This window comes from Clostridium lamae, assembly GCF_033043255.1.
In the GTDB taxonomy this organism is placed as follows: Bacteria; Bacillota; Clostridia; order Clostridiales; family Clostridiaceae; genus Clostridium; species Clostridium lamae.
The window spans coordinates 1-57671 of the sequence record NZ_JASCQJ010000021.1 but is presented as its reverse complement, the minus strand read 5'-3'; the positions used below and the strand labels follow the sequence as shown (position 1 = coordinate 57671).

Sequence of the window (57671 nt, the reverse complement as noted above, 5' to 3'; positions counted from 1 at the left end):
ATTTTATAGGATTTGAGATGTCAGATAATGAAATAAATGAAATAGTTGAAAAGGAAGCATCTAAATTACATCCATCACAAAAGTATTTAAGAGCATTGTATACTGGTGGAACATTAGCGGATGAAGCTATGAAACTACTTGGTAAGGAAGGTTTTTCAATATATTCTAATATACCTTTAACACCAGAGTTTAAATTAAAAGATATTCATAAGAGTGAAGAGCATACTTGTATAGATTTAGGTGATGATGATTTTACTGTTGGAAGACCACATCCAATGATTGATCCAATAGGAAGGGTTGAAAGATTACCTAATGAAGCTTTAGATGAAGAAGTAGCAGTTATTCTTATGGATTTTGTAATAGGATATGGATCTAACATGGACCCTGCTGGTGAAATGCTACCATATATTATTGAAGCAAAAAAGAAATTTGAAATTGAAAATAAATATTTATCTATAATAGCTTATATTTGTGGAACTGATAAAGACCCACAAAGTTACAGAGAACAAAAAGAAAAGCTGGAAGCTGCAGGCGTTATTCTAATGCCATCAAATGCACAAGCAGTACGACTTACTGCAAAGCTTCTTAAAGCTATAAAGGATTAGGAGGTGCAGTATGTCTTTAATAAATAAATTATTTGAAAATGATTTAAAAGTTGTAAATCTTGGGTTAGAAGCTTTTCACAAGGATTTAAAAGAACAAAATGTAGAATCAATTCATGTAAATTGGAGACCACCGAGTGAATCAAGTAAAAAGCTAGATCAATTAGAAGATGAAGTTATAAAAATAAAGATAGAAGCAGCTAATAAAGAAGCTATAGAAAGATTATTATCAGCTCAGCCTGTGATATTAGGAGTTGGAAAAGCTGGAGAGGATATTCCAGGTATGACAAAGAAAACTATACTTCATGCAGGTCCACCAATAACATGGGAAAGAATGAGTGAGCCATTAAGAGGTGCAATAATAGGAGGACTTTTATATGAAGGTTTAGCTTTTAATGAAGAAGAGGCAAGAAATTTAGCAGCATCAGGAGAAATAATTTTTGATCCATGCCATCATCATAATACAGTTGGTCCAATGGCTGGAGTTGTTACTTATTCAATGCCAGTATGGAAACTGCAAAATAAAGCTTTTGGAAATTATGCTTATTGCACATTTAATGAAGGATTAGGAAAAGTATTAAGATTTGGTGCCTTTAGTGATGAAGTTATATATAGACTTAAGTGGATTGAAAATACATTAGCTCCAGTTATTAAAGAAACAATGGAAATTAGGGGGGCTATAGATTTAAAAGCTATAATTGGACAAATAGTTCAAATGGGTGACGAAGGGCATAACAGAAATAAAGCTGGTACATCGCTAATATTTAGAGAGTTAGCACCATATGTAGTTAAGACAAGTTTCTCCAATGAACTAAAATCAGAGGTACTATCATTTATAGATAAAAATGATCATTTCTTTTTAAATATTTCAATGCCTGCATGTAAATGTAGTTTAGATCCATTAGAAGATATTGAGTATAGCACAGTAGTATATACAATGTCTAGAAATGGCACTGATTTTGGAATAAGATTAAGTGGAACATCAAAGGAGTGGTTTACTGCACCATGCGAATTAGTTCAAGGACTTTACTTCCCAGGCTTTGATGAAAAGGATGCCAATCCGGATATAGGAGATAGTTCTATCACAGAAACTGCAGGAATAGGTGGTTTTTCAATGGCAACAGCACCAGCAATAGTTCAATTTGTTGGAGGAACACCTAAAGATGCTATAAATTATACAAATAGTATGTATGAGATAACTCTTGCAGAAAATAATGCTTATAAGTTACCGAATTTAAACTTTAGAGGTGCACCTACTGGTATAGATATAAGAAAGGTAATTGAAACAGCAATATTACCAGTAATAAATACTGGGATAGCATGTAATAGAGCAGGAGTTGGACAAGTGGGAGCTGGTATAGTTCACCCACCTACAAAATGTTTTGAAGATGCATTAAATGCATATATAAATAAATATTTATAAATTGAATGGAGGATTTTAAATGAACATTATTGATGCTTTTAGCAATGTAAAAATGTATGATTTAACTCAAAAACTTAGTCATTTAACACCACCTTGGCCAACTTATGAGCCATTAGAAATTAAATTTTTCAAAAGATTATCTTCAAATGGAGCAAATGGACAAGTGTTGACTCATTCAAATCACGTTGGAACTCACTTAGATGGTTCTCTTCATTTCTGTACTCATGGAAGAGATATAGCAAGTATTCCACTAGAAGAATTAGTTGGACCAGGAGTTGTAGTAGACCTCTCTGATATAGCAGAAGATTATGGGATTTATACATCAAAAGACATTATGGATAGAGCTGATGTTAGAAAAGGAGATATTCTCATAATAAATACAGGTTATCATAAATATGGCTGGGATGAACCAGATGCTGATGAAGAGAGATTTATGGTAAGACACCCAGGTCCTACAAAGGAATTTGCTGATTGGTGTAAGGAAATGGAGTTCAAATGGATAGGTGTTGACTGTGGTTCTGCTGATCATCCAATGAATACAAAGATTCGTGAATGGTGTCCAAAAGAAGCTAGAAAAGCTGATAAATTCTTAAAATCTAAATATGGAAAAGGATTAGATGATTTCTTCCCAGAAGATGATTATCAATTAATGCACTACGATTTATTCCCAGTTAATATAATTCATGCTGAAAATCTTGGTGGAGATATAGATAAGGTTCTTGGAAGAAGATTAATAATTGGATGTTTCCCTTGGAGATTTGAAGGCGGAGAATCTTGTATATCTCGTATAGTTGCATTTGATACTAAATAAAAATAAAAAATAATTTTGAAAGGATGTTAAGTTATGATAATAGATAAAATGGAACAAACATTAAGACCTGCTGAAAGTAATATGCCAGAATATCCAGCAAAATATATAACATTAGCTACTGGAGAAAAAATGGTTATACGACAAATAAAGAGAGAAGAAGTACCTCTAGTATTAGAAGCTATAAAGCCGTTAATGGATGTAGAAAAAGACTTTTATGATATAGTTGCTTCAAGATTTTATTCAGAATTATTAGGATACTATAGATACAGAGTAAAGGATGAGTATTGTTTATTAGGAACAATAGATGGTGTAATAGTTGGTATAGTTAATGGTCGTATGATAGATGAGAAATCAGGAATGTCTTATCATACAATGACTTTAAAACAAGGTTTAAGAATCGGAGCACAATTATTTGCTGCTAAAATGGAATATCATTTTGATTATTTAAATCAAGAAGAAGTTTGGATAGTTGCAGAAAGTCCAAATGGATTTAAGAGATGGATGATAGAGTATGAATTAGAGTCAAGACCAGAGGTATGGCATGAATTAGGTGGAGTTCCAACTTATGTTCTAACTAAAGCACTATGGGAAAAACATAAAAAATCTAAATGTACAGGAAGACGTCCAGTTAAAGAAGAATTACTTGCAACTTCATTAAATCCTATCCTTCCAGAAACTTATGCACAAAAAACGGGGTATAGAAGATGCGAGAAGTAGGGATAGTAGGTATTGGACATACTAAGTTTGGTAAATGGTCTGGAGGGACATTTATAGATATGCTTAGTAGCGCAGCAGTAGAAGCTTTAGATGATGCTGGAGTTAAAACAGGAGAAAATCATGGAATAGATCAAGTTTTTGTTGCATCAATGGGTGCAGGGATGGTTAATAGAGTAAGTGGTGTTGCATCTGCTTTAGTTGATACTTTAAATCTAAGACCTGCAATGGCTGATACAGTAGAAAATGGTCCAGCATCAGGTGGATCTGCAATAAAACTTGGTTATATGGCAATTGCTAGTGGTATGTGTGATGCAGTTTTAGTTGTTGGTGGAGAAATGATGAGAGTAATAAGTGGATGGGAAGGTACAGATTTCGTTGCAACTATGCTACACCCAGAAGCAGAATACAATTATGGACTAACTCTTCCTTCATTTGCAGGAATGTTTACTAAATTATGTATGGAGAAATATGGTATAACTGAAAAGGATTTATCAATGGTATCTGTTAAAAATCATGAACATGCAGTTCATAATACAGTAGCACATATTCACGTAGTTCCAAGTTTGTATGCTATTGCTGATGATGAAGATGCAGATGTAATAAATCCTTATGTTGCAGAACCATTAAGACTATATCATGTATGCCCAGTATCAGATGGTGCAGCAGCTGTACTTTTATGTGCTATGGATGTAGCTGATAGATTTAATAAAAAACCTGTTAAGATAGCAGGTATTGGTCAAGCTACAGATACACACGTAGTAGCTGAAAGAAAAGTTCCTACTGATTTATTAGCAGTAAGACTTTCTGCAAAAAAAGCTTATGAAATGGCAGGTGTTAAACCTGAAGATGTAGATGTGGCTGAATTACATGATGCATTTCAAATTCTCGAAGTAGTTGAATCTGAAGAAGTAGGATTTTTTGAAAGAGGACAAGGACACATTGCAGCACGTAATGGAGAAACAAAAGTTGGAGGGAAAATTCCAATAAATACTTCTGGTGGATTAAAGGCTAAAGGGCATCCATTAGGAGCAACAGGAGTTTCTCAAGTTGTTGAATTAGTGAAACAATTAAGAGGCGAAGCAACAGGAAGACAAGTTGAAGGAGCTAAAGTAGGACTTGCAGTTAACTTTGGTGGCTTTGGAAATAATGTAGTTTCAACAATATTAACAAAGGTGGAGGATTAGAAGATGAGTGAAAAGATGTATGCTTATAAATGTACAACTTGTGGTGAACTTCATCATCCAAAGCATTATGTATGTAGAAAATGTGGTTATAGAGAATTTGAAGAAGTTGAACTAGGAGGAGAAGTAACATTATTAACTTATACAAGAGTGTATAATCTTCCAGAAGGTTATATGAAACCTTATCTAGCTTTTGGAATAGTTAAATTTGATAATGGATTAACTGCTACTGGACAAATTGATTCTGAAGAACTTGAAATAGGGATGAGATTAAGTACAACAGTAGGAGTTATTAAAGAAACTGTTGGTAAGGATTGTTATGGTTTCATTTTTAAACCTATAGAATAATATTAAGACGAAGCTTCTATTGTACTACAATATAAAAATAAAAGTTAGTATGATAGAAGCTTTTAAAATTAAATGTAATGGAGGGATTAAATTGCAAGAACTTCAGTACTTGAGACCAGAAAGTATAAAAGAAGCTTTAGAACTCTTAGATGGATATGGCAAGAACTTAAAAATATTAGCTGGTGGTACAGATCTTATTATTGCACTAAAAGATAGATTAATAAATTGTAATTATTTAATGGATATTAAGAATATACAAGAATTACAAGAAATAAGATATACAGAAGATAAAGGATTAGAAATAGGGGCTGCAGTTTCTTTAAATGAAATAATAAATTCAGATATTATTAATGAAAAGTATAGAATATTAATTCAGGCTGCTAAAACATTAGCTAATAGTTTACTTAGGAATAGAGCTACACTTTTAGGCAATATATGCAATGCTTCACCTGGTGGAGATATGCTTGGACCTTCTATTGTTCTTGAAGGGAAATTAGAGATTTTATCTAAAACTGGTGTAAGAATAGTGTCTGTGAAAGACTTCTTTGTAGGAGTTAAAAGAACAGTATTAAAGGAAAATGAATTAGTTAGTAAAATTATTTTTCCAGGTATCGAAGGTATTGGAATGTATAGAAGAAGGTCAAGAATAAAAGGACATGATTTAGCTCAAATAGGTGTTTCTATGTTCTTAAAAAATGATAACGGTTTAAACGTTTCCATAACAGCTGCAGGACCAAAACCAGTTGTAATTGAGGACTTTGCCCAATTGAAAAAAAATAATCTTAAAGATAATATCCAAGTTATAGTTAATAAAATTATTACTTCAATAAAACCAATAAGTGATCAAAGAGCAAGTAAAGAATTTAGAATTGATATGGCAAAATATTTATCAAATCAGATCTTAGAAGAGTTAAGTTCGGAGGGATAAAATGAAAGAGAAAATTCATCTAAATGTAAATGGAGAAGATGTTTTTGTAGAAGTTGAGTCAAATAAAACTTTACTTTGGTTATTAAGAGAAGAATTAGAATTGACGGGAACTAAGGAAGGGTGTGGTGCAGGAGAATGTGGAGCTTGCACAGTTATTTTCAATGATAAAGCTGTCAATTCATGTTTAGTAATGGCCTTAGAAGCTAATGGAGGATATATTCAAACAATTGAAGGGGAAGCTAAGAATGGTAATCTTTCAAAACTTCAAGAAGCATTTATTAAGCATAATGGTCTTCAATGTGGTTTTTGCACCCCAGGAATGATAATGTCTGCAAGAGCTTTACTAAATAAAAATCCTAAGCCAAATAGAGAAGAGATAAAAGAAGCTATGCAAGGAAATCTTTGTAGATGTACAGGTTATGAATCTATTATAAAATCTGTTGAAGAGGCAATAGAAGAATAGATAATTGATGATATAATTTAAATTTCTGATTAGGGGGAATAGATTTGAATTATGATTATGTGGGCAAAGGAGTAACAAGACTAGATGGAATTGAAAAAGTTACTGGAGAGGCTAAATATGTTCATGATATTAAACTTCAAGGAATGCTATATGCTAAGATTAAAACAAGCCCATATGCACATGCGTTAATAAAGAGTATAGATATATCAAAAGCTAAAGCATTACCTGGTGTAAAAGCAGTATTAACAGGAAAAGATGCTTATCAAAAGCTTGGAATATACATGATAGATAGACCTATATTAGCATGTCATAAGGTAAGATATTACGGAGAGGCAGTGGCAGCAGTAGCAGCTATTGATATTGAAACTGCAGAAAAGGCTATAGAGCTTATTGATGTATTTTATGAAGAATTACCCGTAGTACAAGATGTTGAAGAAGCTTTAAAAGAAGAATCACCTTTGGTTCATGAGGATATATCAAGTAATAAATGGATGGAAAATGTATTTAGTCCTGTAATAGGAACAAATATAGCTAACCTTTTCAAAATAAGAAAAGGAGATCCTGAAAAAGGATTTGAGGAAGCAGATATAATTGTAGAAAATACATTTACTCAGCCACAAGTGCTTCATGTTCCTATGGAAACTCATAATGTAATCGGGAAATGGTCGGTAGGAAATAAAATTAAAGTATGGAGTAGTGCACAAGCACCATTTGCTATAAGAGATTTAATGAGTGTTGCTTTAGAAATTCCAAAGCAAGATATAGAAGTTATAGTTCCATATGTAGGTGGAGGCTTTGGTGGAAAAGCAGGCATTCATTTAGAACCATTAGTGGTTTTACTTTCAAAAGCAGCAAATGGTAAGCCAGTTAAATTTTGTCCTACAAGAGAAGAAGAAACTTCTACACTACCATGTAGACAAGGCTTGGTAGCAAAGATTAAAACTGGTGTGAAGAAAGATGGTAAAATAGTAGCAGAGAAAATTCAATATTTATGGGATGCAGGAGCTTATGCAGATTATGGAGTAAATATTGGAAGAGCTTCTGGATATTCTGCAGCAGGCCCATATGAAATAGATAATATATATGTAGATTCATATACAATGTATACTAATCATATTTTTGGAACAGCATATAGGGGTTTTGGTCATGCAGAGTTCTTTTGGGCAGTAGAAAGACAAAGAGAACTAATTGCTAAAGCTTTAAATATGGATTCTTTCGAATTTAGAATGAAGAATTTATTAAAGCCTGGGTCTAAAACTATTACTAATGAAATAATAACTAAAAATACAGGAAATGTTCAAGATTGTTTAAGAGTTGTAAAAGATAATATAGGATGGGGTACAGTAAAGACGGAAGAAGAAAAAGCTAATGAAATAAAGACAGGAAAATATAAAGGAAAAGGAATAGCAGTTCTTCATAAAGCTCCTGCAATGCCTTCATGGTCTGCAACATCTGCCTTAATTCAGATGAATGAAGATGGTTCAATTAAATTTAATGTTGGTGGTATTGATTATGGACAAGGAACTTATACAGTTTTAGCTCAAATTATAGCTGAGAGACTTAATATTCCTTTAGAAAAAATCCATGTAGTTAATGAAACAAATACAGATACAGCACCTTATGATTGGCAAACTGTTGCAAGTCGTATGACAGTTCTTGCAGGTAACGCAATTATAGAAGCATGTGATGATTTAGTAGAACAGATTTATGAATTAGGATCAATAGTTCTTCATGCTGCTAAACATGAATTAGCAATAGGTGATCAATGTGTATATGTAAAACAACATCCAGAAAATAAACTTCCTTATAATAAGATAGCTATAGGATATATTTATTCAAATGGTAATTCAATTGGAGGTCCATTAATAGGAAGAGGTAAGAGTATAGCTCAAGGACTAACTTTCTTAAATCAAGAAACAGGAGAGGGAAGACCAGCTTTGGATTGGACTTTTGGAGCACATGGAATAGAGTTAGAAGTAGATAAAAATACAGGGGATATAGAAATATTAAAAATAGTATCTGCATTTGATGTAGGACATGTTATGAATAAAATGCTTTTAGAAGGACAGGTAGTAGGAGGAGTAATACAAGGGCTAGGAACTGCTTTGTGTGAAGGTATGATTTATGATAATAAAGGGAGATTACTCACAAGAAATTTTGTAGATTATAAGATTCCTACAATGCAAGACTTACCAGGAAAGATAGAACTTCATTTTGTAGAAACTCCACAGCTTGATGGTCCATATGGTGCGAGAGGTTGTGCAGAGCATCCTATGATTTCAATTACATCTGTAATAGGAAATGCAATAGCAGATGCTACAGGAGTAGAAATATATGAACTTCCATTTACTGCAGACAAAGTATATAGGGCATTAAATAAAAGGTAACCTTAATTTTTAAAATATATGAAGGAGAGTGAATTAATGAGACGTACTATTGGTGTAGACGAAAAATTACCTTTACTCCAAACATTGCCACTAAGCTTCCAACATTTAACTGCAATGTTCGGTGCCACTATTCTTGTCCCAATTCTTTTTGGAGTAGATCCATCCATAGCATTACTTATGAATGGTATTGGAACAATGTTATACTCCTATATTACAAAAGGAAAAATTCCAATGTATCTTGGATCAAGTTTTGCATTTATTTCTCCAGTATTACTAGTAATTGAGCAGTATGGCGATTATTCATATGCTCAAAGTGGATTTCTTTTCCTAGGAGTACTATATCTCATATTATCTCTTATAATTAAATCTGTTGGTACTAGATGGTTAGATATAGCACTTCCTCCACCAGTTGTAGGTGCAGTCATAGCAACTATAGGTATTGAACTTGGACCTGTTGCTGCAGAACAAGCTGGTTTGCTTGGTGGCGCAAGTGCAGATGTAATTATAGTAGCAATGTTTACTTTAGCTGTAGCAGTTATTGGATCTTTATTATTTAGAGGTTTTATACAAGTAGTTCCTATTCTTATTGCAGTAATTGCTGGATATATTTTTGCATGCTTTATGGGCATGGTTGATTTTTCAGTTATAGCAGCTGCTCCATGGTTTAAGCTTCCTACATTTACTGCACCAAAATTCGATATTAATGCAATGCTGATTATTGCTCCTGCTTGCTTAGTTGTAATAGCTGAGCATATTGGAGACCTAATGGTTACTGGAAATGTTATAGGTAAGAATGTTATAAAAGATCCAGGGTTACACAGATCTTTCTTAGCAGAAGGCCTTAGTAATCTTATGTCTGGATGTGTTGGTTCACCTCCAAATACAAGTTACGGTGAAAACATTGGTGTTATGGCAATAACAAAAGTATTCTCAGTATGGGTTATTAGAGGAGCCGCTATACTTGCAATTATATTTTCTCTTATTGGAAAGATATCAATTGTTATTCAAACTATCCCTTCAGCAGTTATGGGTGGAATGACTTTATACTTGTATGGTGTAATTATTATATCTGGTATAAGAATGTTAGTTGAGCAACAAGTTGACTATGCTAAGAACTATAATTTAGCTTTAGGTGCAATTACATTTTTAGTTGGAACATGTGGTGTTACAGTTACACTTGGAGCAGTAAGTGTTAGTGGAATGGTACTTGCAGCTGTAGTTGGTATGATTTTATCACTTATAATTTATGCTTTTAGTAAACTTGGATTACTAAATGAAGAGTATAAAATTAAGTATAGAGATGAGATAGATCAAAGTCATAAGGAAGAAGATTTAAGTAAATAAATATTTATATTAAATTTGTAAAAGAAATAACTAGATTACAATATAGTTATTTCTTTTTTATATAGATGTTATTTGTCTATTATAAGAGTATAGAACTCCTACACTGATTTTAAGTATAAATTTAATGCAAAGTGATAAATTTATATTAAAACAAAATTAAATTATTAAATAAATAACTCTTAATCTGATATATAAACTTAAGAATTTTTAGCAACTATTAGAGTGACTTGATTTTCATTTAAGTGTTCTATATATTCAGTAGAAGGCAGAGAATCCATAATTATATAATCTAAATCTGAAGTATGACAAAATGTTAATAAAGCAGTTTTTCCTAATTTAGATTTATCTAATAACATAAAATTACACTGACTCTTTTCAATAATAGCTTTTTTTATTCTAAATTCATCATGCGTAGAATTAGTAAATCCTTGTTTTATAGAAAATCCTGTACAAGCCATAAAAGCTTTATTTATATTATAGTCTTTTATATACTGTAATGTACTACTACCAACTAAAGAAGCGGTTACCCTATTTAGTACCCCTGGGAGAGAAACAACATTTATATTAGGGTAAAAAAGTGATTTGTATAAAATACTTACACTATTAGTTATAATGGTTAAGTTTTTAACATCTTCTAAATAATCAATTATATTTGCAGTAGTAGTTCCTGTATCAATAAAAATTATATCTCCGTCTTTTATGTACTTTGAGGCTTCTTTTGCAACTTTGATTTTAAGCTCTTCATTTATAATTTGACGCTCTTGAAAACTACTTAAAATAAGATGATCAGAGTGAATATTATCTATAGTAACTCCGCCATAAACTTTTTTAACTGTCCCTCTTTTAGTTAAAAAATCAATATCTCTTCTAATTGTGTTTTTTGAAATATTAAATTCAGTACAAAGCTCATCTATTGTAACAAATTTATTTTTTATTATAAAATCCTCTATTTGATCTATTCTTTTGACTCTCATAACTTATCACCCCAATTATATTTTACAATAAATTACAGAAAAATCAATATATAACATAAAAATTTATCAAAAGTTTATCAACACTTCACCATAAATAAATAAAAATAATATTAAAACTTATAACAATTCATTGACATTAATGGTAACTATTGGTAATATTTAAGTGAGAGATATTGGTAGATAGATATAGATAGATATATATAATGTGAAAAAGATAATATAAGAATTTCATTGCAATATTCCAGAAAACCATTTTATAAAGGAGGTGAATTTATATTTAATGTAGGTATAGCTAGAATAGACAGTAAATAATCATTCTATTTAACTAAAGAAAAGCCCTTTAGTTATGAAGGATAGTAGAATTATTAGCTTGTATATTTAATTATTTTTTGAGGGGGAAATATTCATGAAGTGTAAACGATTAAGAAAGTATTTAGCTACAGCTGTATTATCATTAATGGTATTATCTTTAGCAGGATGTGGAGGTTCAAAAGCAGCTCAGGGTGAAGGCCAGAAAGAAACAAATGGAAGCGATGAGATAGAAGTTTCTGTTGTTTTAAAAGCAATAAATAGTGATTATTGGAAAATAGTAAAGGCTGGTGCAGATGCTGCTGCAAAAGAGTTAGGAGTAAAAGTTAACGTATTAGGACCTAATGCAGAAACAGATATTGCGGGACAAACTTCATTAATGGAAGACCAAATAGTGAAAAAAGTAGATGCTCTTGTTGTTGCTCCATCTCAACCAAGTGCTGCAATAGCGATTTTTGATAAGGCAGATAAAGCAGAAATTCCTGTATTATTAATAGATACTAATGCGGAATGGGATAAGAAAAAATCATTTATTGGAACAGGAAACTTTGCAGGTGGTGAATTAGCTGGTAAGTATATTGCAGAAACTTTAAAGGCAGGAGATGAGGTAGCTATAATTAGAGGCGCCTTAGGTGATAATACTCACGATGAACGTGTAAATGGTGCAAAAAAAGCTCTAGAAGAAAAGGGTATAAAAGTTCTAACTCCACAACCAGCAGATAGTGATAGAAATAAAGGTATGAGCGTAATGGAAAATATTTTACAAACTAATCCTAATGTTAAAGCAGTATATGCTTCTAATGATGAAATGATATTAGGTGCAGTAAGAGCATTACAACAAGCTGGTAAAACAGATGTAGTAACTGTTGGATTTGATGGTTCTCCAGATGCACTAACAGCTATACAAAAGGGTGAACTTTCAGCTTCTGTTGCACAAAGTGCTTACAATATTGGTAAATATGGTGTTGAAGCAGCGGTTAAATTTGTAAAAGGCGAAAAAATTGAATCTGTAATTGATACAGGAACAGAAATAATTGATAAAAATAATGCAAAAGCAAAAGAAGATGAAATCAACAAAATATTAGGTAAATAGAAATTAATTAAGATTACCTTATTTAATTTATGAATAAGGTAATCTACCTTCAAAAATACTTTAGAAAAGATATTGTAGACAATAAGGAAGTATGTAACAAAAAAGACTAACCATACTTTTATCAATAAAATGGAGGTCAAAAATGAAAAAGCTATTAGAATTAAGAAATATATCAAAGTATTTTCCAGGAGTTAAGGCTTTAGAGGCTATAGATTTAGATATTTATCCAGGAGAAATTCACGGGATTATAGGTGAAAATGGTGCGGGGAAATCAACTTTAATTAAAATTTTAACTGGTGCTCATAGTAATGATGAGGGGAAAATTTTTATTGAAGGAGAAGAAGTTAAAATACATGGACCAAGAGATGCAATGAATTATGGTATTACAGCAATATATCAAGAGCTTAATACTATTCCACACTTAACCGTGGCAGAAAATGTTTATTTAGGTAGAGAACTCAAAACTTCTGAAAAAAGAGGTTTTTTAAAAATAAAAGAAATGAGAGAAAAATCTAAAGCTCTTTTAAATGATCTAGGACAAGATATTGATACATCATTAATAGTATCAAAATTAGGAATTGGGAAGCAACAAATGGTTGAGATTGCTAAGGCATTAAGCATTAATACTAAAATATTGATTATGGACGAGCCAACTGCAAGCTTAACAGATAGAGAAGTAAATGAACTATTGAGAACAGTAAAAGAACTTAAGGCTAAGGGAATTTCAGTAATTTATATTTCTCATAGACTTGAAGAAGTTATGGAGATATGTGACAGAATAACTGTAATGAGAGATGGTAAAAAGATTGAAACAAGAAGTAGAGATGAAGTTGATTCAATAGATACGTTAATTAAATTAATGGTTGGAAGAAGCTTAGAGCAACAATATCCTAAAATAAAAGTTCCAATAGGAGAAGAAGCCTTAAGAGTTGAAAATTTAACTAAAGAAGGAGTTTTTAAAAATATAAGTTTTAATGTTCATAAAGGAGAAATAGTTGCAGTTGCAGGTTTAGTAGGAGCAGGAAGAACAGAAGTTATGAGGACTATTTTTGGAGTAGATAGTTACGACTCTGGAGATATCTACATTAGCGGTAATAAAGTGAATATAAAATGTCCTAGAGATGCTATGAATTTAGGAATTGCTTTTTTAACAGAGGATAGAAAAGGACAAGGATTAATACTAGATCAAGATATTAATTACAATGTTAATATTTCATCTCTAGATAAAATGAAAAAGAGAGCTTTATTAAATATTACAAATATGAAAGATAGAGCTATTAATAATATAAAGCAATTAAATATAAAACCACAAAAACAAGATTTTATTGTTGGGCAACTAAGTGGAGGTAACCAACAAAAGGTCGTAATAGGAAAGTGGTTAAATACTGATGCTAGTATATTTATTATTGATGAACCAACTAGAGGAATTGATGTAGGTTCCAAAGTTGAAGTTTATAACGTGTTAAATGAATTAATTAAGAAAGGTGCTGCTATAATTATGGTATCCTCTGAGTTACCCGAAGTACTAGGAATTAGTGATAGGATATTTGTAATGCATGAAGGGGAAATGAAATCACAAATAAATATAGAAGAGGCAAATCAAGAAAATATTATGTATGCTGCAACAGGAGGGAAATAAAATGGGAGAAAAAAGTATGAATGGCTTAATCAATAAGGTATCAAATAAAGAAACAGTATATAAGTTCGGATCTTTGTTAGGTCTAGTAATAATATGTGTAATATTATCAGTAACATCACCAGAGTTTTTGACAAGTAGAAATTTAATGAATGTACTTAGGCAGTGTACTATTAATGCATTAATTGCAGTTGGTATGTTGTTACCAATACTTACTGCAGGTATAGATTTATCTGTTGGATCAATATTAGCACTTTCAACTTGCTTTACAGGAATTGCTTTAAATTCATGGGGAGTAAATCCTCTTGTTGGAATATTATTAGGATTACTAATGGGGGGCTTCTTAGGATTACTTAATGGATTAATGCTTACTAAAATGCATTTGCCACATCCATTTATCTCTACACTTGGCATGAAAAATATTGCTAGAGGGATAGCTCTAATAATTACAGCAGCTTCTCCAATTTCAGGATTTTCAAATTCAGTACAATTTCTTGGTTCAGCAAACCTATTTGGTATGCCCGTAAGTTTTATATTGGTTATTTTCGTATTTATAATTTTCTCAATTTTTCTTAATAGAACAGCACAAGGTAAATATATATATGCAGTTGGAAGTAATAAAGAAGCAGCTAGACTATCTGGTATAAATGTAGATAAAACACTGGTTCTAGTATATACAATTTGTGGTTTCATGGCTGCATTAGCTGGTATTGTACTTATTGGCAGAGTAAATTCAGCAGCACCTCTATCAGGATTAGATTATGATTTAGATGCTATTGCAGCATGTATAATAGGTGGAGCTTCCTTTATGGGTGGAAAAGGTAATGTTTCAGGGGTAATGATAGGAGTATTAATAATGGCGGTGCTAAGGAATGGTTTAAATCTTCTAGGGGTATCTCCTGATGTACAAAATGTTGCAGTAGGTTCAGTAATAATAATAGCTGTATTTGTTGATGTTTTGAGGGCAAGAGCATCTAAAAAAGTTAAATTGGCATCTTAAATATACTAATTATAAAAGGAGTTGATTATTATTGTTAAATAATCCTAAATATAATGATGATAAAATAAAAATCATTTCAGAAATTAATGGTGAAAATAAAAATATGATGATGGATATATATTCTAAAATTATGTCAAAAGATGAATCTTTTAGAGTAGCCTCAGATGATAAAGAAATCGCCATATTACTTATACAAGGAAGTGTAAATTTAGAGTGGCAAGGCAATTCTTATATTGCTACAAGAGAAAGCTTTTTTGATGATTTGCCAATTTGTTTACATGTTCCTAAAAATATAGTAGTTACTGTTAATGCCTTAGATGGAAGTGAAATACTAATTCAAAAAACAATAAATAATAACATTTTTGAATGTAAATTATATAAGAAAAGTGAGGTAGAAGTAACTAATTCGAGTTATGAGCTTTGGGATGGCACTGCAAAAAGAGATATTATAACAATTTTTGATTATGATAATGCTCCATACTCTAATATGGTTATGGGAGAAGTACGAAATTATCCTGGTAAATGGTCAAGCTATATTCCACATAGTCATCCACATCCAGAAGTTTATTACTATAGATTTGATAAGCCTCAAGGTTTTGGAGCATGCTTTATAGGAGATAATGCTTATAAAATAACTGATGGAAGCTATGCAGCAATTTCAGGAGGACTAACTCATCCACAAGTTTGTGCACCAGGATATAGAATGTCATATGTTTGGATGATTAGGCATTTTGATGGAAACCCATGGAATAAAACTAGAATAGATGATAAAAAGCATATATGGTTGTTAAATAATTAATAGATATGGGAGGCAGAAAAATGAAGACTATTAGAATGACTATGGGACAAGCAATAGTAAGGTTTTTAGATAATCAATATGTATCTTTTGATGGAATAGAAACGAAGTTTGTTGATGGTATTTTTACTGTGTTTGGACATGGAATAGTATGTGGGCTTGGTCAAGCTTTAGATGAGAATAGGGGAAATTTAAAAGTTTATCAAGGTAAAAGCGAACAGGGAATGGCACATGTAGCTACATCTTTTGCAAAACAAAATAATAGAAGAAAAATAATAGCATGTGCATCATCTATTGGACCAGGTGCTGCTAATATGGTTACAGCTGCTGCAACTGCCACTGTAAATAATATTCCATTATTATTATTACCAGGAGATTCATTTGCTTCTAGACAACCAGATCCTGTATTGCAACAAATTGAACAATGGAATAATCCAAGCGTAACAACAAATGATGCATTTAAAGCAGTATGTAAGTACTGGGATAGAATTTCAAGACCAGAGCAAGTTATGTCATCTCTTGTTAGTGCAATGAGAGTATTAACTGACACAAGTGAGATGGGAGCATGTTGCTTGGCTATACCTCAAGATGTTCAAGGTGAAAGCTATGATTATCCTGAAGAATTTTTTAGTAAGAGAGTTTATGAAATAAGAAGATTTTCTCCATGTAAAGAAGAAATACAATTATCTGTTGAAGCAATAAAAGAAAGTAAATATCCTATGATAATTTGCGGTGGAGGAGTTAGATATTCTGAAGCAGGAGAAGTTTTAGAAAAATTTTCAAAGGAATTAAATATTCCAATTGGCGAAACACAAGCGGGCAAAAGTGCATGTAGAGCTGATTTTGAAAATAACCTTGGTGGAGTTGGAGTAACTGGTAATTTAGCAGCTAATACAATAGCTGAAAATGCTGATTTAGTTATCGGTGTAGGAACTAGATTCAGCGATTTTACAACAGCTTCAAAGTCATTATTTAAAAATAAAAATGTAAGGTTTATTAATATAAATACATCAAGATTTCATGCTTTTAAGCTTGATAGTTTAAGTGTTGTTGGAGATGCTAAGGTATCATTACAAGCCATATTAGAAGAGTTAAATGGAGAATATTTAAGTGGTTATGGTAATGAAATTAATGAAGTTAAAAAGCAATGGAAAGAAGAAATGAAAAAATTAACTAGCTACCATTATAATGATAATTTTGAGCCATTAATTAAGGCAAGAAATGAAGTAAGTATAAATGAATTTATTGAGCTATTTGGAAGTACATTAACTCAAACAGAAGTGATAGGTAAAATACGTGAAATTATTGATGAAGATGCCATAATAGTTGGAGCATCTGGAAGTTTACCTGGATGTTTGCAAAGAATGTGGGAGACAAATTCTAGATATAGCTACAATATGGAATATGGATATTCATGTATGGGTTATGAAATAGCAGGTGCTCTAGGGTCAAAGATGGCAGACAATGATAAAGAAGTGTACGCCATGGTTGGAGATGGAAGTTTTTTAATGCTTCATAGTGAGATGGTAACTGCTTTACAAGAAAATAAGAAGATAAATATATTACTATTTGATAATTGTGGATTTGGATGTATAAACAATCTTCAAATGTCAAATGGAATAGGTAATTTAGCTACTGAATTTAGATATAGAAGTGATGAGACTAATCATAATGGTCCGTTAATAACAATAGATTATGCAAAGATAGCAAGTGGATATGGATATAAGTCTTATAGTGTAAGGACTATAGAAGAGCTAGAAGAAGCTTTAAAGAATAGTAAAAAGCAAAATATAGGTACTTTATTAGATATTAAGGTTTTACCTAAGACAATGACTGATGGCTATAAGTCATGGTGGCATGTAGGAATAGCTGAGACCTCAACTAATGAAAAGGTAAATGAAGCTTATAAAAATAAAGAAAAAAATAGACTTAATGCAAGAAGATATTAGGAGGGGAATTTATGTTAGATTCAAAAAAAGTAAAGTTAGGTATTGCACCTATAGCTTGGACGAATGATGATTTGCCAGACTTAGGCAAAGAAAATACATTTGAACAATGCGTTAGTGAAATGGCTTTAGCAGGGTTTACAGGTTCAGAAGTTGGAAATAAATATCCTAAAAATGTTGAAGAATTAAAAAAGGCCTTAGAATTAAGAGGCATTAAGATATGTAATGCATGGTTCTCAACATTTTTAACAACTAAACCATACGAAGAAACAGAAAGAGAATTTATAAAGCATATAACTTTTCTTAAAGAAATGGGTGCTACTATTGTTGGGGTATCAGAACAAGGACATAGTGTTCAAGGAACTGATTTATCAGTTTTTGATAATAAATATATTTTAAGTGATAAAGAATGGAATATACTATGTGAAGGCTTAAATAAATTAGGAAAGGTTGCTAGTGATATTGGCATAACCTTAACCTTCCATCATCATATGGGAACCTCAGTACAATTTTTATCAGAAATAGATAAATTAATGGAAGGTACTGATGAGAGATATGTAAATTTATTATTTGATTCTGGACATTTGGCATACTGTGGTGAAGATCCATTAGAAGTTGCTAGAAAATATAAGGATAGAATAAAGCATGTGCACTTAAAAGATATTAGAAGAGAAGTTGTTAATAGCGTAAAAGAAAATAGAGAGAGCTTCTTAACTGGAGTAAGAAAAGGAACATTTACAGTACCAGGGGATGGATGTATAGATTTTGAACCAATATTTAAAGTTTTTGAAGAATCTAACTATGAAGGCTGGATGGTAGTTGAAGCAGAACAAGATCCATCTATAGCAAATCCTCTAGAATATGCAATAAAAGCAAGAAAGTATATAAGGGAGAAGGCTGGAATTTAAGTAATATAAGTTATAAGGAGGGATTTTGGAATGGCAGAGAAATTAAAATATTTTATAAATGGAGAATATGTTGAATCAAAAACAACAAAATATACAGAGCTATATAATCCAAGTACAGGAGAAATCACTGGATATGCACCATGCTGTACTAAAGAGGAAGTAGAAGAGGCTATAAAGATTGCTAAAAATGCTTATCCAGCATGGTCTAATACTCCTGTTATAAAGCGTTCACAAATACTTTATAAGGTTCGTCAATTAATTGAAGAAAACTTAGAAGAACTTACAGAGCTAGTTGCAACTGAACATGGAAAGGTTTGGGAAGAAGCAGAGGGTGATGTACTAAAAGCAAAAGAGGGAACAGAGCTTGCTTGTCAAGTTCCAACTCAAATGATGGGTGATTCCTTAATGAATGTAAGTTCAGGAATAGACACTGTACTTTATAGAGAACCTATAGGTGTATTTGCTGGAATAGTACCATTTAATTTTCCCGCTATGATTCCTATGGGATGGATGGCACCAATGTGTATTGCTTCTGGAAATACAATGGTTTTAAAGGTTGCTAGTATGACACCTAGAACTGCATTAAGAATGGCTCAATTATACAAAGAAGCAGGACTTCCAGATGGAGTATTAAATATTGTAACATGTTCAAGAAATGAAGCAGAAATATTCTTAACTCATGAAGATGTTAAAGGTATAACTTTTGTTGGTTCAACTGCTGTAGGTAAGCATATATATCAAACAGCGGCATCTCATGGAAAGAGAGTTCAAGCATTATGCGAGGCTAAAAATCACGCTTTAGTTTTAAAGGATGCAGCTTTAGAAAGAACTGCAGCTGGAATAGTAAATGCAGGCTTTGGATGTGCAGGAGAAAGATGTATGGCATTGCCAGTAGTGGTTGTAGAGGAAGAAGTTGCAGATGAATTAGTAGCACATTTAGTAAGGTTATCTAAAAATTTAAAAGTTGGACCAGCTTATTATAAAGATAGTAATTTAGGACCTTTAGTAACAGATAAACATAGAGAATCTGTAGTTAAATGGATTGAAAAGGGAATAGAAGAAGGAGCAAACTTGGTACTAGATGGTAGAAATGTTATTGTTGAAGGCTTTGAAAATGGATTTTATCTAGGCCCTTCAATATTTGATAATGTGACTCCAGAAATGACAGTTGGAGATATTGAAATTTTTGGACCAGTATTATGTATAAAGAGAGTTAAGAATTTTGAGGAAGGATTAGAGTTAATGAATAGAAATCCATTTGCAAATGGATCAGTAATTTATACTCAAAATGGATATTATGCAAGAGAATTTACTAGACGAACAGATGGTGGAATGGTAGGAGTAAATGTAGGAATACCAGTACCAGTAGGATTTTTCCCATTTGCGGGTCATAAAAATTCATTTTTTGGAGATCTACACTGCTTAGGAAAAGACTCCATAAGGTTCTTTACAGAAAGTAAGTGTGTTACTACAAAATGGTTTGATGAAGAAGAAAAGAAAAGTACAGTTGTATCAACTTGGGATGGAACAATTTAATAAATGTATTAGGGGGAAAGTCATTATGGGACAAGAATTTAAAAGCAAATTACATGAAACTACAATAAATTTTCCACAAACAGAGATATGGAATGATTCATGTGCTATTTCTGAACTTAAATATAGTATTGAAAATGGAAGCGTTGGAGCAACTACTAATCCAGTTATAGTAAATCAAGTATTAAAGCAAGAATTTTCGGAGTGGAAACCGTTAATTAAAAAATTAAGTATAGATAATAAAACAGCAACTGAAGATGAAATAGCATGGTTATTAATGGATTATATAGGAACAGAAAGTTCAAAACTATTGATGCCAATATTTGAAAAAAATAGTGGTAGAAACGGAAGGCTTTCAATGCAAACTAATCCAAAGTATTATTTAAATGCTGAAAAAATGATAAGTCAAGCAAAACATTTTAATACTTTGGCACCTAATATACAAGTTAAAATTCCAGCTAGTGGAGCAGGAATAAAGGCTATAGAAGAAGCTATTTACAATGGTGTTAGTATAAATGCAACAGTATCATTTACAGTATCACAAGCTATTGCAGTAGCAGAAGCTGTTGAAAGAGGGTTAAATAGAAGAGAAAATGAAGGCTTATCAAATGATAATATATCTGCAATTTGTACTATTATGCTTGGAAGAGTTGATGATTATTTAAAAAATTATTGTTCAGAAAATAATATAGTGGTAGATCCAGAAATATTAGAATGGGCTGGAGTTGCAGTAGTAAAAAATGCATACAAAGTCTTTAACGAAAGAAATTATAGAACAGGATTATTAACTGCAGCATATAGAAATCACTATCATTGGTCACAATTTATTGGTGGGAATATTTCTATGACAATACCTTATAAATGGCAAGTGAAATTGAATAATTCTTCTGTAGAAGTAATTGAGCGAATTAATGAGCCTGTTAATGAAGAGATATTAAATAAATTAATGAGCTTAGATGAATTTAGAAAAGCGTATGATATTAATGCACTTACTATTGAAGAATTCCAAAACTATGGTGCATTTAAAGCTACCATAAATCAATTTCTAAATGGCTATGATGAATTGATAAAGCAAATTCGTTCAGTTATTATATAATTAAAGGGGAGAGGTATATGTTAAATATAGGTATAATTGGTGCTGGTAGAATAGGAAAGGTCCATACAAAAAGCATAAGTAATTTTGTTAATGGTGCAAAGGTTAAATCAATAGCAGATGTTAATATGAATGATGAAATAGTACAATGGGCAAAAGAATTTGGCATTAAAGAGTGTTATACTGACTATAAAAAAATACTTGAGGATTCTGAAATTGATGCCGTATTAATTTGTTCTTCTACAGATACACATTCAACAATATCTATAGAAGCAATAAAAGCAGGGAAAAATGTATTTTGTGAAAAGCCAATTGATCATAGTATAGAAAAAATAAAAGGTGTAATAAAGGCTTTAGAAGAAAATCCTGTTAAATTCCAAGTTGGTTTTAATAGAAGATTTGATCATAACTTTGAAGCAGTTAGAAATGAAGTTTTAAAGGGTACTATAGGAGATCCACATATAATTAAAGTAACTTCAAGAGATCCTGAAGCTCCTCCAATAAGTTATGTTAAAGTATCAGGAGGAATGTTCCTTGATATGACAATACATGATTTTGATATGGTTAGATATTTATCAGGAAGTGATGTAGAAGAAGTTTATGTTCAATCTGCAGTTTTAGTAGATAAAGCTATAGGAGAAGCTGGTGATGTTGATACAGCAATAATAACATTAAAGCTTTCTAATGGTGCATTAGCTGTAATAGACAATTCAAGAAGAGCAGCATATGGATATGATCAAAGAGCAGAAGTTTTTGGAACATTAGGAATGGTTGCAACATCAAATGACACAAATTCAACAGCTGTAATAAGTACAGCAAATGGAGTTGCTGGTGAAAAACCATTATACTTCTTCTTAGAAAGATATATGCAATCTTTTTCTAAAGAAATGCAATGTTTTGTTGACGCTATAGTAAATAATACAGAAACACCAGTAAATGTATATGATGGATTAAAACCAGTTATTATTGGATTAGCAGCAAAAAAATCTGTTGAATTAGGTAGACCAGTTAAAATTAATGAAATAGAATTTTAAATAAATTGGGTAAAGAGTATTCTGCAATAAATTGTAGGATTTCTTTACCCAAATGTTTTTTTATTTAATAGGCATATAACTTCCCTTTCATGAGGTAATAAATGGTCTATTTAGAAATATAAATTACTGATAAAATAAAAATATGGTGAGGTGGGATTAATGATTAATGAAAGAGAATTAAAGATTATAAATTTTTTAAAAGATAAAAATCACCACATTACAGGTAATGAAATTAGAAGCATTATAGGAGTATCATCAAAAACTTTAAGAGAAGATATTAAAAATATCAATAGAAGATTAAAAAGGATTAGTTCAGAAATATCATGTGTAAAAGGGAAAGGATACATTTTAGAATTAAGAGATAAAGATAAGTTTAACGATGAGTTAATTAGGCTATATGAAGAAAGTATAGATAGTGATATTCTTATACCTACTACTTCTAAAGGAAGAGTAGTTTATATTATAAAGAAATTATTATTATTGGAATTAAAACATAATAAAGGAATTACACATAATAGTCTATGTGATGATTTATATGTAGGATTAACTACTTTAAAGGCAGACTTAGTTGAAGTAAAGAGAAAATTAAAAAGATTTGATATAGAGCTTTCTAGGGATGGAGTTAAAGGAATTGCTTTAAGAGGAAGCGAAGAAAATATAAGAAGTTGCATGAGCTACTATGTTTTTAGGCGATTTGAAAACGATATAATAAATTTAATGCATATTGATAATGTATTTATAAAAGAAGATATAGAAAAAATTGAAAATATATTGTCAAGTGTAATGACGAAAAATGAAATTAGTATAACTGATATTAGTTTTTATAATTTATTAATTCATATATTAATAGCTATAAAGAGAGTTAAAAATAAAAATATAATCTCAACAACTCAATATGCAAAGGAATTAAAAGAAACAATTGAATACGGGGTTTCTAAACAATTGGCTAATACAATTTTAGAAGAGTATAAAATAAGCCTTCCTGAAGAAGAAGTATTTTATATGACACAGCAGTTATATACAAGAAAAGTTATAAATGATGAAGAGTCAAAAAGAAAAGTAGATTTAAATAGCGATTATACTTTAATGGTTTGTGAAATGTTAAAATATGTAGACTATATTGTAGGATTAGATTTTTGTGAGGATCAAATACTAATTTGGAGTTTATCTATTCACTTAAAATCAGCTATAACTAGAATAAGATATGATATGCATATTACTAATGATATGCTCAATGAAATAAAGAAAAACTATTCCTTTGCATATAAAATAGCTTCAATTGCCACTCAATATATAGAGAAGAAAGTCAATAAATTTGTAAATGAAGATGAAATTGGTTTTATTTGTTTACATTTTGCTGCAGCATTACAAAGAATAAAGAATGGAAGAAAAATTGATATACTTAAGGCTATAATTGTATGTGCTTCAGGAATAGGAACTTCAATGATAATGTCAGAAAAAATAAAAAGCGAATTTCCTAATAGTATAGAAATAATTGAGGTAATACCTTTGCACTCATTATCAAAAATTGATAAAAATAGCTATGACATGATTATATCAACAATAAAAATTGATATAAAAGAATACCAAGTTGAAGATAAAAAAATTATGTATGTATCACCAATAATAAAAACCAAGGAAGTAACAGCCTTAAGAGAGGTTATTTACAAAACTAAAGAAGATTACTTATTAAAGTTTCTAGAGTTTACTGATGAAAATTTATTTTTTGCAGATGAAAACTTAAAAACTAAAGAGGAGATTCTTGAGTTTATGCTTGATAAAATGGTTTCTAAAGAGTATCTGACTGAAATTGAGAAAGAAAGTTTTTATAAAAGAGAAAATATGTCATCTACGGAAATTGGAAACCAGATAGCAATTCCACACTCCATTGATATTGATCCATGTATTAGCAAGGTATGCATATTGATTAATAGAAAATCTATATTATGGGAAGAGGAAAAGGTTAGGTTAGTAATTTTAATGAGTATACAAAAGGGAATTTATTTAGAATTTGGAGAAATATTAGAAAATCTTTATATGGTGTTAAGCGATGAAGAAAAAATATCAAAGATTTTAAATGTAAAAACATATAACGAATTTATTAAGTTATTAAGGTAAGGTGTTAAGAAATGGATATAAAAGAGATGATAACACAAAACACAGTAGAATTTGATATAGGCTTAAATTCTCAAATTGAGGTGTTAAAAAAAATAACAGATATATTAATGAAAGATAGTAGAAGTATAGATAGGACTGAAACGCTTAACTCATATATTGCTAGGGAAAATGAATGTACAACAGGGATAGGATTTGGGATAGCTATACCTCATTGCAAAAGTGAAAGCATCATTAAGCCAACGATAGTATATTTAAAATTAAAAAAATCAGTTGATTGGAATTCTCTAGATGGAGAGCCAGTAAATGTGGTAATAGGATTGGCAATACCAAAGAATGATGAAGGAACGCTACATCTTGAAATATTATCAAGTTTAGCATCAAATTTAATGGATGATGACTTTAAGAATTTTCTTTTTTCTGTGGACTGTAAGGATAATTTAATTGAATTTTTATATAATAATTTAATTTAATGGAGGGATATAAAATGAAAATAGTTGGAATAACATCTTGCCCTACAGGGGTAGCACATACAAATATGGCTGCAAAGGCTTTAGTTAAAGCAGGAGAAAAGTTGGGACATGCAATTAAAGTGGAGAAACAAGGGGCATTAGGCATCCAAAATAAATTAACTAAAGAAGAAATTGAAGAAGCTGATGTAGTCATCTTTGCAGTAGAACAAAAGGTAAGAGAAGAAGAAAGATTTATAGGAAAAGTAATACACAGGGTTCCAGTAGTTGCCCCAATTAAAAATGGGGTAAAAGTTATTACAGATGCATTAGCATTACTTTAATTTATTAATTAGATATATGAGAAAGGGTGAGAGAAATGAGAGAATTTTTTCAAAGTATTAAGAGACATATATTAACAGGGGTATCTTATATGATTCCATTTACTATCGCTGGAGCTGTTATTATGGGAATTGCTAGAGTTGGTGGGATGTTTTATGGAGTTACAGATATATGGGATGGTGCACATAAAACAGCTCAAGGCCTTATACCATTTTTCCATACTTTAGATGGATTAGGCGGACTAGCATTAAATTTAATGTTACCAGTATTTGCAGGATTTATAGCATACTCAATAGCTGATAGGCCAGCTTTAGTGGCAGGATTTGTTGGAGGATTACTTGCTAACAATATAGGAACAGGATTTCTTGGAGCATTAGCAGCAGGTATTATAGCTGGATATGTAGTACAATTTATGGCAAAGAATATAAAATTACCAGAGAGTGCAAGTAGTATAGTACCAGTATTTATATTACCGGTATTTGGAACCTTATTTACAGTATTAATAATGCAGTATATTGTTGGAGGACCTTTTGCAGCTTTAAATCAAGGTTTGATAAATTGGATGAGTACAATGAGTACTGGAAGTAGTGCATTAGTTCTATCTCTTATAGTTGGTGGTATGGTAGGATTCGATCTTGGTGGACCAATAAATAAAGCAGCAGTTGTTACGGCAATGGCGTTAATTGCAGAAGGATTATTTATAGCAAATACTGCAGCTCAAGTTGCTATTATTATACCTACTTTGGGTTATGGTATAGCTACATTAATTAAAAAAAGTAAGTTCTCTAAAGAGCTAAGAGAAGCAGGAAAAGCTTCATTTATAATGGGATTAGTAGGTATTTCAGAAGGTGCTATTCCATTTACACTAATTAATCCTTTGAGAATGATTCTAATAAATATAACTGGATGTGCAATTGGTTCAGCAATAGCTGTATCACTTGGTGCAGTAAACTCAATTCCTATATCTGGGATATATGGATGGCTGCTAGTTGAAAACTGGCCAGTATATGTTTTAGGAATTTTAGTAGGAAGCTTAATAGTAGCTGCAGGAGCCATATTCTTAGGAAAAGGTTTTGACACTGATGAGGTTGATACAGTAATGTAATTATAATATTAGAGGAGATGTTGAAATGTAAAAATGAAAACGTCTCCTTTTTTATAGATTAATTTTTTATATTTTTATAAATCATGTAAGTAAGTTATTTGGAGGAGAGATTATTGGCTAAAATAAATATTGTTAATCATACACATTGGGATAGAGAATGGTACTTTTCAACAATGGATTCTTTAGTGTTAAGTGATCAAGTATTTGAAGATATATTGGATGAATTAGAAGAAAATTTAGAGGCTAGATTCTGTCTAGATGGTCAAGTAGCTATATTAGAGGATTATTTATCAATAAGACAAGAAAGATTGCCGCAAATAATTAAATTGGTGGAAGAAGAAAGACTGTTTATTGGACCATGGTACACACAAACAGATACACAATTGGTTTGTGGTGAATCTATATTAAGAAATTTAAGCATAGGAATTCATTATGCAAATAAATTTGGTAAGCATATGGAGGTTGGTTATTTACCAGATACCTTTGGTTTTAATGCACAAATGCCAACTATACTTAGAAATTGCAATATAGATAACATAATTTTTTGGAGAGGAATGAATTTAGAAAAGCATATAAAGTCTCCATATTTTATATGGAAGGGCTTAGGGAAAGAAGAGGTTTATGCAGCAAATTTAATTGATGGGTATGGAAGTATTCCTAGACTATTAACAAATAAAGAATTTTTACAGAACAAGCTTTTTAAGTTAGCTGAGAAAATAAAGTCAATAACTAGCCTAGATGAAATTTTAATTCCTATAGGGAATGATCAAGTAGAAATTACTTTTGATATAAAAAATAAGATAGAAGAGATAAATAAAATTAGTGGGGATGAATATATTCAAAGTACTTATTCAAATTTTATAGACTATATGAGAAGAAATAGCGAGAAGTTAAATAAATATGAAGGTGAATTTAGAGAACCTAAAATGGCTAGAGTTCATAAGACTATTGGATCAATTAGATATGATATAAAAAAAGCAAACTTTGATATGGAGCAAAAACTCTTAAAAAGAGTTGAGCCACTATATGCTATATCTAAAAGCTTAGGAATAAAAATAAGTAAAAATTTAATTATAATGGCTTGGAAGAAATTAATGGAGGGACAGGCTCATGATAGTATAGCTGGATGTATAACAGATGATGTAGCAAATGATGTGTTATATCGTATGAAACAAGCAAATGAAATTGCAGATGGAGTAGAAAATATTGTAAAAAGAAGAATTGCTGAAGGGTTAAAATTAAGTGAAGATGAAATTTTAGTATTTAATACATTACCATACAAATATAATGGTTATAAAGTTGTTGAATTTTTAAGTAGTACTACTGATAAGGTCATATCAGAGGCTGAAGAGTACACTATATTAGATATTTATAAATATGAAGAAAGAGAAAATATATTAATCGAAGGTACAGAAGGGAATTACTTTATAAATGAGGATGCATATTATAAAATTACTGCTTTAATTAAAATTGAATTACCTGCTATGGGATATAAAGTATTAAGTTTAATGGATAGTAAAGCAGTTATATTTAAAGATGATGATGCTCTGCAAATTAAAAATAAAAACTACAAAATATTTGTGAAAGATAAGAAATTATGTATAGAGACTAGATTTGGTAAAATAATAGAAGATTTCATTACTTTTGAGAACTGTGGAAATGATGGAGACACATATGACTTTTCTCCACTTAGAGGAGACTCAAATATAAATTTTAGAATAGTTGAAGGATATAGAAAGGTTGCAAAGAATATTGAAATCTTAGAGTTAAGTGGAAGTATTTTACTTCCAAAAGATTTTCAATCAAGATTAGGTAGAAGTGAATTAGAGAAATTAAATATAAAGCTAACAATATCGTTATTAAAAGAAAGTGAATTAATTGATTGTAGAATAATCGTTGATAATAATATATTTAGCCATAGATTAAGAATATGTATAAAATCAAATATTTTATCTAATGAATCTATTGCATCTATACCTTTTGGCTATATAAAAAGGCCAATATTAAATAATAAAATTATAGAGACTAATACAAGCTACCATGAAGTACCAGTAGATATTGAGGTCTTCGAGGGAACCGTAACAATTACTGATGATAAAAATACATTAAGTATATATTCAAAAGGGATAAAGGAATACCAAGTTATAGGACAGAGAATATATTTAACATTGTTATCTACTACAGGTCAATTAGGAAAAGATAATTTAGTATATAGACCTGGAAGAGCATCTGGAGATACTACAAAACAAGGTCATATAATGATAGCTACGCATAATGCCGAACAATTAGGTGAAAATGAATTTGAGTTTTCAATATCATTTTTAGATGAAAGCTTTAATGAAAATAAAGTTGAAAAAAGATATGAAAAACTTAATTCACAGAATATATTTTATCAATTACAAAGTTTAAATAAATTTATAAATAGGTTAGATAATAAGATACAAAATTCTAGAGAGAAGTTAGATTTACAGAGAGAGTACATCTTACTGGAACTTGATGAAAAGATATGTATAAGTGCCATATCACCATCACTAAAAGATAATGCTATATTATTAAGAATGAAAAATTGTAGTAATGAAGAGTTAATATTAAAAGAATATGATTTTAGTAAATTTAAAAGATGGGAAGTTGTAAATGCTATTGAAGAAGTACAAGACACATCCAAGCTAGTAATTTATCCATATAATATTTTAACAATAAAACTATACTTTTAAATAAATAGCAGTATATAAGATATTATTAGAAGCAGGAAAAAAACTTAGTAATCTTGGATTTATGGTAGGACTACACAATACAGAATATGATTTTAATAATACAATAGAGGGACGTTATTTAATGAACTATATAACAGATCCTGAATTAAGATTATATGATAGAGGGTTAATAGATATTTTAGATTACGAAATGCCAAATGAATATTTATATTTTTTCTATTATAATTATAGGATTATAAAATCAATTGCTGAGACAGGAAAATAAGGGGAGATTTAATTAGAGACATTAATATTAGAATGACAGAAGATTTAAATTAAGTAATTTCTAAATCATTAGAATAATATTAAGAGGCTATATCAAATTTATTTTGGTATAGTCTTTTATATAATACATTACTAAAATATAATGAAACCTTTAATATTATCCAATAAGGGAATAAGTACGCATACTGTTGTTAAGATAGTGGAAAATGAGTGGGTTTAAAATTAAAATTGATATAAAGCTCTATAATTTACAAAAAAAACAAATCAATATAAAATGAAATATATAGTAAGAAATATATTGTAAAGGTGGATATAAAATGGATGTCGATAATATTTTTGAAGATAGATCACTTTCAGATGTTGAAAAGGCAATTCTTTCGTATGTATTAAAAAATATAGATGAAGCAATAAAAATAGGGGTTAGAGGAATTGCAACAAAAAATTTTACTTCTTCATCAGCAGTTATGAGATTAGCAAAAAAACTAGGTTATAAAGGTTTCAGTGAAATGGTATATGATTTTAAAATCAGGATTGTTAATAATAATTCCAATAGAATAAAAATGAATAGGTCTTTTAACACTGAAGATATTTTTAGTTACAGTCAAGAAGAATTACAAGAGCTAATTGAGATATTAAAAAATAAAAAAATATTTATTAGTGGAGAGGGATATTCCAGTATTATAGCAAAATATTTTTATACTAAATTAACAACAATAGGAACTATGTGTTTAATGCATCATTGGATAGAAGTAGAAACAATTATTAGAAATTATAAAGAAGAAATGAATGCAATTATTATTATTTCTAAATCAGGTGAATCCAGGTATGGGTTAAAAAACGCAATTAAATGTAAAAATAGTGGAATTAAGGTTATAGCTTTTACTGGAAATGATTCAAGTTCTTTAGCGAACATATCAGATATTATGATTCATGTGAACGATAATAATCCATTAGATAAAGAAAATTTTAAATCAAACAGTTTTTTTGCTTATTGCCTAATTGCTTTTGAAGAAATAATAGCTGAATATCATAAAAAATATACAGAAAACAATTAATAAAATGAAATATGTTTCATATTTTGAAACATGTGCCCAAATTAGATGAATACGTTTAAATTCTTAAATTTATATTGTAAAATAATGGTAGATTATAATTGGATTAATATATAATAAGTTTTCAGTTACAAGATAAAAATATTTTATTTAGATTGATTAAGGCTAGTGGAGAATTATTTTTTTATGGAGGAAAAGAAAATATGCAGAGGATTCTAGGAATAGATATAGGTGGTACAAAGATAAAGTATGGAATTTATGATGTTTTAGGTAGAGAAATAAGTAGTAATATAATAGATACAGAATCTCAAAATAAAGAAAAGATGCTGAAACTACTTAATGATATAATTATAAATTCTGGTGAGATATTAGGTGTAGGAATAAGTTTACCAGGAAGTATAGATGAAATAACAGGAATTCTAACTAATGCAGGAAATATTCCTTCCTTACAGGGCTTGCGAATAAAAGAAGAAATAGAAAAAAGAACTAAAAAAAATGTAGAAATTGAAAATGATGCTAATTGTGTGGCCTTGGCTGAAAAATGGATTGGCAACGGAATAGATTCTAAAAATTTTATTTGTATTACAATAGGAACTGCTATAGGTGGGGCTATTGTTATTAATGGTGAATTATACAAAGGAGGAAATAATATATCAGGTGAGTTTGGATTTATGATAATAGATGATCCATTTAATGCTTTTAATACAAAAGATTATGGCAATTTAGCATCTACTAGAGAATTGATTGTAATGGTATCAAAAGAATTAAATATTCCTAATGATAAAATAAATGGACAAGATATATTTAATATGATAAATGAAAATAATGAAAAAATAATAAATATTTACAAAAAATGGTTAAGATACTTGGCTGTTGGTATAAGAAACTTATTTTTCATTCTTGGACCAGAGAAGATATTAATAGGTGGAGGAATTAGTATTCAAAACAAGTTACTAGATGATTTGAATGAAGAGATAAAATTAATTGTACCATATGAATATATTGATTTAATTAAAATACAAGTTTGTAAGTTTAATAATAATGCGGGAAAAATAGGGGCGGTATATAATTTTCTATTAAAAAGGAAATTACTTAATAGATAAAAGGAATATTTAAATTAAGGAGGATTTTAAAAATTGGCATATTTAGAATTTAATGAGGTTTTTAAAATATATGAGGATTCAGAAAAAGGTGGGATAACTGCAGTAAATAATTGTAATATATCAGTTGAAAAGGGAGAATTAGTTGTTTTGGTTGGGCCATCAGGCTGTGGGAAATCTACTACTTTAAGAATGCTTGCAGGTTTAGAGGAAATATCAAGTGGAACAATCAAGATAGACGGTAAGGTTATAAATGATCTAGCACCTCAAGATAGAGATATTGCAATGGTTTTTCAAGATTATGCATTATATTCACATATGAAGGTTAAAAATAACCTGTCATTTGGATTAGAAAATAGAAAAGTAGACAAAAAAATAATTAAAGAAAGAGTGGAAAATGCAGCTGAAATTTTAGAGTTAAGTAATTTATTAGAAAGATTACCTAAAGCATTATCAGGAGGCCAAAGACAACGTGTAGCATTAGGGAGAGCACTTGTAAGAGAACCTAAAATATTCCTATTAGATGAACCTTTATCAAATCTTGATGCAAAGCTAAGAGGACAAACAAGAAAACAAATTTCTAGATTACATAAAACTTTAAATGCAACTATGATTTATGTTACACATGATCAAGTTGAAGCTATGACATTAGGAGATAAAATAGTCGTTATGAATAAAGGAGAGATACAACAAATTGCAGATCCAGAAATAATATATAATCAACCATTAAATGTATTTGTAGCAAGTTTTATAGGAACTCCACCAATGAACTTATTTAATGCTAAGGTAGAATCAGAAAATAAATTAAAGATAGCTGATATTGAAATATCTATTCCTGTAGAATTTACTAATGGAATAAATAACTATATTGGAAAAGAGATTATTTTAGGTATTAGACCAGAGCATATAAAGGTAAATGAAGAAGGAAGTCAAGATATTGAAATTTATTGTGATTTAGTAGAATTCTTAGGAAGTGAAAATATATTATATTTTACACTTGATGGACAAGAGTTAATTGCAAAAGTAAATAATCAATACAAAATGAACGATGGGATAAATTATAAAATAAAATTTGATGAAAGAATGTTGCACTTATTTGATAGAGAAAGTGGAATGAGATTATAGTTAAATAAATAGTAAAATGATACTATTTTAAAATAAATAATTAGGGAGGATATTATGAAAAAAAGAAGATTAATTTCAATCATTGCAATTGCCATGATAACGATTTCTGTTTTTGCTGGGTGTGGAAAGTCAGAGGATACAAATGGTAAGGTAGATAAGGAAGTAAGAATATTAACTGCAGTAACTGGAGGAAAAGATGAAGCTGAAATGAAACTATTTGAAGAAGCTTTAGAAAAAGGGACTGGATTACAAATAACAATGGAAAAGCCAGCTTCAGACTATGATAATGTGTTAATGCAGAAGTTACAATCAGGTGAAAAGTATGATCTTATATATATTGGTCAAAGTCAATTAGCAAATCTTGTTGAACAAGAAGCATTAACAGATATAACTAAATATGTTGAAGAATCAGAAATATTGGGGAATGAGAGCATTATACCAAAATCAGAGTGGGATCTTATTAGAATGGATGGGAAAATTTATTCAGGATTTAACAAAAAAGAAGTTCATAGAAATGTTAACATAAATGAAGTCATGGCTGAAAAAGCTGGAATTAAAGTAAATGAAATAAAGCCAACATTAGAAGGTTATTATGAAGTATTTAAGAAAATGAAAGAAAATAATACAGACCCATCTTTCTATCCTATTAATGCCTCCTTTGTAAAAATGTATGATTTACAACCATGGTTTGCATCACTTGGATTAAAAGGAGGAATAGTAAAAGATGGAGAAAATAATACTGTTCCATGGGCATCAGATGAAGCAATTCCTGTTTGGGAATGGTTCAATAAATTATATTCAGAGGGATTATTAGATCCAGATTCAGTAACTGATACAACAAAGGAGCTAAGAAATAAGTTCCAAACTGGTAAAACTGGAGTTATAGTCGATTGGGCAGCATGGACAGGCTTGTATAACGTAAATGCAGCTGAAAGTTATCCAAATGATTTTAAGGCAACACCATTAGCAGGTACTAAGAAAAGTGATGGAGAATTTATGTTAACCAGAGGAGAAGCATCTTTATGGGGAGTACCAAGTAATTCAGAGAATGTAGAAGGAGCTATAAAAGTATTAGAGTACTTTGCTTCAGAAGAAGGATCAATATTACTTTCAGTCGGTATAGAAGGTAATGATTATACTGTAGAAGGTGATAAATATGTATTGACTGCAGATGGTGAAAAGCATGGCAAAGACCATGGAGCACCAGTACCAATAAATAATGAATTTGTTCATCCAATTGGATGGAATCCAGGATTTGAAGATGCTATGAATTATTTAAAATATGCAACATCAGAAATGTCAAGTCCTTTAAAGGCTAAGTATGAAGAAATAGTATCAAAGCATGGGGTTCAGATTATTAAAGGTAGTGTTGATGCAGAAACAGGCTTAAAAGCGATGAGAGAGGAATTAAAAACAGCTGGAGTAATAAGTAATTAGAATAAATATTAATTAAAGAAGGCTTTTAGCCTTCTTTAATTAAATAGAGAGAAGGTTAGTTTGTGTTAGAGATTAATTTGAAAAAAAATAAAAATAAAAATAAAACACTATGGAAACAAATAAAAAAACATAAAGCAATATATATAATGATGGCCCCTATAATATTATATTTTAGTGTTTTTTCTTATTATCCTCTTATATTGGGATTAATACAAAGCTTCCAGAAAAATAAGTTAATAGGAACAGCAGAATTTTCTGGGTTATCAAATTACAAAGAAGTATTAAGTGATTATAGGTTTGGTCAAGCATTTAATAATTCAATTATTATTGGAGTAGGTACTTTATTAGCTACTTTTGTTTGTGCAGTAGTATTATCAATAAGTATAAACGAAATTAGAAACAAAAAAATTAAAACAACAATGCAAACAGTAACATATTTGCCTTATTTATTCTCATGGACAGTAGTTGGGGGATTATGGGTATTTATCCTTTCTTATAATGGAATGCTAAATGGAATACTTTCGATATTTAATATAGAAGCAACTCATTTTTTATCTGAACTTAAAAATTCACAATCAATAATGATCCTTACATCGGTTTGGAAAAATATTGGATATTATGCAGTCTTATTATTAGCTAGTATAGTTACAATAAACCCATCAATATTTGAAGCAGCACAAATTGATGGAGCTACTAGATTTAAACAGATAAAAAGTATTATAATTCCTCAAATAATTCCAACAATGAAGGTAATTATTGTCTTAGGAACAATGGGACTATTAAGAAACTTTGACCAAATATTTGTTATGGGTAATCCAACGATAATGGACAAAGTTAGGACATTACTATTATATATTTACGAAGAAGGAATATTACAATTCAAAGTTGGTAAAGCAACAGCAGCTGCAACTATAGTGCTTATTTCTACATTTATAATTACTGCTATAGTTAGAAAAGTTATAAAATATGATGATAATTACTAAAGGAGAGGAAGTTAATGATATTAAGAAAAAAAAATAGAAATAGAAATGAATTAACAGGCATTCAAAAAAGCTTAAATTATGTGATGCTATTTGTATTATTTATAACTATGATTTTACCAATGATAAATGTAGTGGCGGTATCATTTTCTACAAAGCTTGGATCTATGGAACCAGGAATAAGATTATTGCCTGATAAATTTACAATAGATGGTTTTATTGATATATGGTCAAGAGCTAATCTGTGGAGACCCTTCTTGAATTCATTATTTGTTTCCTTAATTGGAACTGCAATACAAGTAATATTATCATCGATGGCAGGATATGTTTTAATTCAAAAAGATCTACCTTTTAAAAAGATTATGACATCTATCATTATGATTACCATGATGATTCCAGGAGATTTAACTCTTATTTCAGTGTATTCATTAAATAAACAACTAGGTTTATTAAATACATATTCAGGTCTAATAATAAATGGATTAGTATCTGGATTTAGTATTCTTTTAATGAGAAACTATTTTTTATCAGTACCTTCATCATTAGCAGAATCTGCAAGGTTAGATAACGCTAGTGAATTCAAAATATTTAGAAAAATTTATATTCCGTTGGCTATTCCAGGTCTAGCAACAATTACTTTTATGGAATTCGTAAACAAATGGAATAGTTTAATGATTCCTGTAACGATTATAACTGATCAAGGGAAATATACTTTGCCAATGGTATTAAAATCATTGGTATTTAATACAGCATCACAATCTGGAACAGAATATATTGGGCCTAATGCTGTAATGGCAGCAATTGTGATTTCAGTAGTTCCTTTAATAGTAATGTATATTTTTGCGCAAAAATTCCTAGTTTCAGGTATGACATTAGGTGCTTCGAAAGGGTGATGATATGAAACAAGAAATTATAAAGTTACAAAGATTAATAACTAAAGATGAGGAAAAGATATACTTGTCAATTCCAGTTAATGTACCTAAAGATGTTTTTGAAATAGAAGTAAGATACAAATATGAAAGATGGAAAAGATATAGTGATGATAACGGAAACTTTTTTGAAGAGGAGATTAATATTATTGATTTATCTGTAATAGATCCTCTTAATGTATGTAGAGGAAGTTCTGGATCAGAAAGAAGTGAATTTAAGATTAACGAAAATAGTGCTACACCTGGTTATTTAAAAGGTAAAATAATGCAAGGGAATTGGAATATCATTTTAGGAGCATATAAAGTTGAGGATTCTGGGTGTAAAGTTGATATTGAAGTGATTTATACATTTAAAGAAAGAGTATTAATGAAAGGTGATTTACACAATCATTCCAATAATTCAGATGGCAAATATACTGTTGATGAAGTATTGATGAATGCAAAATTAAATGGATTAGATTTTATTTGTTTAACAGATCATAATACTATTTCTCAAAATAATGAATTAAATAATAAATATGGAATTATTGCAATACCAGGTATGGAATGGACTCACTATAAAGGACATTGTAATTTCATAGGTGTAAAAGAACCTATAAGTAATTATGTTACAAATAATATTGATGGAACTATTAAAGTATTAGAAGAAGCATCAGAAAATGGAGCAATTATATTTTTAAATCATCCTTTCTGTAATTATTGTCCATGGGAATGGGGATTTGATGTTCCTTTTGATGGTATTGAAGTATGGAATGGACCTATGAAAGAGTCAGAAATGAGAGCAATAACTTGGTGGCATAATATGTTGGTTAAAGGTGAAAAAATTCCTATAGTTGGAGGAAGTGATAGCCATAAAAATGAATTGTTTAGATTTACAGGAAGTCCTTCAACCTGTATATATCCTAAGAGTAAAGGCATAAGTGATATACTTGAGGCAATTAAAAATGGAAATTCATTTATAACTTATACTGTTAATGGGCCTATGATCAGTATGAAGGCAAAAGATAAAATCATGGGGGATATTATTAGTGAAAATGAGTTTGATACTATAAAAATAGAAGTTGAGAATTTAAAACAAGGTGATGTAATAAAAGTAATAAATCAAGATGGTGAATATAAAGTTGTAGAAATTAACAAGGAAAAGAAAAAGGTTATCTTGATTGATGATAAAGCATCTGATTTCTATAGAGTTGAAATATGGAGATTATTATTAGGTAATGAATTAATACTAGTCTCACTAACTAATCCAATATATATAAGTAGGTGATAATTTGAAAGAAATAAAAAAGATTCACATAGTATATAAAACTCATTTAGATATTGGATTTACAGATATGAGTTATAAAATAGTTGAAAATTATTTAAATGACTTTATTCCTAAAGCAGTTGAGCTAGCAAACTCTATAAACACAAAAGAAAAAAAATTATTTATTTGGACTGTAGGATCATGGTTAATTGATAGATATCTGTTAGAAAAAAAAGGAGAAGAAAAAGAAAAGCTAGTTAAAGCAATAGAAGATGGATATATTACTTGGCATGGACTACCATTTACTACACATAGTGAAATAATGACATATGATCTGTTTCAACGAGGAATTGAAATATCTAAAAAATTAGATGAAGAATTTAAGAAAGTTACTATAGCTGCAAAGATGACAGATGTGCCTGGGCATACAAGAGGAATAATAGAACCTTTATGTAAAAATGGAATAAAGTATTTGCATATTGGAGTTAATGATGTTGCTCATATGCCAGATGTACCAGAAACTTTTATATGGAAAGACAGCAAAGGTAATGAAATAATAGTTAATTACTGTCAAGGATATGGAAATTCCAAAGTGATTGAAGATTTTGATGAAATGCTAGTCCTTGCACACACAAGTGATAATTTAGGACCACCAGATAAAGATACAGTATTAGAGAATATTCAAAATTTAAGAGAACAATATCCTAATGCAGAAATTCAGGCATCAACTTTAGATATTTTTGCTCAAAAATTGTTAGAGATAAAAGATAAATTACCAGTCATTACCGAAGAAATAGGAGATACATGGATACATGGAGTAGCATCAGATCCGAAAAAAGTATCTACATTTTTAGAATTGCTTAGATTATTAAATAAGTGGGATAAAGAAAATAGAATATCAAAAATTGAAAAAGATTCTATATTAAAAGAATTATTAATGATACCTGAGCATACTTGGGGATTGGATGCAAAAAAATATTTAACTGATTATATAAATTGGGATAAGGAAGCATTTAATAAAGCTCGAAAAGAAAATATATTGAAAGAGGAATATATACCTAAGGAATATAAGAAGTATGAAGAATTTGCTAAAAGAGGATATTTAAAAGAAAAAAATAGTTTACCTTGGAATGAAAGAAGTTATGAATATTTCAATGAATCTCATAATGAGCAAAGGAATTATATAAACAAAGCAATGCTGCTGTTAAATAAAGAGCTAAAATCAGAAGCGTTAGCAGTTTTGAATAAAATGACATTTAAATTTGATTTGTTAAATGAAGAAAATTTAGTTTTAAATAAGTATTTCCGAATTAATGATTACAATATTAAAGTTAATGATAATGGATCTATTAATGTCAATAAGGGTTCTTTAGATTTGTTAATAGGCAAGGTAACATATGAAGTTTTCGGATTAAGGCACTTAAATGAGTGGAAAAGAACGTACTTTGTTAATTGGGAGAAAAATGAATTATGGGCAATGCCAGATAATTTTAAGGTTGGGATAGAAAGAAGTCAAATAAAAGAAGATAATCAATATTTTTATCCAAGGTTAGCTAATATATATATATATAAGACAAGCATTTTAACTCATATGATATTTAATAAAGAAGAATGTAATATATATGGATGTCCAAGAGAATGTTTTATAGAATATAAATTTAATGATAATGATATAGAAATAGTAACTTATTTTAAGAATAAGGATGCTAGTAGAATTCCAGAGGGATTATGGGTTTCTAATTATATAAACAGTAGTTTAAGTGAAATTATACTAAGAAAGATGAACGAAGATATTAACTTTAAGGATGTTGTTAAATATGGAAATAGAAATTACCATTGTGTAAATAAAGTGATAACAATAGATAATAATAATACAATAGAGATTGTTCCATTAGACTCACCATTAACTAGCATCGGAGAGATGAGGTTATATAGCTTTGAACAAAACTTTTCAAATATAAATAATGGAATTCACACAAATTTATATAATAATTTATGGGGAACAAATTTTAAAATGTGGTATGAAGAGGATATTATAAGTAGATTTAAACTGAATTTCAAGTAATTGGAGGAAAGAATTGGAGGAGATAATTTTTATAGAAAGATTACTAATAGCTGCATTTGTTGGTGGCTTAGTTGGATATGAAAGAGAATATAAAAATAGCCACGCAGGACTTAGGACTCATATCCTGGTCTGTTTGGGAGCAGCAGTAGTAACTTTAATAAGCGAATATAATTTAGATAAGTATTTATTATTAGCAGAAAACCCTATTTATGCAAATGTTATTACAGTAGACTCAAGTAGATTAGGAGCTCAAGTGATTAGTGGAGTTGGTTTTTTAGGAGCTGGTACTATTTTAAGAGAAAAAGGTTCAATAAAAGGGTTAACAACAGCAGCATCATTATGGATAGTAGCATGTCTAGGACTAGCTGTAGGACAAGGTTTATATGGTTTAGCAATCACAGCAGCAATAATTGTAGTAATAACTTTATCATTATTAAGAAAGCTTGATAATTTTATTTATATAAGTTCATCTAGGGTTAAGGATAATAAAAAAAGATCACTATAAATAGATTTTTTTAATTAAAAAGTACTATAAATCTAGAATTATAAAAAAGTGTATCTTTGAAATTGGGAGGATAATAATTATGAAAAACATAATGGTTAAAGGGAAAAAGGATGGAGTAGATATTGATATACAAGTGTCTAGGTTAATATTAGGCTTAGGAAGCTTGTTTAAAATTCACGATACTAATAGTTCAATAGAAATTTTAGAAAAATTTGTTGAATTAGGAGGTACAACCTTTGATACAGCAAGACATTATAGGGATAGTGAAAAAGATTTAGGAAAATGGATTAAAGAAAAAAATAATAGGGACAAGGTAGTTATATTTACCAAAGGAGGTCATCCTGTTAGAGAATTTCCTAATATATCAAGAGTAAAGCCGGAATGTATTTCTGAGGATATAAATAAAAGCTTAGAAATGCTAAATACCAACTATATTGATTTGTTTGCTTTGCACAGAGATGATAGAACAGTTCCAGTAGGTAAAATTATGGAAGAATTGGATAAGCATATTAAGGCTGGCAAGATATACGCTATAGGAGCATCTAATTGGGAAATAGATAGAATAGAAGAAGCTAATTTATATGCAGAACAAAACGGATTAACTAAATTTACCTTTACTAGTCCAAATTTAAGTTTAGCTAAGTGTAAAATACCTAGATGGGAAAATTGTGTATCAGCAGATAATAAAATTATTGAATGGCATAAAAAGAATAATATGCCATTAATATCTTGGTCTTCACAGGCAGGGGGATTTTTTAGTGGAAGATTTAGTCCAGAAAACCCAGATAATGAAGAAATGGTAGCTGTATATTATTGTGATGATAATTGGGAGAGATATTCTAGAGCAGAGCAGTTAGCTAAAAAACTTGGAGTAGGCACAATACAGGTAGCTCTAGCATATGTATTAAATCAAAAATTTGATACTGCAGCTGTAATTGGAAGTGAAAATATTAATGAATTAATATCATCTTATAGAGGTGAGAGTATATCATTAGACGAAGATACAATTGAATGGTTAGATTTAATAAAATAGTAATCTAGGGGGAGAAGTGATGGATTTTAAGTTCGCAGCTCAATTATATTCAGTAAGAGAAGAATTTGCAAAAGATTGTGAAGGGACAATAAAAGAATTAAATATCATGGGTTTTAATGCAGTTCAATTAGATGGGATGAGAGGAAATGAACCATTAGAAGTTAAAAGAATCCTAAATAAATATAAAATGGAAGTTGCAGGAATGCATATAAAACATGATAGATTTTTAAATGATTTAGATGGAATAGTAGAAGAGGCATACTTATTCGGATGTAAGGATATTTATTGCAAGTATATTGAGGATGAATATCAAAATATAGATGGTTATAAGTTAACAAAAAACGTATTATTAGAAGCAGCAAAAAAACTTAGTAGTCTTGGATTTAGGATAGGCTTGCACAATCCCGAATATGATTTTAATAATTCAATAGACGGACGATATGTAATGGACTATATAACAGATCCTGAATATGGAATAAGCATTTATCCTGAAGCAGATACCTACTGGCTTTCAGTTGCTGGCCATAATCCTGTAGAATATATAAAAAAATACTCAGGAAGAATGCCAATAATACATTTGAAGGATTATAAGAATGGATTTAATCCTAATGATATGGATAATAATCTTAAAGAAATTGGAAATGGAGATATTGATTTTTTGAGTATTTTAAGATGGGGAAATGAAAATGGAATTGAATATTATTGTATTGAACAAGATAGATCACAAATAGGAATATTGAATAGTTTTAAAATTAGTTTAGATTATATAACCAATCTATCTAAACAACTATAGGAATATAATTAAATTACTTTGTATATTTCTTGATTATAAAGTGATTTTATGTAAAGTTTTTAGTATCAGTTTTAATAATAAATGCATTTTATCTAAATCAAATATAAAAAAGACAATAGAAACAAACCTCTTGAAATTTCGTTTAAATTTTAGGAGGTTTATTTATTTGATATATAACTATACATTTAATATATGGTCTGGTGTATTAATTTAAGAATAGGAAAAAGTATTTACAATAATAAATAAAAATAAAAAAATTACCGTTTAAAATTTCAAAATAATTACAAAACTAAAATTTAATTACAAAAAATGTTGATATAATTTGATAAAGGAGTGAATTGAATGGTATTAAATAAAAGATGCTTATCAATTCTAGAAACGCTTATAAAAAATAATGATTACATTAAAATTACTACATTAGCTGAAATGAAGAATACAACAGAAAGAAATGTTAGATATTCCCTTAGTAAAATTGATGAATTTTTAGAAGAAAATAAGTTGGCGTATTTGGAGAAACAATATAATTTAGGTGTAAGGCTCCCTGATGATAAAAAAACTATAAAGTATATTGAAGGGTATATTTCTAATGAAACGCCATTTAAATTTGTTTATAGCAAAAGTGATATTAAAAATTTTATCCTATTAAAATTACTTATAGAGAATGACTATGTCTCAATTAGTTACTTTGAAGATATCTTATATGTATCTAAAACAACAATTTTAAATATTATTGAAGAGATAATGAACAATTCAAATTATCAAATTTCAAAGAGACACAAATTAGGTGTAAGGATTAAGCAAGACATAAGTAAGACAACATTAGATTTTGCACATCTTTTTCAAATATCTGTAAATTTGTTGGAGTTTTATAAATTTATTAGAAATGGTGATTCAGATGTAAAATTAGGGCACTTATATTTTAATAACGTTTTTGATAAATTGAAACTAAAGTTTATTGCAGAGAAAATAAGAAGTATTGAACAAAATTTGTATTGTGATTTTGATGATCTATCATATTTAAGGTTAACTGTTTACTTATACAAGTTAATAAATAAAGATAAAAACAGTGAAGAATTTTCATTAGATGATAGTTCTATAGATGATAATTTTTGTGAAAAGGATATCAGTTGTAAAATTTTAAAATCAATAGAAAAGGAATATGGAATTCATTTTGATAAAAATCAATTAGATAAATTAAGTTCATTTTTATTAACTTTAAAATCAATAGTTGATAGAGATGAAAAAGAAAGAATTAGAAATATAATAGATGAAATTATTAGCAAAGTAGAAAATGGAATCGGCATCTCCTTTGGTGAAGAAAAAATAAACCTAGTAAAATTTCTATATAATCATATATCGCCTATGATACATAGAATGCAACAAAATATTATATTAAGTAATCCATTATACAATGATGTCGTTATGAGTTATCCTGATTTATTTAATTATGTTAAAGCAAGTTGTGAGCTTATAGAAAGAGAGTTTCTAATAAAAATAAATAAGCATGAGATTTCATATTTATCTATGCATTTTGCTGCAGCAATTGAAAATGTTACTAAAAGTAAAGATTTAGGTATAAGTATTTTAGTAATATGTGTTGAGGGAATAGCAACATCAAAATTAATAGCAGCTAACATAAAAAAACTATTCCACGTTGAAGTTGTAGATTTTATCAGTCTTAGAGAATTTAATTATCAAATAGAAAAGGAATTTGATATTATTGTCAGTACTATTGATATTGATTTAGTGGATACTAAAAAGTTTTTAAAGATAAATGCTAGTTTAGAGGAAGAGGATATTAATCAGCTAAGAGAGAAGTTCAATTTAACTCCAATTCAAAGAAATAAAAGCAATTTAATTAAGATTAATAAGATAATTAATATTATTAAAGAAAATTGTAGTATAACTGATCTATATAAATTACAGTATGATTTGTTAAATTTTTTTGTAAATGATACTAAGAATAAAGAACAGAGTTATTTTAGTAATAGTAAAACAATTAAATTTTCTAAAGAACTTATAAGAATTGATAATAATATGTATAAATGGGAAGAGGCTATAAAATTGGGGACTAGTCTACTGTTAGATAAGGGATATATTAATCAAAGCTATCAAGATAAGATAATAGCCAATATTAAGGAATATGGACCTTATATGGTAATAGATGAAGGAGTTATATTATTGCATGCTGGTATAGATGATGGGGTAAATGAAAATTGTATAAGCATTGTATCGTTAAAAGAAGGTGTAGATTTTAAAGATAGATTTAATGTTAAGGTGAAATTAGTAATAACATTAGCAGTTAAAGAACATAAATCTTTTTCGAAATTTATTGAAATCTTATTGGTAATTTGTAAAAATAGGCAAATTAATGAAGAATTAATTAAATCTAATAAAGTTGAAAATATATATAAAATTATTGAAAAAAACTTAGATCAATTTATAGATTCCAGGTAACTGATAAATTGACATAGATAATTAAAAGATTATTTAAGGAGGAAAATTTATGAAATTGACAGTGTTAGGAGGAGGCGGAGTAAGAGCTCCATTTCTAAGTAAATCACTAGCAAAAAGCGCAAAAGAACTTGGTATAACTGAAATTGTATTTATGGATAACGATGAGAAGAAGTTAAGCATGTATGGTAACTTAGCTATGAAAATTTCAAAGGCTATAGATGAAGATATTGATTTTAAGATTACATTAGACCCTATAGAAGCTGTGAAAAATGCTGATTATATAATAACAACATTAAGAGTTGGACAAGATGATGGAAGATGCTATGATGAAGAATTAGCTCAAAAATATGGTGTTTTAGGACAAGAAACAACAGGAGTAGGCGGATTCGCAATGGCTCTTAGATCAATACCAGTATTGATTGAGTATTGTAATTTAATAAAACTTCATAGCAATGAAAATTCAATAATATTCAATTTTACTAATCCTTCAGGTTTAGTTACACAAGCACTTCGTAATGAAGGATTCGATAATGTTTATGGAATTTGTGATGGACCAAGTGCATTTATTAGACAATTATCAAATTTATTTACTTCTAAAGGTGAATATTTAGATATTACTTGTTATGGATTAAATCATCTTTCATATTTTAGAAATCCTAAAATCAACGGTGTTTCTGTAAAGGATTTAATGTTTAATGATGAAAAAATTTATACAGATACTGAGTTAAGATTATTTGATAAAAGTTTAATAGATATTTTAGATTACGAGATGCCAAATGAATATTTGTACTTCTTTTATTATAATGATAAGGTTATTAGATCAATTGCTAAGACGGGAAAAACAAGAGGTGATTTAATTAGAGACATTAATATTAGAATGACAGAAAACATAAATAAGGTTGATCCAGATAATATAAATGAAGTGTTTAGAATATATGCAACTCACTTATTAGAAAGGGAGATGTCTTACTTTTCAATAGAGTCAGGAACTGTGAGAACAGAAAAGTTGGTAGTTCCTAGTTTTGATGAATTCATAAAGAGTGAAGATGATGGTGGATATTCTTCAATTGCACTTAATTTTATAAAAGCTTACACTGGCAAAGAAAACGTTTCAATGACGCTTATACTTCCAAACAATGGTGCTATTAGTAAGCTACAGAATGATGATACTATTGAAATTACTTGCGATATAACAAAAGGAAAGATAGTTCCACGAAAAATAGAAGATATACCAGAAGTGCAGTTGCAGTTAATTAGCACTATTAAGAATTTTGAAAGATTTACAGTAGAATCGATTAAAGAAAAGAACAAAAGTAAAGCGATAAAGGCACTTATGATTCACCCTTTAATAAATAGTTATAATATCGCATCTAAAATTGTAGATGAATTACTAAATATATATAGTTGCTATGTAGGAGAATGGAAATAAAAATTTAAATAAATATAATTATAATATGATTTTACAGGGGTGGAAGTATGAACACAGAACAAGTAGCTTTTCAAATTATATCAAGTTCAGGAGATGCTTTTGGATTATTAATAGAAGGGTTAAATTATGCAAAGGAAAATAATTTTAAAGAGACAGATAGATGTATTAAGGAAGCCAGAGAAGCTTTAAAAGTTGCACATAATGTACAAACTGAACTTTTAACCAGTGAAGCAAATGGTAAAAAAATTGAATTATCTCTATTATTTATACATGCTCAGGATCATTTAATGAATGTAATTTTAGCAGAGACTTTAATTACTGAAATGATTTGTATGTATAGATAAGATTATAATATGAAGGGGTTTTAATATGGCAATTGATTTTGAAAGATTACACATTTTATTAGTATGTAATTTAGGAGCATCGACAGGAATAATGGTTGCAAAGATGAGAGAGATATGTAGTAATAGTAGATCTCTTGAAGGAAAGGACATTAAGATAGATGCAAGACCAGCAGGAGAATTAGAAGAATATATAAATTTGTATGACGTAATATTAGTAGGACCACAAATGAGACATAAGTTTAGGGAACTAAAGGAGATTGCAGATTTTTACAAAAAGCCAATAGAAATAATTAATTCACAAGATTATGGTTTAGTTAATGGAGGAAATATACTAAAGGCAGCAATACTATTAAGAATTAGTAATAATTAAATCTTTATTATAAATAAATGATTAAGTTTTTATGAAAAATATTTAAGGGGGAGAAATTATGAGTAAATTTGTTGCTTGGCTAGAGAAGTATGTCGGACCTTTAGCTAGTAAAATTGAGAAACAAAGACATATTTCAACGATTAAAAATGGAATGATTAGTTTAATGGCAGTATTAATGGTAGGATCTATTAGCATGATTGTAGGTAGTATTGGAAACTTTTTACCAGAGGGGTCTGGTGTGGCAGAAGCATTCAATAACTTTAGACCAATGCTAAATATACCTTTTACATTTACTTTTGGTATTTTATCTATTTATTGTGCAATAACTATTTCTTATTCACATTCTAGACAATTAAAATTACAACCTATGCACGCAATTGTTGCAGGTGTAATGTCTACAGTACTTCTTTGCACAAGAGTTACTGAAAATGGTTTAGATATTGGATTCTTAGATTCAAGAGGTTTATTTATCGCTATATTTGCATCTATCATCTCAGTTGAGTTAATGAATTTCTTAATAGATAAAAAGATTACTTTAAGAATTCAAGGATTGCCTGATATGATAGGAAAGACTTTTGAAGCAATATTACCATTATTGATAATTATTATCTCAAGTATGGTTTTAAGTCAAATATGTATTTCATTATCAGGGGGACAAATTATACCTGAAGTTTTTACAACTATGCTTGCACCTGCAGTATCAGGTATAGATACAGTAGGGGGTGTATTTTTAGTATGTTTATTAGAAATGTTGTTCTGGTTCTTTGGGCTAAATGGATATGCAATTTTAGTAGGATTTACTTTACCATTTATGACACATTATCTTGGAGTAAATGCAGAAGCTTTTCAAGCTGGAATGATTCCACCACATGTTTTCACCGAAAATTTCTGGGGATATTTTATGGCTTGTACAGGTTCAGGATTAACAGGTGCACTTGCAATATTGGCATTGAGGAGTAAGTCAAGTCAATTAAGAGCAGCTGGAAAGGCTGGGATTATACCAGCTGTATTTAATATTTCAGAGCCTGTAGTTTATGGACTTCCAGTTGCATACAATCCATATTTATTCATTCCATTCGTTTTAGGGACACCGGTATTAAGTTGTCTTATCTATGGAGTATTCAGAGCAGGGATAATAAGAAATCCAGTTGTTAATGTTGGAGGTATGCCAACACCAATTGCACAATACTTAATTACATTAGATTGGAAAGCACCAATATTTGCAATAGTAATCATAATTGTAGCTATTGGAATGTATTATCCATTCTTTAAAATGTATGAAAAGAGCGTATTTGAAAAGGAAAAACTTGAAAAAGATAAGAACAGTGCTTACGATTCATTAGGATTAGACTTCTAGTTTTACAAAATAGGTAATATCAAAATAGGTAATATCAAAATAAAAACTATCGAATATACTTTGGATATTCGATAGTTTTTATTAAAAGTAAACAATTCTAGTTAAAAGCGAATAAGATTATTTATATGGTTATAAATTTAAAGTAAATAGTTATCTTAGAGGGGAGGAAATTATGAAAGTTAATATATTAGAAGATTATAAAAAATTATCTATGGCTGTAGCAGATTATATTATAGATCAAGTTAAAGAAAAACCAGAAAGTTTATTGTGCTTAGCGGGAGGTGATACACCATTATTAACATATAATTATCTTGCTCAAGCTTATACTAATGGAAAAGTAGATTTTAGTAAATGTAGATTTGTTTCATTAGATGAATGGGTAGGGCTTGATATTAATGTCAAAGGTAGCTGTATAGAAACATTATATAACAATTTATATTACAAACTTAATTTGAATTCGGAACAAATATGCTTCTTTGATGGAAAAGCTAGAGATTTAAATAATGAATGCAAAAGAATAGATAACTTTATATTTATTAATGGAGGGATAGACCTAATTTTGCTAGGTATTGGAATGAATGGACATATTGGGTTTAATGAACCTAATGTTAATATAAATAAATACTCACAAATATTTAAGCTAGATGATGTTACTAAGAATGTTTGTGTTAAGTATTTCGAAGAGAGTATTATACCTGAAGCTGGAATGTCTTTAGGTATGAAACATATTTTAGAGGCGAAAAAAGTTGTATTGATGGCTAATTCTATAAAAAAAGCTGATATAGTTTATAGAACAATAAGAGGTGAGAAATCAGTGGAAGTTCCTTCTTCATTAATTAGAGCTATCGTAGGATCACAAATCTTCCTAGATTATGAAGCAGCAAGTAAACTAGTATAACAATTATTAAAGATAAGAAATTGAAAATTAAGCATCTAGTATACACTAGGTGCTTTTTATTTTTACAATAATACGCTTAAATATTATACTCTTAAATAAGTATAATATTAAATATAAAATGTGGTAAAATTATCATATTAATGTTAGAATAAGAGTACAAAGAATAATAAAGGGGGGTGTATAATGGAAATAGATTTAATGATATTATTTAATGGATTTATAAGAAACTATGCCAATTTAGGGTTAAATTTCGTAGATAAAAATTTAGATATAATAAATAAAGAAAATAAATATTTCCTAACAATAGGCAAATTATTAGGTTTTTTAGTGAAAAGTAAAAAAAATAATGATGGTAGTATTGAAATCGATTGGAAAGAGTATGAATTTAATACAGTTAGTACTTCATTAACTAAAATAAATATAGTAAGAGAAATAGATTTAACAAAAGATCTATCAGTCATCTATGATTTAACTCATAAAGTAAAGAAAAATCCTCATATTGGATATGTATTAATATTAGAAGTTTCTTCTTATAATAGGATTGATTTTTTGAACAAAATAGTGAAGAGTTCATTAGATATTATAACAGATGAGATATTGATAATATATATAACTAGAGATGTAATAAAAAATATTTTTTACTTTAATGCATATTTATTTAAAAATAGTGACATCATTAAAAATAAAGTAGGAATTTCATCAAGTGATGATGATGGAAAGTTGAAAGCTATTTTTTAAATTTAGGCATGTAGGTGAGAAAATGGATATTGAAAAAGGTAGGATTTATGAACTTTGGAATGTTGATCATAGTAAAGTGGTTAAATATAGGCAAATCATTAAAAATAATACATTGAATGAATTAAAAGAAATTGAAACTGAAAGTTTAAATGATCTTGTTAAAGAAGTTAGAGTTCAAATTAACAAATGGAATGGTTTTTATTAAGGAGATTTAAAATGAATTTAGAAGTTATTTCTAAGATTGACTTTGATAAAATTATTAATATTAAATTTAATAATATCTTAGATGGATTTAAAAAGTATAGTCACATTGAATTATCACCTATTAATGAAGAGGACGAAGAAGATGAAAATAAATTTATAAGAACAATTGAAAGGTTTTATGAAATTAATGAAGGTAATTTAATTGTAGATTTTTATAAAGAAAAATTGAATTACGAAAGTATAAAATATATTAAAAGTAATTTAGATTTAGAAGATAATGTATGTCTAGATGAAATTTTAGATTTTACAAATGAGAATGATTATTTTTATAAGGTAAAAAATAAAAAGTATTTAAGATTATTGACAAAACTATGTACTAGAGAATTATTCTTTATTACATTTTATTTTTATAAGAATCCAGTTACCTTATGGGGAAATTATAACCTTAAGTTCCCTTTATTTTATGATGACAGTACCAATATAATCGATTATATTAGTATCTCTAAAATTAATAAATTATACTAGCTACTAACATAAATTTAAATACTATATCATAAATATAAATATTATTTATGATAGGTGGATTTATGATAAGTAGATTTATGTATAGTATAAAAAGTGTTTTTTATAAACTAAATAAAGAAGATTCAGATGAAAAAATAGATAAAATGCAGGAATTAAAATGTATTATTTGTGGAAGTGCAATAGCAAAAAATGATATGCATTCATATATCAGAGATGAGGAATTGAATGTGTATTGTTCTAAAAAATGTTATTTACAACAATTAAATTCAAAATATTATTAAAAAGGGTACAATCTATGATGTACCCTTTTTATATTAAAACTTTTTTAATAGTGCTATTATCTAGTTTTGAAAATAAATATATAGCAGATAATCTTAACTTACCATTTTCTAAAAATCTTAAATACCATTGAATATTAGAATTATCTGATGTTAAGGTTAATTTTCCTGTTGAATTTTTAGATTTTAATTTGGGGTAAATTGCAATAGAAGAGTGATTATCTTCTAAAATAGCTATTATACTAAATTCATAGTTTGTACATAAAAGCTTCAAAGAACTTAAATCTATTATTAATTTATTATTTTCTATTTTAGAAATACATTTCAGAGTTTCTCTAGTCTTTATATTTTTTAAAAAAACCGATACTTTAGTATAATTATTAAAATTAATATCATTAAAACAAAGAGTCAAGCAATGATTTATTAATAAGTAAGAAGTTAAATTTTTCTCTATAGCGTTTAAGTAAGAATGGCTTTGTTTAGAATTTTCATTTTTAATTTGTTTTTCCATAGCTCCTCCTTAGAAAATCATATATAAAATATAATATTTAAGTTGCTATGAAAAGATGATTAAATTTTAATAATTAATTACTTTTTCAACATATTAATCATAGTATCCAAAGTAGCTTTAGTTTTATTTAAGTTATTTATATAATCAGCAATATGATTTTTATAATATTCAATGCCACTATCAGTAATTGAGTAGATTTTTTTACTTCTCTTATTTAAAAATTCATCTCCTGTCCAACTACTTGTAACATATCCTTTTACTTCTAGATCATAAAGAGTTTCATATATTGTACTTGAGGAAACAGGAAAAGGTAAAGCAGTAGAAGAAAATTTATTTTTAAACTCTTCAAGAACTTTATTACCAAATATAGTATTACCTTTAGATAATTCTTTAAGTATGTAAAAACTATAAAGCATTTTAGTGTTAACAACGTTTCTAGGGGCAACTAATCTATTTCTTTTATCCATTTAAATACCTCCTTATATAATATATTTTATCATAAATGTTTTATATATACAATTAAATAAAATATTCTAAAATAATATACTCGTAAATAAGTATTCAATAAATATAAAAATATAAACAGAACCAAAAGAAACAATAAAGAATAATATATATTAAACAAAAGAATAGGAGCTGATTAACATGTCAAAAAGAAACAGATGCTGCTGTAGGAATAACTGTGGCTGCAGAGGCTGTGGATTTAACAACTGCGGAGGCTGTGGATTCAACAACTGTGGAGGTTGTGGATTTGGCGGAGGATTTGGTGGTTGTGGATTCGGCGGAGGCTGTGGATTTCCATTATTATGGTTATTGTTACTAGGTGGATGTTGGTAGTAATGTAATAAAAGGATGCATTAATTTGCATCCTTTTGTTTTATTAGTATAATAAAAATAAGGAAAAATAAAAGACTATAGGTTATGATAAGGTAGAGGTGAAAATATGCTTGAAAATAGATGCTTTTGTGAGAGATGTAATAAGATTCAACCAATAATAGTAAGAAGAAAAAAAGATATTAAAGAATTAAACATTGGAAGAATAACGTATAATAAATTATATGGAACTTGTGCAATATGTGAAAATGAAGTATATTCAATAGAGTTATCAAAAATTAATAAAATAGAGATGGGAAAAAAAATAAAGGAATTAGAAGATGAAGTAACAATACTAAAAATTATAGAGGAAAGTAATTCTGGAGTTTTAGCAATTCAAGATAGTGATAGAGAGTTTCTAAAAGAACTTGAAAATATTTTAAAAAAAAATAAAGATAAATAATTGGTTATTAAAATATTGAAATATTAATATAATATTTGTAAAGCATGTATTCCTAGGAGGAAAATGATGTTGGATTTACTTGTTTATTTAGATGAGTTATTAATTAAAAATTTAAACTCATTAGCTTTAAATGGGTATATTGATATAAGAACATTTAGAAGAATTAGAGATAGAACAGTAGGAGGAAATGCTAGAATAAGTGATAGAAGTTCAAATGGGCTAGATTATAAAAATCAAAAAGATAAAATTTCTGGCTATAAAAGTAAACATAATACTTGTGAGGAACATTATCAAGATGGTTCTGAAAGAAGTTTAGGCTTAGAAGGAAGAGAATTTGATAGAAATGAACAAGAAATAAAGAAAATAACTACAGTTTTTACTCTTCATAATGATTTATTAACAAATATGTATTCAAATAAGAGTGTGATAAATGCTATAGACTTTAAATCTATAGAAGATCATAATATTAAAGTCGGAGATTATATTGAAATAAGTGGATGTGTTCAAGAAATTTCTATTCCTCTATATATAGAGACCTTAATAGAAAGCATAAATTGCTACGGTATTGATTTTTTAAATACTTTTTTGGATAAAGAAAAAATTAAAAAATTAGATTTTGGTATAATAACACGACTTCTAGAGGGACTAAGGAATAAAATTACTAAAAATGGAACATCTGATTTAGTTATAAAAAATGGCGATACATCTATGGTCCTTGCAATAAATGAAAATAATTTTATTAATAATGGCTATAATACATTTGACTTTGTTCAATGTTCATGTAAAATATTCGGAAAAGTAATGATGATTAAAGAAGATAATGAAAGGTGTATTAGTTTACTTAGAAAGTCATCACAAGAGGAATATTATGAAAAAGTATTAGAATCTATAGATCCATATTTAGATATACTAAGATCTAATGATATAATTTTACCTAAAAAACCTATATGTAATATAATCGGTAAAATGATAATGATTTTGCCAATAAGCATATGTATATAATAGTATACATATGCTTTTATTTTATTATAGAAAGTATTAGCATTTTATTGTATAATTATTTTTTAATAGTTTACTTAAAGTATAAAGAAAAGAGGCTGAAATATGGAAGTTGGATTTGATCATAAAAAATACTTAGAAGAGCAATCTAAATATATTTTAGAGAGAGTTAATAACTATGATAAGTTGTACTTAGAATTTGGTGGTAAATTGATGTTTGATTTACATGCAAAGAGAGTTTTACCAGGCTTTGATGAAAACGCTAAAATAAAATTGCTTCAGAAATTAAAGGAAAAAGTAGAAGTTGTTATCTGTGTTTATGCAGGTGATATTGAAAGAAATAAAATTAGAGGTGATTTTGGTATTACATATGACTTAGAAGTTTTACGATTAATTGATGATTTTAGATCTTATGAATTAGATGTAAATAGTGTTGTAATTACTAGATACGATGGACAACCAGCTACTACAGTTTTTATAAACAAGCTTGAAAGAAGAGGAATAAAAGTTTATAAACATAAAGCTACAGCTGGTTATCCAACAGATGTAGATACAATTGTTAGTGAGAAGGGGTATGGTCAAAACCCATATATTGAGACTTCTAAGCCAATAGTTGTAGTTACGGCGCCAGGTCCTGGTAGTGGAAAATTAGCAACTTGCTTAAGTCAGTTATATCATGAAAATAAAAGAGGTAATGTTGCTGGATATTCAAAATTTGAAACTTTTCCTGTATGGAATGTTCCATTAAAACATCCACTAAATATTGCATATGAAGCAGCTACTGTGGATTTAAAAGATGTTAATATGATAGATTCATTTCATTTCGATGCATATAATGAAGTTGCTGTAAATTATAATAGAGATATAGAGAGTTTTCCTGTATTAAAAAGAATAATAGAAAAAATTACTGGAAAAGAATCAATTTATAAGTCCCCAACAGATATGGGAGTAAACAGAGTAGGTTTTGGAATCATAAATGATGACATAGTTAGAGAAGCTTCTAAACAAGAAATTATCAGAAGATATTTTAAAACAAGTTGTGAATATAAAAAAGGATACATAGATAAAGACACTGCCAATAGAGCAAAATTGATAATGGAAGAGTTGAATCTTAAAGAAAGTGATAGAATGGTTGTAACAAGTGCAAGAGAATATTCATTAAAGAAAAAACTTGAATTAAAGAAAAATGATGCATATTCAGTAGTGGCTTTACAACTTGAAGATGGTACTATAGTTACTGGTAAAGAATCAGAAGTTATGGATGCTCCAGCTGCTGTAATACTTAATTCTATAAAACATCTTGCTAATATTTCAGATGATATTCATTTAATATCACCTGTGATTTTAGAGCCAATACAAAATTTAAAAATTAATACATTAGGAATAAAAAATACTATATTAAATTGTGAAGAGATATTAATAGCCTTAAGTATATGTGCCGCAACTAATCCAACAGCACAGGTTGCTTTAACTAAACTATCATGTTTAAAAGGTTGTCAAGCACATTCTACTACAATAATATCTAATAGCGATGATCAAACATTTAGAAGATTAGAAATTGATATTACATGTGATCCAGAATATCAAAGTCAGAACTTATATTATAATAATTAATCTATATCCCTTAGAGCATATCTAAGGGATTAAATTTTATTAAATTTTATTTAAAACTGCTTTTTTGGAAATACTATTCTAAAGAGAAGAGGAGGTTTCATTATGGAAAAAGACAGTTTTATAAAAATAATACCATTAGGTGGAGTTGGAGAAATCGGTAAAAATATAACTGCTATTAAAGTGAAAGAAGAAATAATTGTAATAGATTGTGGAATTGCATTTCCAGATGAGGAAATGTACGGAGTAGATTTGATAATACCTGATATATCTTATTTAATAGAAAATAAAGATAAGGTTAAAGGTTTTTTTATAACTCATGCTCATGAAGATCATATTGGAGCAATACCATATGTTTTAAAACAAATAAATATTCCTATTTACGGAACTAAGTTAGCTTTAGCAATAATTGAAACAAAGCTCAAAGAGCATAATTTAATTGGAACTACTAAGCTTATTAGTGTTGATCCTGGCTCAAGAGTAGAGTTTGAATCTTTAAGTGTTGAATTTATTCAAAGTACGCATAGTATTGCTGAATCATGCTGTTTATCAATAAAAACAGAAATAGGGGTTATATTCCATACTGGAGATTTTAAAATAGATTTAACACCAATTGATAATAAAGTGATTGACTTAGATAGAATATCTACTATAGGCAAAGAGGGAGTATTATTACTTATGGCTGACAGCACTAATGTAGAAAGAAGTGGATATACAATGTCAGAAAAATCTATAGGTAATACATTTCATAGAATTTTTAGAAGTGCTAAGGGGAGAGTAATAGTAGCGACCTTTGCTTCAAATATTCATAGAATGCAGCAAATAGTGAATTCTTCATTAGAAAATAATAGAAGGATAGCGTTTTCAGGTAGAAGTATGGAGAGCATATCAAAACTTGCTTTAGAATTAGGGTATTTACATATACCTGATGATATGATTATAGAGATTGATGAAATAAATAATTATAATAATGAAAATATTACAATTATAACAACAGGAAGCCAAGGAGAACCAATGGCAGCTTTAGCAAGAATAGCTTATGGCAATCATAAGAAAATAAAAATAAAAAATGATGATCTATATGTAATATCAGCTTCTCCTATTCCTGGTAATGATAAACTTATTTCAAAAGTGATTAATGAATTATTTAAAAAAGGTGCAGAAGTAATTTACGAAGATCTAGAAGAAGTTCATGTCTCTGGGCATGCATATAGAGAAGAACTTAAATTAATGCATAGACTAATAAAACCAAAATACTTTATGCCTGTACACGGAGAATATAGACATTTAAAACATCATAAGGATTTAGCTGTAGAACTAGGAATGAATAATAAGGATATATTTATACTAGAAAGAGGAGAAGTATTAGAAATTAATAATGATGAGGCTAGGATTTCTGGGAAGGTTCACTCAGGTACTATACTAGTTGATGGATTAGGAGTTGGAGATGTAGGTACCTTAGTATTGAGGGATAGAAAGCATTTAGCTCAGGATGGATTAGTTAATATTGTAGTTACAATTGAGAAAGAAAGTTATGCCATAATAGCAGGTCCAGATATAATTACTAGAGGTTTTGTTTATGTAAAAGAATCGGAAGAATTGATAAATGAACTTAGGGATATTGCAACAGAAGAGTTACAAAATTGTTTAGATGAAAAAATACTCGAATGGTATATAATTAAAACTAATATAAAAAAGGCTATTGAAAGATTTATTTATGATAAAACCAAAAGAAGACCGACAATTATACCAATTATTATGGAAATTTAATTAAAATGTTATATAATAGATAATAAAAATAGAAGATGGAGGGGATTTTATGAAAAATATTGCAGCATTTTTTGATATTGATGGAACAATATATAGAGAAGGATTAATTACCGAAGTTTTTAAAAAGATAATAAAATATGAATTAGTAAATGAAAACAAATGGTATAAAGATGTAAGGCCTGCATATTTAAAATGGGATAAAAGGCAAGGAGATTATGATACGTATTTACTTAAGATGGTGGATATATACACAGAAGCCATAAAAGGAATTAATGAATATCATATAGATTACATAGCTAACAAAGTAATAGAGCAAAAAGGAGATAGGGTTTATACTTTCAGCAGAGAAAGAATTAAGTGGCATAAAGAACAAGGTCATATAGTAATTGCAATTTCAGGTTCGCCTAGTGAATTAGTTAGAGAAATGTCTAAAAAATATAATATGGATGATTTTAAAGGAACTATATATAAATTAGATGCATATAATAAATATAGTGGTGAAGTAGTTCCAATGTGGGATCATGAAAGTAAGTTATCGGCAATAAATGAATTTCAAAAGAAATATAATATTGATTTAGATAAAAGTTATGCTTATGGAGACACATCAGGAGATATAACTATGTTTAAATCTGTAGGAATACCTTATGCCATAAATCCAACCAGAGAACTTTTAGATAAGGTTATGAAAGACGAGGAAATAAGGAATAAAATCAAAGTTATAGTAGAGCGTAAAGATGTAACTTATGGTTTAGATATAAACTGTATTAATCTTTTATAAAAATAGACAATATACTCCTTAGGATATATAATATTAAAGAAATATTATAATTTATATATTTTAAGGAGAAAATCATGCTAACTATAGACAATAAAACAATTGAAGAAAAAATTAAGCAGTTAAGAAAAGCCATTGAAATAGTTGGAGGAAAATCTTTATTAGACAATATTAAAAGTAATGAAGATTTAGCTAACTATATTTTAAATGGTACTTTTCAAGGAGAAAAAGTTACATTTAAAATAATTGATATTGAATATACAGTAAATGAATTATTCAAGTTAAAATTAGATTATGAAAAAAATTATATTAAAAATAAAAAAATATATATAGAAAAGATAAGCTATAA

56 protein-coding genes (1 of these 56 running past the window's edge) are annotated in these 57671 nt (G+C 28.8%); 53 read left to right on the top strand and 3 right to left on the bottom strand.

All coding sequences use genetic code 11. The annotated features are described in order from the left end of the window. From fdrA to uraA, 10 genes are all read left to right on the top strand, one after another. A protein-coding gene (gene fdrA, locus QK892_RS11230) for an acyl-CoA synthetase FdrA (RefSeq protein ID WP_317273642.1) crosses the window boundary here: on the top strand, positions 1-605 show its final stretch. It extends 955 nt beyond the left edge of the window; 605 of the gene's 1560 nt are visible here — the last part of the coding sequence; the start codon falls outside the window, past its left edge; it ends in the stop codon at positions 603-605. 10 nt (positions 606-615) lie between these two features. Next, complete coding sequence (locus QK892_RS11225; RefSeq protein WP_317273641.1) at positions 616-2025, top strand: YlbE family protein; 1410 nt, start codon at positions 616-618, stop codon at positions 2023-2025. 19 nt (positions 2026-2044) lie between these two features. Continuing rightward, a complete protein-coding gene (locus QK892_RS11220) occupies positions 2045-2836 on the top strand; it encodes a cyclase family protein (protein ID WP_317273640.1) in 792 nt (263 codons plus the stop codon). A 33-nt stretch (positions 2837-2869) separates the two neighbouring features. After that, complete coding sequence (locus QK892_RS11215) at positions 2870-3553, top strand: hypothetical protein (protein WP_317273639.1); 684 nt, start codon at positions 2870-2872, stop codon at positions 3551-3553. Further along, complete coding sequence (locus QK892_RS11210) at positions 3541-4737, top strand: thiolase C-terminal domain-containing protein (RefSeq protein WP_317273638.1); 1197 nt, start codon at positions 3541-3543, stop codon at positions 4735-4737. The genes QK892_RS11215 and QK892_RS11210 overlap by 13 nt, the downstream gene beginning before the upstream one ends. Positions 4738-4740: 3 nt before the next feature. Further along, positions 4741-5082 (top strand): Zn-ribbon domain-containing OB-fold protein, encoded by a 342-nt coding sequence (locus QK892_RS11205; RefSeq protein ID WP_317273637.1) that lies wholly within the window; start codon positions 4741-4743, stop codon positions 5080-5082. 91 nt (positions 5083-5173) lie between these two features. Beyond that, positions 5174-6010: an FAD binding domain-containing protein gene (locus QK892_RS11200; protein WP_317273636.1), complete on the top strand. Its 837-nt coding sequence runs from the start codon at positions 5174-5176 to the stop codon at positions 6008-6010. 1 nt (position 6011) lies between these two features. Then, positions 6012-6473 (top strand): (2Fe-2S)-binding protein, encoded by a 462-nt coding sequence (locus tag QK892_RS11195; protein WP_317273635.1) that lies wholly within the window; start codon positions 6012-6014, stop codon positions 6471-6473. Positions 6474-6517: 44 nt separating this feature from the next. Continuing rightward, a complete protein-coding gene (locus tag QK892_RS11190; RefSeq protein ID WP_317273634.1) occupies positions 6518-8860 on the top strand; it encodes a xanthine dehydrogenase family protein molybdopterin-binding subunit in 2343 nt (780 codons plus the stop codon). A gap of 36 nt (positions 8861-8896) precedes the next feature. Next, on the top strand, positions 8897-10204 hold the full coding sequence (gene uraA / locus QK892_RS11185) for a uracil permease (RefSeq protein ID WP_317273633.1): 1308 nt from the start codon (positions 8897-8899) through the stop codon (positions 10202-10204). Between the two features lie 197 nt (positions 10205-10401). Here uraA and QK892_RS11180 read toward each other — a convergent pair whose 3' ends face one another. Then, positions 10402-11178: a DeoR/GlpR family DNA-binding transcription regulator gene (locus QK892_RS11180; protein ID WP_317273632.1), complete on the bottom strand. Its 777-nt coding sequence runs from the start codon at positions 11176-11178 to the stop codon at positions 10402-10404. Between the two features lie 406 nt (positions 11179-11584). Here QK892_RS11180 and QK892_RS11175 point away from each other — a divergent pair, with 406 nt between their 5' ends. The 36 genes from QK892_RS11175 (at position 11585) to QK892_RS11000 (ending at position 50383) form a co-directional block, all read left to right on the top strand. Beyond that, positions 11585-12580 carry a sugar ABC transporter substrate-binding protein gene (locus QK892_RS11175; protein WP_317273631.1) on the top strand — a complete coding sequence of 332 codons (996 nt, stop codon included), beginning with the start codon at positions 11585-11587 and terminating at the stop codon, positions 12578-12580. A gap of 142 nt (positions 12581-12722) precedes the next feature. Then, on the top strand, positions 12723-14219 hold the full coding sequence (locus QK892_RS11170; RefSeq protein ID WP_317273630.1) for a sugar ABC transporter ATP-binding protein: 1497 nt from the start codon (positions 12723-12725) through the stop codon (positions 14217-14219). Between the two features lies 1 nt (position 14220). Beyond that, positions 14221-15216, top strand: a complete 996-nt coding sequence (locus QK892_RS11165) for an ABC transporter permease (RefSeq protein WP_317273629.1) — start codon at positions 14221-14223, stop codon at positions 15214-15216. 31 nt (positions 15217-15247) lie between these two features. Next, positions 15248-16015 carry a 5-deoxy-glucuronate isomerase gene (locus QK892_RS11160; RefSeq protein WP_317273628.1) on the top strand — a complete coding sequence of 256 codons (768 nt, stop codon included), beginning with the start codon at positions 15248-15250 and terminating at the stop codon, positions 16013-16015. A gap of 20 nt (positions 16016-16035) precedes the next feature. Then, entirely contained in the window at positions 16036-17961 is a 1926-nt protein-coding gene (gene iolD / locus QK892_RS11155) for a 3D-(3,5/4)-trihydroxycyclohexane-1,2-dione acylhydrolase (decyclizing) (protein ID WP_317273627.1), read from the top strand. A gap of 11 nt (positions 17962-17972) precedes the next feature. After that, positions 17973-18866 (top strand): myo-inosose-2 dehydratase, encoded by an 894-nt coding sequence (iolE, locus tag QK892_RS11150; protein WP_317273626.1) that lies wholly within the window; start codon positions 17973-17975, stop codon positions 18864-18866. A 30-nt stretch (positions 18867-18896) separates the two neighbouring features. Further along, entirely contained in the window at positions 18897-20402 is a 1506-nt protein-coding gene (locus tag QK892_RS11145; protein WP_317273625.1) for a CoA-acylating methylmalonate-semialdehyde dehydrogenase, read from the top strand. Between the two features lie 25 nt (positions 20403-20427). After that, the gene (locus QK892_RS11140; RefSeq protein ID WP_317273624.1) at positions 20428-21495 is read left to right on the top strand and encodes a transaldolase family protein; all 1068 of its coding nucleotides are present in this window, start codon (positions 20428-20430) and stop codon (positions 21493-21495) included. Between the two features lie 17 nt (positions 21496-21512). Continuing rightward, a complete protein-coding gene (gene iolG / locus QK892_RS11135; protein WP_317273623.1) occupies positions 21513-22526 on the top strand; it encodes an inositol 2-dehydrogenase in 1014 nt (337 codons plus the stop codon). A gap of 159 nt (positions 22527-22685) precedes the next feature. Beyond that, positions 22686-24644, top strand: a complete 1959-nt coding sequence (locus QK892_RS11130; protein ID WP_317273622.1) for a BglG family transcription antiterminator — start codon at positions 22686-22688, stop codon at positions 24642-24644. An 11-nt stretch (positions 24645-24655) separates the two neighbouring features. Then, positions 24656-25114: a PTS sugar transporter subunit IIA gene (locus tag QK892_RS11125; protein WP_317273621.1), complete on the top strand. Its 459-nt coding sequence runs from the start codon at positions 24656-24658 to the stop codon at positions 25112-25114. A gap of 14 nt (positions 25115-25128) precedes the next feature. Then, a complete protein-coding gene (locus tag QK892_RS11120) occupies positions 25129-25434 on the top strand; it encodes a PTS fructose transporter subunit IIB (protein WP_317273620.1) in 306 nt (101 codons plus the stop codon). 35 nt (positions 25435-25469) lie between these two features. After that, positions 25470-26537 carry a PTS fructose transporter subunit IIC gene (locus QK892_RS11115; RefSeq protein ID WP_317273619.1) on the top strand — a complete coding sequence of 356 codons (1068 nt, stop codon included), beginning with the start codon at positions 25470-25472 and terminating at the stop codon, positions 26535-26537. Between the two features lie 113 nt (positions 26538-26650). Beyond that, on the top strand, positions 26651-29251 hold the full coding sequence (locus tag QK892_RS11110; protein WP_317273618.1) for a glycoside hydrolase family 38 N-terminal domain-containing protein: 2601 nt from the start codon (positions 26651-26653) through the stop codon (positions 29249-29251). Between the two features lie 121 nt (positions 29252-29372). Then, complete coding sequence (locus QK892_RS11105) at positions 29373-29516, top strand: hypothetical protein (RefSeq protein WP_317273617.1); 144 nt, start codon at positions 29373-29375, stop codon at positions 29514-29516. Between the two features lie 316 nt (positions 29517-29832). After that, complete coding sequence (locus tag QK892_RS11100) at positions 29833-30570, top strand: MurR/RpiR family transcriptional regulator (protein ID WP_317273616.1); 738 nt, start codon at positions 29833-29835, stop codon at positions 30568-30570. Between the two features lie 200 nt (positions 30571-30770). Further along, the gene (locus tag QK892_RS11095; protein WP_317273615.1) at positions 30771-31670 is read left to right on the top strand and encodes an ROK family protein; all 900 of its coding nucleotides are present in this window, start codon (positions 30771-30773) and stop codon (positions 31668-31670) included. A gap of 33 nt (positions 31671-31703) precedes the next feature. Beyond that, positions 31704-32792 (top strand): ABC transporter ATP-binding protein, encoded by a 1089-nt coding sequence (locus QK892_RS11090; protein WP_317273614.1) that lies wholly within the window; start codon positions 31704-31706, stop codon positions 32790-32792. Between the two features lie 54 nt (positions 32793-32846). Then, positions 32847-34229: an extracellular solute-binding protein gene (locus QK892_RS11085; RefSeq protein ID WP_317273613.1), complete on the top strand. Its 1383-nt coding sequence runs from the start codon at positions 32847-32849 to the stop codon at positions 34227-34229. A 62-nt stretch (positions 34230-34291) separates the two neighbouring features. Then, a complete protein-coding gene (locus tag QK892_RS11080; RefSeq protein ID WP_317273612.1) occupies positions 34292-35212 on the top strand; it encodes a sugar ABC transporter permease in 921 nt (306 codons plus the stop codon). A gap of 14 nt (positions 35213-35226) precedes the next feature. Then, positions 35227-36102, top strand: a complete 876-nt coding sequence (locus tag QK892_RS11075; protein ID WP_317273611.1) for a carbohydrate ABC transporter permease — start codon at positions 35227-35229, stop codon at positions 36100-36102. A 4-nt stretch (positions 36103-36106) separates the two neighbouring features. Further along, a complete protein-coding gene (locus tag QK892_RS11070; protein ID WP_317273610.1) occupies positions 36107-37405 on the top strand; it encodes a CehA/McbA family metallohydrolase in 1299 nt (432 codons plus the stop codon). A gap of 4 nt (positions 37406-37409) precedes the next feature. Next, positions 37410-39449, top strand: a complete 2040-nt coding sequence (locus tag QK892_RS11065) for a DUF5054 domain-containing protein (RefSeq protein ID WP_317273609.1) — start codon at positions 37410-37412, stop codon at positions 39447-39449. A gap of 13 nt (positions 39450-39462) precedes the next feature. After that, positions 39463-39954 carry an MgtC/SapB family protein gene (locus QK892_RS11060; protein WP_317273608.1) on the top strand — a complete coding sequence of 164 codons (492 nt, stop codon included), beginning with the start codon at positions 39463-39465 and terminating at the stop codon, positions 39952-39954. 79 nt (positions 39955-40033) lie between these two features. Further along, positions 40034-40987, top strand: coding sequence for an aldo/keto reductase (locus QK892_RS11055; protein WP_317273607.1), 954 nt, complete (start codon positions 40034-40036; stop codon positions 40985-40987). Between the two features lie 19 nt (positions 40988-41006). Next, complete coding sequence (locus tag QK892_RS11050) at positions 41007-41780, top strand: sugar phosphate isomerase/epimerase family protein (RefSeq protein ID WP_317273606.1); 774 nt, start codon at positions 41007-41009, stop codon at positions 41778-41780. Positions 41781-42122: 342 nt separating this feature from the next. Continuing rightward, positions 42123-44237 (top strand): BglG family transcription antiterminator, encoded by a 2115-nt coding sequence (locus tag QK892_RS11045; RefSeq protein ID WP_317273605.1) that lies wholly within the window; start codon positions 42123-42125, stop codon positions 44235-44237. Between the two features lie 49 nt (positions 44238-44286). After that, positions 44287-45666, top strand: coding sequence for a family 4 glycosyl hydrolase (locus QK892_RS11040; RefSeq protein WP_317273604.1), 1380 nt, complete (start codon positions 44287-44289; stop codon positions 45664-45666). Positions 45667-45713: 47 nt separating this feature from the next. Next, positions 45714-46010, top strand: a complete 297-nt coding sequence (locus tag QK892_RS11035; RefSeq protein ID WP_317273603.1) for a PTS lactose/cellobiose transporter subunit IIA — start codon at positions 45714-45716, stop codon at positions 46008-46010. Between the two features lie 25 nt (positions 46011-46035). Continuing rightward, on the top strand, positions 46036-46380 hold the full coding sequence (locus tag QK892_RS11030; RefSeq protein WP_317273602.1) for a PTS sugar transporter subunit IIB: 345 nt from the start codon (positions 46036-46038) through the stop codon (positions 46378-46380). A gap of 58 nt (positions 46381-46438) precedes the next feature. Beyond that, a complete protein-coding gene (locus tag QK892_RS11025) occupies positions 46439-47737 on the top strand; it encodes a PTS sugar transporter subunit IIC (protein ID WP_317273601.1) in 1299 nt (432 codons plus the stop codon). A 172-nt stretch (positions 47738-47909) separates the two neighbouring features. Next, on the top strand, positions 47910-48635 hold the full coding sequence (locus QK892_RS11020; RefSeq protein ID WP_317273600.1) for a glucosamine-6-phosphate deaminase: 726 nt from the start codon (positions 47910-47912) through the stop codon (positions 48633-48635). Between the two features lie 183 nt (positions 48636-48818). After that, positions 48819-49373 carry a hypothetical protein gene (locus tag QK892_RS11015; protein WP_317273599.1) on the top strand — a complete coding sequence of 185 codons (555 nt, stop codon included), beginning with the start codon at positions 48819-48821 and terminating at the stop codon, positions 49371-49373. Between the two features lie 22 nt (positions 49374-49395). Beyond that, positions 49396-49578 (top strand): hypothetical protein, encoded by a 183-nt coding sequence (locus tag QK892_RS11010; protein ID WP_317273598.1) that lies wholly within the window; start codon positions 49396-49398, stop codon positions 49576-49578. An 11-nt stretch (positions 49579-49589) separates the two neighbouring features. Next, positions 49590-50102, top strand: coding sequence for a hypothetical protein (locus QK892_RS11005; protein WP_317273597.1), 513 nt, complete (start codon positions 49590-49592; stop codon positions 50100-50102). 62 nt (positions 50103-50164) lie between these two features. Further along, complete coding sequence (locus QK892_RS11000; protein WP_317273596.1) at positions 50165-50383, top strand: hypothetical protein; 219 nt, start codon at positions 50165-50167, stop codon at positions 50381-50383. Between the two features lie 28 nt (positions 50384-50411). On the opposite strand, the gene QK892_RS10995 is transcribed toward QK892_RS11000, so the two are convergent. After that, a complete protein-coding gene (locus QK892_RS10995) occupies positions 50412-50891 on the bottom strand; it encodes a hypothetical protein (RefSeq protein ID WP_317273595.1) in 480 nt (159 codons plus the stop codon). A 77-nt stretch (positions 50892-50968) separates the two neighbouring features. Then, positions 50969-51358: a PadR family transcriptional regulator gene (locus tag QK892_RS10990; RefSeq protein WP_317273594.1), complete on the bottom strand. Its 390-nt coding sequence runs from the start codon at positions 51356-51358 to the stop codon at positions 50969-50971. Between the two features lie 178 nt (positions 51359-51536). Between QK892_RS10990 and QK892_RS10985 the strand changes: the two genes are divergently transcribed. The 7 genes from QK892_RS10985 to QK892_RS10955 all read left to right on the top strand — a co-directional run. Beyond that, the gene (locus QK892_RS10985) at positions 51537-51728 is read left to right on the top strand and encodes a hypothetical protein (RefSeq protein ID WP_317273593.1); all 192 of its coding nucleotides are present in this window, start codon (positions 51537-51539) and stop codon (positions 51726-51728) included. Between the two features lie 106 nt (positions 51729-51834). Next, complete coding sequence (locus QK892_RS10980; protein ID WP_317273592.1) at positions 51835-52167, top strand: hypothetical protein; 333 nt, start codon at positions 51835-51837, stop codon at positions 52165-52167. 66 nt (positions 52168-52233) lie between these two features. After that, positions 52234-53169 carry a hypothetical protein gene (locus tag QK892_RS10975; protein WP_317273591.1) on the top strand — a complete coding sequence of 312 codons (936 nt, stop codon included), beginning with the start codon at positions 52234-52236 and terminating at the stop codon, positions 53167-53169. 102 nt (positions 53170-53271) lie between these two features. Further along, on the top strand, positions 53272-54780 hold the full coding sequence (locus tag QK892_RS10970; RefSeq protein WP_317273590.1) for a DUF1846 domain-containing protein: 1509 nt from the start codon (positions 53272-53274) through the stop codon (positions 54778-54780). 102 nt (positions 54781-54882) lie between these two features. Further along, the gene (locus QK892_RS10965) at positions 54883-56547 is read left to right on the top strand and encodes a ribonuclease J (RefSeq protein WP_394855025.1); all 1665 of its coding nucleotides are present in this window, start codon (positions 54883-54885) and stop codon (positions 56545-56547) included. A 49-nt stretch (positions 56548-56596) separates the two neighbouring features. Beyond that, positions 56597-57325 carry an HAD-IB family hydrolase gene (locus QK892_RS10960; protein WP_317273589.1) on the top strand — a complete coding sequence of 243 codons (729 nt, stop codon included), beginning with the start codon at positions 56597-56599 and terminating at the stop codon, positions 57323-57325. Positions 57326-57399: 74 nt separating this feature from the next. After that, positions 57400-57671: hypothetical protein (locus QK892_RS10955; RefSeq protein ID WP_317273588.1), on the top strand; the 272-nt coding region annotated here is incomplete at its 3' end.

Coding starts and splice junctions, on each gene's coding strand:
- QK892_RS11225 (WP_317273641.1), top strand. CDS start 616: ATGTCTTTAATAAATAAATTATTTGAAAATGATTTAAAAGTTGTAAAT.
- QK892_RS11220 (WP_317273640.1), top strand. CDS start 2,045: ATGAACATTATTGATGCTTTTAGCAATGTAAAAATGTATGATTTAACT.
- QK892_RS11215 (WP_317273639.1), top strand. CDS start 2,870: ATGATAATAGATAAAATGGAACAAACATTAAGACCTGCTGAAAGTAAT.
- QK892_RS11210 (WP_317273638.1), top strand. CDS start 3,541: ATGCGAGAAGTAGGGATAGTAGGTATTGGACATACTAAGTTTGGTAAA.
- QK892_RS11205 (WP_317273637.1), top strand. CDS start 4,741: ATGAGTGAAAAGATGTATGCTTATAAATGTACAACTTGTGGTGAACTT.
- QK892_RS11195 (WP_317273635.1), top strand. CDS start 6,012: ATGAAAGAGAAAATTCATCTAAATGTAAATGGAGAAGATGTTTTTGTA.
- uraA (WP_317273633.1), top strand. CDS start 8,897: ATGAGACGTACTATTGGTGTAGACGAAAAATTACCTTTACTCCAAACA.
- QK892_RS11180 (WP_317273632.1), bottom strand. CDS start 11,178: ATGAGAGTCAAAAGAATAGATCAAATAGAGGATTTTATAATAAAAAAT.
- QK892_RS11175 (WP_317273631.1), top strand. CDS start 11,585: ATGAAGTGTAAACGATTAAGAAAGTATTTAGCTACAGCTGTATTATCA.
- QK892_RS11170 (WP_317273630.1), top strand. CDS start 12,723: ATGAAAAAGCTATTAGAATTAAGAAATATATCAAAGTATTTTCCAGGA.
- QK892_RS11165 (WP_317273629.1), top strand. CDS start 14,221: ATGGGAGAAAAAAGTATGAATGGCTTAATCAATAAGGTATCAAATAAA.
- iolD (WP_317273627.1), top strand. CDS start 16,036: ATGAAGACTATTAGAATGACTATGGGACAAGCAATAGTAAGGTTTTTA.
- iolE (WP_317273626.1), top strand. CDS start 17,973: ATGTTAGATTCAAAAAAAGTAAAGTTAGGTATTGCACCTATAGCTTGG.
- QK892_RS11145 (WP_317273625.1), top strand. CDS start 18,897: ATGGCAGAGAAATTAAAATATTTTATAAATGGAGAATATGTTGAATCA.
- QK892_RS11140 (WP_317273624.1), top strand. CDS start 20,428: ATGGGACAAGAATTTAAAAGCAAATTACATGAAACTACAATAAATTTT.
- iolG (WP_317273623.1), top strand. CDS start 21,513: ATGTTAAATATAGGTATAATTGGTGCTGGTAGAATAGGAAAGGTCCAT.
- QK892_RS11130 (WP_317273622.1), top strand. CDS start 22,686: ATGATTAATGAAAGAGAATTAAAGATTATAAATTTTTTAAAAGATAAA.
- QK892_RS11125 (WP_317273621.1), top strand. CDS start 24,656: ATGGATATAAAAGAGATGATAACACAAAACACAGTAGAATTTGATATA.
- QK892_RS11120 (WP_317273620.1), top strand. CDS start 25,129: ATGAAAATAGTTGGAATAACATCTTGCCCTACAGGGGTAGCACATACA.
- QK892_RS11115 (WP_317273619.1), top strand. CDS start 25,470: ATGAGAGAATTTTTTCAAAGTATTAAGAGACATATATTAACAGGGGTA.
- QK892_RS11105 (WP_317273617.1), top strand. CDS start 29,373: ATGAACTATATAACAGATCCTGAATTAAGATTATATGATAGAGGGTTA.
- QK892_RS11100 (WP_317273616.1), top strand. CDS start 29,833: ATGGATGTCGATAATATTTTTGAAGATAGATCACTTTCAGATGTTGAA.
- QK892_RS11095 (WP_317273615.1), top strand. CDS start 30,771: ATGCAGAGGATTCTAGGAATAGATATAGGTGGTACAAAGATAAAGTAT.
- QK892_RS11085 (WP_317273613.1), top strand. CDS start 32,847: ATGAAAAAAAGAAGATTAATTTCAATCATTGCAATTGCCATGATAACG.
- QK892_RS11075 (WP_317273611.1), top strand. CDS start 35,227: ATGATATTAAGAAAAAAAAATAGAAATAGAAATGAATTAACAGGCATT.
- QK892_RS11070 (WP_317273610.1), top strand. CDS start 36,107: ATGAAACAAGAAATTATAAAGTTACAAAGATTAATAACTAAAGATGAG.
- QK892_RS11055 (WP_317273607.1), top strand. CDS start 40,034: ATGAAAAACATAATGGTTAAAGGGAAAAAGGATGGAGTAGATATTGAT.
- QK892_RS11050 (WP_317273606.1), top strand. CDS start 41,007: ATGGATTTTAAGTTCGCAGCTCAATTATATTCAGTAAGAGAAGAATTT.
- QK892_RS11045 (WP_317273605.1), top strand. CDS start 42,123: ATGGTATTAAATAAAAGATGCTTATCAATTCTAGAAACGCTTATAAAA.
- QK892_RS11040 (WP_317273604.1), top strand. CDS start 44,287: ATGAAATTGACAGTGTTAGGAGGAGGCGGAGTAAGAGCTCCATTTCTA.
- QK892_RS11035 (WP_317273603.1), top strand. CDS start 45,714: ATGAACACAGAACAAGTAGCTTTTCAAATTATATCAAGTTCAGGAGAT.
- QK892_RS11030 (WP_317273602.1), top strand. CDS start 46,036: ATGGCAATTGATTTTGAAAGATTACACATTTTATTAGTATGTAATTTA.
- QK892_RS11025 (WP_317273601.1), top strand. CDS start 46,439: ATGAGTAAATTTGTTGCTTGGCTAGAGAAGTATGTCGGACCTTTAGCT.
- QK892_RS11020 (WP_317273600.1), top strand. CDS start 47,910: ATGAAAGTTAATATATTAGAAGATTATAAAAAATTATCTATGGCTGTA.
- QK892_RS11015 (WP_317273599.1), top strand. CDS start 48,819: ATGGAAATAGATTTAATGATATTATTTAATGGATTTATAAGAAACTAT.
- QK892_RS11010 (WP_317273598.1), top strand. CDS start 49,396: ATGGATATTGAAAAAGGTAGGATTTATGAACTTTGGAATGTTGATCAT.
- QK892_RS11005 (WP_317273597.1), top strand. CDS start 49,590: ATGAATTTAGAAGTTATTTCTAAGATTGACTTTGATAAAATTATTAAT.
- QK892_RS11000 (WP_317273596.1), top strand. CDS start 50,165: ATGATAAGTAGATTTATGTATAGTATAAAAAGTGTTTTTTATAAACTA.
- QK892_RS10995 (WP_317273595.1), bottom strand. CDS start 50,891: ATGGAAAAACAAATTAAAAATGAAAATTCTAAACAAAGCCATTCTTAC.
- QK892_RS10990 (WP_317273594.1), bottom strand. CDS start 51,358: ATGGATAAAAGAAATAGATTAGTTGCCCCTAGAAACGTTGTTAACACT.
- QK892_RS10985 (WP_317273593.1), top strand. CDS start 51,537: ATGTCAAAAAGAAACAGATGCTGCTGTAGGAATAACTGTGGCTGCAGA.
- QK892_RS10980 (WP_317273592.1), top strand. CDS start 51,835: ATGCTTGAAAATAGATGCTTTTGTGAGAGATGTAATAAGATTCAACCA.
- QK892_RS10975 (WP_317273591.1), top strand. CDS start 52,234: ATGTTGGATTTACTTGTTTATTTAGATGAGTTATTAATTAAAAATTTA.
- QK892_RS10970 (WP_317273590.1), top strand. CDS start 53,272: ATGGAAGTTGGATTTGATCATAAAAAATACTTAGAAGAGCAATCTAAA.
- QK892_RS10965 (WP_394855025.1), top strand. CDS start 54,883: ATGGAAAAAGACAGTTTTATAAAAATAATACCATTAGGTGGAGTTGGA.
- QK892_RS10960 (WP_317273589.1), top strand. CDS start 56,597: ATGAAAAATATTGCAGCATTTTTTGATATTGATGGAACAATATATAGA.